General features: G+C 61.3%; 46 protein-coding genes (1 of these 46 cut by a window edge). 28 read left to right on the top strand and 18 right to left on the bottom strand.

What is annotated here, in order from left to right:
* Position 1 precedes the first annotated feature (1 nt).
* Positions 2 to 988 (bottom strand): AraC-like ligand-binding domain-containing protein, encoded by a 987-nt coding sequence (locus tag ARUE_RS10155; RefSeq protein WP_014921706.1) that lies wholly within the window; start codon positions 986 to 988, stop codon positions 2 to 4.
* A gap of 185 nt (positions 989 to 1,173) precedes the next feature.
* Between ARUE_RS10155 and ARUE_RS10160 the strand changes: the two genes are divergently transcribed.
* From ARUE_RS10160 to ARUE_RS10170, 3 genes are all read left to right on the top strand, one after another.
* Positions 1,174 to 2,208: a carbon-nitrogen hydrolase family protein gene (locus ARUE_RS10160; protein WP_014921707.1), complete on the top strand. Its 1,035-nt coding sequence runs from the start codon at positions 1,174 to 1,176 to the stop codon at positions 2,206 to 2,208.
* Positions 2,209 to 3,309, top strand: coding sequence for a phenylacetaldoxime dehydratase family protein (locus ARUE_RS10165; protein ID WP_014921708.1), 1,101 nt, complete (start codon positions 2,209 to 2,211; stop codon positions 3,307 to 3,309).
* A gap of 90 nt (positions 3,310 to 3,399) precedes the next feature.
* The gene (locus ARUE_RS10170) at positions 3,400 to 5,655 is read left to right on the top strand and encodes a beta-glucosidase family protein (RefSeq protein ID WP_014921709.1); all 2,256 of its coding nucleotides are present in this window, start codon (positions 3,400 to 3,402) and stop codon (positions 5,653 to 5,655) included.
* Positions 5,656 to 5,676: 21 nt separating this feature from the next.
* Here the strand turns inward: ARUE_RS10170 and ARUE_RS10175 are convergent, their stop codons facing one another.
* The 6 genes from ARUE_RS10175 to ARUE_RS10200 all read right to left on the bottom strand — a co-directional run bounded on the left by ARUE_RS10175 (position 5,677) and on the right by ARUE_RS10200 (position 13,252).
* The gene (locus ARUE_RS10175) at positions 5,677 to 7,140 is read right to left on the bottom strand and encodes an MGDG synthase family glycosyltransferase (RefSeq protein WP_011774593.1); all 1,464 of its coding nucleotides are present in this window, start codon (positions 7,138 to 7,140) and stop codon (positions 5,677 to 5,679) included.
* Between the two features lie 145 nt (positions 7,141 to 7,285).
* A complete protein-coding gene (locus ARUE_RS10180; RefSeq protein WP_043470158.1) occupies positions 7,286 to 8,188 on the bottom strand; it encodes a diacylglycerol/lipid kinase family protein in 903 nt (300 codons plus the stop codon).
* Positions 8,189 to 8,552: 364 nt separating this feature from the next.
* Positions 8,553 to 9,596: a zinc-dependent alcohol dehydrogenase gene (locus ARUE_RS10185; protein ID WP_011774595.1), complete on the bottom strand. Its 1,044-nt coding sequence runs from the start codon at positions 9,594 to 9,596 to the stop codon at positions 8,553 to 8,555.
* A gap of 41 nt (positions 9,597 to 9,637) precedes the next feature.
* Positions 9,638 to 10,936 (bottom strand): four-carbon acid sugar kinase family protein, encoded by a 1,299-nt coding sequence (locus ARUE_RS10190; protein ID WP_014921711.1) that lies wholly within the window; start codon positions 10,934 to 10,936, stop codon positions 9,638 to 9,640.
* A gap of 1 nt (position 10,937) precedes the next feature.
* Positions 10,938 to 12,203: a RuBisCO large subunit C-terminal-like domain-containing protein gene (locus ARUE_RS10195; RefSeq protein WP_043470161.1), complete on the bottom strand. Its 1,266-nt coding sequence runs from the start codon at positions 12,201 to 12,203 to the stop codon at positions 10,938 to 10,940.
* Between the two features lie 38 nt (positions 12,204 to 12,241).
* The gene (locus ARUE_RS10200) at positions 12,242 to 13,252 is read right to left on the bottom strand and encodes a 2-keto-3-deoxygluconate permease (protein WP_011774598.1); all 1,011 of its coding nucleotides are present in this window, start codon (positions 13,250 to 13,252) and stop codon (positions 12,242 to 12,244) included.
* A gap of 149 nt (positions 13,253 to 13,401) precedes the next feature.
* On the opposite strand from ARUE_RS10200, the gene ARUE_RS10205 reads away from it, so the two are divergent.
* From ARUE_RS10205 to ARUE_RS10220, 4 genes are all read left to right on the top strand, one after another.
* A complete protein-coding gene (locus ARUE_RS10205) occupies positions 13,402 to 14,262 on the top strand; it encodes a GntR family transcriptional regulator (RefSeq protein ID WP_238324581.1) in 861 nt (286 codons plus the stop codon).
* A gap of 1,143 nt (positions 14,263 to 15,405) precedes the next feature.
* Positions 15,406 to 17,619, top strand: a complete 2,214-nt coding sequence (locus ARUE_RS10210; RefSeq protein ID WP_286140365.1) for a CLIPPER-2 domain-containing protein — start codon at positions 15,406 to 15,408, stop codon at positions 17,617 to 17,619.
* 86 nt (positions 17,620 to 17,705) lie between these two features.
* The gene (locus tag ARUE_RS10215; RefSeq protein ID WP_043470164.1) at positions 17,706 to 19,187 is read left to right on the top strand and encodes a SpaH/EbpB family LPXTG-anchored major pilin; all 1,482 of its coding nucleotides are present in this window, start codon (positions 17,706 to 17,708) and stop codon (positions 19,185 to 19,187) included.
* Between the two features lie 113 nt (positions 19,188 to 19,300).
* Positions 19,301 to 20,230, top strand: coding sequence for a class C sortase (locus tag ARUE_RS10220; RefSeq protein WP_014921716.1), 930 nt, complete (start codon positions 19,301 to 19,303; stop codon positions 20,228 to 20,230).
* 78 nt (positions 20,231 to 20,308) lie between these two features.
* Here ARUE_RS10220 and ARUE_RS23760 read toward each other — a convergent pair whose 3' ends face one another.
* The 7 genes from ARUE_RS23760 to ARUE_RS10255 all read right to left on the bottom strand — a co-directional run bounded on the left by ARUE_RS23760 (position 20,309) and on the right by ARUE_RS10255 (position 31,136).
* On the bottom strand, positions 20,309 to 21,979 hold the full coding sequence (locus ARUE_RS23760) for a sigma-70 family RNA polymerase sigma factor (RefSeq protein WP_014921717.1): 1,671 nt from the start codon (positions 21,977 to 21,979) through the stop codon (positions 20,309 to 20,311).
* A gap of 411 nt (positions 21,980 to 22,390) precedes the next feature.
* Entirely contained in the window at positions 22,391 to 24,745 is a 2,355-nt protein-coding gene (locus ARUE_RS10230) for a thiamine pyrophosphate-binding protein (protein WP_014921718.1), read from the bottom strand.
* 67 nt (positions 24,746 to 24,812) lie between these two features.
* On the bottom strand, positions 24,813 to 26,093 hold the full coding sequence (locus ARUE_RS10235; RefSeq protein ID WP_014921719.1) for an amidohydrolase family protein: 1,281 nt from the start codon (positions 26,091 to 26,093) through the stop codon (positions 24,813 to 24,815).
* A gap of 1 nt (position 26,094) precedes the next feature.
* Positions 26,095 to 27,189 carry a threonine aldolase family protein gene (locus ARUE_RS10240; protein ID WP_011774605.1) on the bottom strand — a complete coding sequence of 365 codons (1,095 nt, stop codon included), beginning with the start codon at positions 27,187 to 27,189 and terminating at the stop codon, positions 26,095 to 26,097.
* Positions 27,186 to 28,289, bottom strand: a complete 1,104-nt coding sequence (locus ARUE_RS10245; RefSeq protein WP_014921720.1) for an ABC transporter ATP-binding protein — start codon at positions 28,287 to 28,289, stop codon at positions 27,186 to 27,188. The genes ARUE_RS10240 and ARUE_RS10245 overlap by 4 nt, the downstream gene beginning before the upstream one ends.
* The gene (locus tag ARUE_RS10250) at positions 28,282 to 30,033 is read right to left on the bottom strand and encodes an ABC transporter permease (RefSeq protein WP_014921721.1); all 1,752 of its coding nucleotides are present in this window, start codon (positions 30,031 to 30,033) and stop codon (positions 28,282 to 28,284) included. The genes ARUE_RS10245 and ARUE_RS10250 overlap by 8 nt, the downstream gene beginning before the upstream one ends.
* Complete coding sequence (locus tag ARUE_RS10255; RefSeq protein WP_286140366.1) at positions 30,030 to 31,136, bottom strand: ABC transporter substrate-binding protein; 1,107 nt, start codon at positions 31,134 to 31,136, stop codon at positions 30,030 to 30,032. Before ARUE_RS10255 ends, ARUE_RS10250 begins: the two co-directional genes overlap by 4 nt.
* Before the next feature lie 393 nt (positions 31,137 to 31,529).
* Between ARUE_RS10255 and ARUE_RS10260 the strand changes: the two genes are divergently transcribed.
* From ARUE_RS10260 to ARUE_RS10345, 18 genes are all read left to right on the top strand, one after another.
* On the top strand, positions 31,530 to 32,705 hold the full coding sequence (locus ARUE_RS10260) for a TetR/AcrR family transcriptional regulator (protein WP_014921723.1): 1,176 nt from the start codon (positions 31,530 to 31,532) through the stop codon (positions 32,703 to 32,705).
* Positions 32,706 to 32,927: 222 nt separating this feature from the next.
* On the top strand, positions 32,928 to 34,283 hold the full coding sequence (locus tag ARUE_RS10265; protein WP_014921724.1) for an MFS transporter: 1,356 nt from the start codon (positions 32,928 to 32,930) through the stop codon (positions 34,281 to 34,283).
* Positions 34,284 to 34,419: 136 nt separating this feature from the next.
* Positions 34,420 to 35,274 carry a TauD/TfdA dioxygenase family protein gene (locus ARUE_RS10270; RefSeq protein ID WP_014921725.1) on the top strand — a complete coding sequence of 285 codons (855 nt, stop codon included), beginning with the start codon at positions 34,420 to 34,422 and terminating at the stop codon, positions 35,272 to 35,274.
* A 129-nt stretch (positions 35,275 to 35,403) separates the two neighbouring features.
* A complete protein-coding gene (locus ARUE_RS10275; protein ID WP_014921726.1) occupies positions 35,404 to 36,273 on the top strand; it encodes an FAD binding domain-containing protein in 870 nt (289 codons plus the stop codon).
* Between the two features lie 6 nt (positions 36,274 to 36,279).
* Positions 36,280 to 36,813, top strand: a complete 534-nt coding sequence (locus ARUE_RS10280; RefSeq protein WP_014921727.1) for a (2Fe-2S)-binding protein — start codon at positions 36,280 to 36,282, stop codon at positions 36,811 to 36,813.
* Entirely contained in the window at positions 36,810 to 39,149 is a 2,340-nt protein-coding gene (locus tag ARUE_RS10285) for a xanthine dehydrogenase family protein molybdopterin-binding subunit (protein ID WP_014921728.1), read from the top strand. The genes ARUE_RS10280 and ARUE_RS10285 overlap by 4 nt, the downstream gene beginning before the upstream one ends.
* Positions 39,136 to 40,296, top strand: a complete 1,161-nt coding sequence (locus ARUE_RS10290) for an XdhC family protein (RefSeq protein WP_011774613.1) — start codon at positions 39,136 to 39,138, stop codon at positions 40,294 to 40,296. The genes ARUE_RS10285 and ARUE_RS10290 overlap by 14 nt, the downstream gene beginning before the upstream one ends.
* Positions 40,297 to 40,444: 148 nt before the next feature.
* Positions 40,445 to 41,932 carry an aldehyde dehydrogenase gene (locus ARUE_RS10295; protein ID WP_014921729.1) on the top strand — a complete coding sequence of 496 codons (1,488 nt, stop codon included), beginning with the start codon at positions 40,445 to 40,447 and terminating at the stop codon, positions 41,930 to 41,932.
* Positions 41,933 to 41,974: 42 nt separating this feature from the next.
* A complete protein-coding gene (locus ARUE_RS10300) occupies positions 41,975 to 42,319 on the top strand; it encodes a RidA family protein (RefSeq protein WP_011774615.1) in 345 nt (114 codons plus the stop codon).
* A gap of 6 nt (positions 42,320 to 42,325) precedes the next feature.
* A complete protein-coding gene (locus ARUE_RS10305) occupies positions 42,326 to 43,327 on the top strand; it encodes a PDR/VanB family oxidoreductase (RefSeq protein WP_011774616.1) in 1,002 nt (333 codons plus the stop codon).
* Positions 43,328 to 43,359: 32 nt separating this feature from the next.
* Positions 43,360 to 44,352 (top strand): VOC family protein, encoded by a 993-nt coding sequence (locus tag ARUE_RS10310; RefSeq protein ID WP_043470171.1) that lies wholly within the window; start codon positions 43,360 to 43,362, stop codon positions 44,350 to 44,352.
* Positions 44,345 to 45,169, top strand: coding sequence for an alpha/beta fold hydrolase (locus ARUE_RS10315; protein WP_014921730.1), 825 nt, complete (start codon positions 44,345 to 44,347; stop codon positions 45,167 to 45,169). The genes ARUE_RS10310 and ARUE_RS10315 overlap by 8 nt, the downstream gene beginning before the upstream one ends.
* On the top strand, positions 45,166 to 45,909 hold the full coding sequence (locus tag ARUE_RS10320) for a 3-oxoacyl-ACP reductase family protein (protein WP_014921731.1): 744 nt from the start codon (positions 45,166 to 45,168) through the stop codon (positions 45,907 to 45,909). The genes ARUE_RS10315 and ARUE_RS10320 overlap by 4 nt, the downstream gene beginning before the upstream one ends.
* A gap of 73 nt (positions 45,910 to 45,982) precedes the next feature.
* Entirely contained in the window at positions 45,983 to 46,771 is a 789-nt protein-coding gene (locus ARUE_RS10325; protein ID WP_014921732.1) for an SDR family oxidoreductase, read from the top strand.
* A 33-nt stretch (positions 46,772 to 46,804) separates the two neighbouring features.
* Positions 46,805 to 48,472, top strand: coding sequence for a thiamine pyrophosphate-binding protein (locus tag ARUE_RS10330; protein WP_014921733.1), 1,668 nt, complete (start codon positions 46,805 to 46,807; stop codon positions 48,470 to 48,472).
* Positions 48,473 to 48,488: 16 nt separating this feature from the next.
* Positions 48,489 to 49,115 carry an alpha/beta fold hydrolase gene (locus ARUE_RS23405; RefSeq protein WP_014921734.1) on the top strand — a complete coding sequence of 209 codons (627 nt, stop codon included), beginning with the start codon at positions 48,489 to 48,491 and terminating at the stop codon, positions 49,113 to 49,115.
* On the top strand, positions 49,108 to 49,326 hold the full coding sequence (locus tag ARUE_RS10340) for a recombinase-like helix-turn-helix domain-containing protein (RefSeq protein ID WP_043470174.1): 219 nt from the start codon (positions 49,108 to 49,110) through the stop codon (positions 49,324 to 49,326). Before ARUE_RS23405 ends, ARUE_RS10340 begins: the two co-directional genes overlap by 8 nt.
* Before the next feature lie 3 nt (positions 49,327 to 49,329).
* Positions 49,330 to 50,433, top strand: coding sequence for a Rieske 2Fe-2S domain-containing protein (locus tag ARUE_RS10345; protein WP_011774624.1), 1,104 nt, complete (start codon positions 49,330 to 49,332; stop codon positions 50,431 to 50,433).
* Between the two features lie 124 nt (positions 50,434 to 50,557).
* Here the strand turns inward: ARUE_RS10345 and ARUE_RS10350 are convergent, their stop codons facing one another.
* Positions 50,558 to 51,076, bottom strand: coding sequence for a cupin domain-containing protein (locus tag ARUE_RS10350; RefSeq protein WP_011774625.1), 519 nt, complete (start codon positions 51,074 to 51,076; stop codon positions 50,558 to 50,560).
* Positions 51,077 to 51,273: 197 nt separating this feature from the next.
* On the opposite strand from ARUE_RS10350, the gene ARUE_RS10355 reads away from it, so the two are divergent.
* Positions 51,274 to 51,831, top strand: a complete 558-nt coding sequence (locus ARUE_RS10355) for a MarR family winged helix-turn-helix transcriptional regulator (protein WP_043470177.1) — start codon at positions 51,274 to 51,276, stop codon at positions 51,829 to 51,831.
* Between the two features lie 49 nt (positions 51,832 to 51,880).
* Positions 51,881 to 52,678 carry an aspartate dehydrogenase domain-containing protein gene (locus ARUE_RS10360; protein ID WP_014921736.1) on the top strand — a complete coding sequence of 266 codons (798 nt, stop codon included), beginning with the start codon at positions 51,881 to 51,883 and terminating at the stop codon, positions 52,676 to 52,678.
* 97 nt (positions 52,679 to 52,775) lie between these two features.
* Here the strand turns inward: ARUE_RS10360 and ARUE_RS10365 are convergent, their stop codons facing one another.
* Positions 52,776 to 54,104, bottom strand: a complete 1,329-nt coding sequence (locus ARUE_RS10365; protein WP_014921737.1) for an aspartate aminotransferase family protein — start codon at positions 54,102 to 54,104, stop codon at positions 52,776 to 52,778.
* A 125-nt stretch (positions 54,105 to 54,229) separates the two neighbouring features.
* On the opposite strand from ARUE_RS10365, the gene ARUE_RS10370 reads away from it, so the two are divergent.
* The gene (locus tag ARUE_RS10370) at positions 54,230 to 55,759 is read left to right on the top strand and encodes a PucR family transcriptional regulator (RefSeq protein WP_014921738.1); all 1,530 of its coding nucleotides are present in this window, start codon (positions 54,230 to 54,232) and stop codon (positions 55,757 to 55,759) included.
* Positions 55,760 to 55,850: 91 nt separating this feature from the next.
* Here ARUE_RS10370 and ARUE_RS10375 read toward each other — a convergent pair whose 3' ends face one another.
* Positions 55,851 to 57,356, bottom strand: coding sequence for a CoA-acylating methylmalonate-semialdehyde dehydrogenase (locus ARUE_RS10375; protein WP_043470180.1), 1,506 nt, complete (start codon positions 57,354 to 57,356; stop codon positions 55,851 to 55,853).
* 249 nt (positions 57,357 to 57,605) lie between these two features.
* Positions 57,606 to 57,671, bottom strand: the 3' end of a protein-coding gene (gene mtr, locus ARUE_RS10380) for a mycothione reductase (RefSeq protein WP_014921740.1). It continues 1,344 nt past the right edge of the window; the window shows 66 of its 1,410 coding nt (coding positions 1,345-1,410); its start codon lies beyond the right edge, outside the window; its stop codon occupies positions 57,606 to 57,608.

Genomic DNA, 57,671 nt, shown 5'->3' on the forward strand with positions numbered 1-57,671 from the left:
GTCAGGGCCATTGATCGGGGTCCCGCCGCCGGTCTGCCCAGGCGTCGTCGGCTAGCGGCCGCAGCAATTGCGAGGGCGCGTGTCCGTACCGCTGGCGGAAGGCCCGGCTGAAGTGCGAGGGGTCCGAGAATCCCCACGTAAGGAACAAGTCCGTCAGTGTGCCCTCATATCTTCCGGTCAATAAGGTCTCCCGGATCCTCTTTAGACGTTGCTGCCAGACCCAGCCCATCACTGTCTCACCGTCCGCTGCGAAGGCGCGGTGGATGCTGCTCGGAGATAGGTGAAGGTCGCTTGCGATGGATTTGATACTGAGGGACTCGTCGCCCAGGTTTTCGAGGATATGGGTTTGCACGAGCTTGCGCCGGGAGATTCGGTGCGCGTCCGGGACGCCCCGGGTGAGGCCGCCCAAGCCAGCAACAATCAGATGCTCAACGCCCTGGGAGACCGATAAGGCAACATCGGGAGACAGAACGTCAATATCGTTCGCTAGGAACTGCACTGTATTTACCAGAAGACGTCCAGCCCCCGGATCCGCGTTTACTGCCAGCGCGGTGAGTCTGGCGGCTTCGGGCAAGTATCGCTCCAAAGCGGTTCTCGGAAGGCGGATCACGAGTTGCTCAAAGTGGTCGGTCAGCAGCAGTGAATACGGTCGGGTGGTGTCATAGAGCGCGAATCCGCCGTCGTGGAGGGCTGCCGAGCGGCCATCCTGGGTTACCAAGCATGAGCCTTCGGTTTGCATGCCCACGAGATAGTAGTCGTCGGAGGAAGCGTCAATGGCGGCTGGTGTGCGGTGGACGGATTGCGCGGAGGCACGAACGCGGGCCAGATCAATCGACGCCAGCGTCTGGACAGCTATTTCACCGTCTATGGACTCGCGGCCGTCACCCGCCTTGCAGTCGAGGACAACAAAAGTATCAGAGACGGCCTCCGTCCAGAACGAAACACTGTTCCGGGGAGACACCGCCGCTGTGCTCACAACCTTGGCCATGCCCCATCTTACCGTCGCCCTGCGCCCACTCTGCGGTCAATTTCAGAAGGGAAGCGGGGGTGCATTCAACGTGACACTCGCAGTCAACGTTCCTGCGATTCTCGATCAAGAATCCCTCGGAATTGAGACTTACCGTTGAAATGCATTCAGTTTATGACTCGCATCACATGCTTTAGGAGATCCCAATGACCCACCCCCAGTTCAAGGCAGCCGTAGTTCAGGCAGCACCGGTATTCCTCAATTTGGACAAGACCATCGATAAAACGATCGCCTTGATCGAGGACGCGGCCCGTAACGGCGCGGAGATCATTGCGTTCCCCGAGACCTGGCTCCCGGGTTACCCATGGTACGCCTGGCTCGACGCCCCTGCCCTGTGGCTACCGCCATACACCCAACGCTACTTCGATAATTCCCTCGAGTACGGCACTCCCCAGGCTGAGCGGATCTCAAAGGCAGCCAAGGAAAACAACATCATGGTCAGCATGGGCCTGAGCGAACGCCACGGCGGCAGCCTCTACATCGCTCAATGGTTCATCGACAGTGAAGGGCAGACCATCTCCCAGCGCCGCAAGCTCAAGCCTACCTTTGTGGAGCGCACCATCTTCGGCGAAGGCGACGGAAGCGACCTTGCCGTCTGGGACACCAAGCTGGGCCGCGTCGGGGGGCTCTGCTGCTGGGAGCACCTGCAGCCACTGTCCAAGTACGCCATGTACGCCCAAAACGAGCAGGTCCACGTCGCCGCATGGCCAAGCTTTTCCCTTTATGAAGGTGGCGCTTACGCCCTCGGCCCTGAGGTCAACAGTTCCGCCTCGCGGATCTATGCCGTGGAAGGCCAATGCTTCGTCCTGGCTCCTTGCGCCACCGTATCCCAGGAGATGGTCGACGAAATGTGCACCACCGACATGCAGAAGGCACTCCTGAAAACCGGCGGCGGACATGCCCGCATCTTCGGACCCGACGGCCAGCAACTCCACGAATCCCTCCCGGAAAACCAGGAAGGCCTCATCTACGCTGAGATAGATCTGGGTCTCATCTCAGCGTCGAAGACTATTTCCGACCCCGCAGGCCACTACGCCCGCCCCGATGTCACCCAGCTGGTCCTCAACAAGGTTCCTCGGCGGGCCGTCATCGACGCCGCCCCGCCAGCGGATTCCGCCCCCGGTCCTGAACAGTTCCGCCACGTAGAGGAGCCAGCCCTTCCAGACATGGCGGAACTCTAGATGGCTCCTGACCCAAGCCGGCAAGACCCGGCTATTGAGTCTTCGATCCCGAGACACTTCACTGTCAAACGGACGCGCCCGAAGCGGGCAGGTGCTGGCTATACGCCGCCCTATCCGTCCTACTCCGTGCGATTCGCGGAAGGCGTCAGCAATCTTGTTTGCGCCTTCCTCGGCGTCCAAAGCAGGGCGCCGCTCTCTCACGAGGCGAAAGTAGCTTCCGCTGGAATGTGGGAGCTGTGTGCCAACGAAGACGCACCGATGTCCCGCGAGCATGCAGTCCACACGGACGAACAAGGCTTCGATAACCAGGTCATCATTGCCTATTGGGACGATGTCGAAGCCTATGGTCGCTGGTTCAAGAAGCACCGTGACGCACTGATCGGTGCTGGCCTGGAGCCCTCCGACTACGGCCGCTGGATCGAAGCAGTCACGCCGGAAGCACGCAGGTTTGAGACCCTGTATTCTTCCAATACCTTCCCGGAAGGCGCCGCGCGAATGGCCACAGGAGGATTCACTGGGGAAATCCAGGAGCACGGGTACTGGGGCAGCATGCGAGACCGCCTGCCGATTGCGCAAACCGACGCCCTCGAGCCTGTGGGCGATCCAGTCGTCCCCCGGAACCCGGGGATCGTCCGGGTTGAACCGCACGACAACCTGGCGGTCATCCGTTCCGGCCAAGACTGGAGCCTTTGCGACGACGCAGAACGTGCGTCCTATTTCAGCGATGTGGAACCCCAGCTGAAAGCAGGCATGGACTTCCTGACGACGGAAGGTGCATCGATCGGTTGCTACGCGAACAGGTACATGACGAGCAGCGATGGAAACGGCAATGTCCTTGAACAGAGCTTCGGTCTGAGCTTCTGGCATAGCCTGGAGGATATGGAGAGGTGGGCGGAATCGCATCCCACCCACGTCGCCATCTTTAGGTCCGCCATGACATTCCTGCAGGCAAACGCGGGCGCTAGGCTTCGCCTCAGCCATGAGGTTGCAGTGGTCTCACGCGACCAGCAGTACTACGAGTACAACAATTGCCACGCTGGAACAGGCATGCTCGGCGCCAGGAGGCCGCTGGGAACAGCCACTCTTGGCACTCGGACCTAATCTGCAAGGCGGGCGGCCAGTTCAATCTGTCCGCCCGCCGGCAATCCCGGCATGCGTGGGTGCATGCGCACAGGGTGCAGACTTTAGTACATGAACATGACCGCTGGACGTCGGGCAGCGCTAACGCGGGAGCAGGCTTCGTCAGAGACGATGACTATGGAAAGCAGTGCGTATGGCGAGGCAGTCCGGGCAGTCCGGACGGGTGAAATCAGCGCGGATGAAGCGGCGAACCAGCTGATAGACCGGATGACGGAGGGGGAGGTTCTCGGCCTGCTCGACGGCGACTCGTCCAGGTGGGTGCTCCCGTTCATTCCCGCTCTGCTCGACAGACGACCGTTCGTGGCCGGGGCGGTCTCACGGCTCGGCATACCAGGCATTCGGTTCAGCGACGGTGGCCGTGGTGTAGTGATAGGCGCCTCCACGGCTTTCCCCGTGACGATTGCCCGGGCAGCGACCTGGGATCCATCGCTGGAGGAACGTGTCGGGATCGCTATCGGTTTGGAGACCAGGGCGAGGGGAGCGAACTACTCTGCCTCCGTCTGCGTGAACCTCCTTCGCCACCCCGCGTGGGGCCGGGCCCAGGAATGCTACGGAGAAGATCCGGTGCTCACCGGCCGGATGGGATCGGCCCTTACAGGAGGCGTACGTTTGCACGTCATGGCGTGCGTGAAGCACTTCGCGCTCAACTCGATGGAGAACGAGCGATTCGAGGTGGACGTGGCGGTGGACGAACACGCCCTGCATGAGGTGTACTTGCCGCACTTCAAGGCTGTAGTGGACGCTGGCGCCGATTCCGTCATGAGTTCGTACAACCGCGTGCGAGGCGAGTATATGGACGTCAACCGCGCCCTGCTCACCGACGTGTTGAGGCGGGAGTGGGGTTTCTCCGGGTTCGTGACGAGCGACTGGGTGTTCGGCACCCACGACGCAGTGGCCAGCCTGGAGGCGGGGATGGACGTGGAGATGCCACTGCGGCTGCTACGCGCCCGCGAGCTGCCCGCCGCGCTGCGGAACGGTGTCCTGGCCCGGGCCACAGTTCTGCAATCCGCGCGCCGGGTTCTGCGCACGTGCGTCGAGCATGCCGCGAACCGGGAACTGGCGGCCCCTACTCGCGCCGTTATTGCGTCCCCGGCGCACCGGGCGCTCGCCCACCAAGTCGCTGCGGAGTCGATCGTAATGCTGAAGAACGAAACCGTCGGCGCGGCACCGCTGCTGCCTTTGGCTCCCACCATCCAGCATCTCGCGGTGATCGGACGACTCGCCGCACAAGGGAACCTCGGCGATCATGGTTCCTCACGCGTCCGTCCTCCCTCCACTGTCTCGCCGCTGCAGGGCTTGCGTGAGGCGCTTCCCGGTGTCCTGATATCGACCACCACCGGCCGAGACGAGCGCCGCGCGGCGGCGATGGCCGCCGCGGCGGAGATGGCGATCGTCGTCGTCGGGCTGGACCAGCACGATGAAGGCGAATCTGTTGTCACTGGAGGTGTAGACGTGGGCGTGATCGGCCGAACCTTTGGCTCAGGCCCTCTCCGACAGGTTCTCATTGGACTCGCACACCTGGCCTCGCGCTTCGTCCGGGGCGGCGACCGCAGCTCGCTTAACCTGCGTCCCTCTGACGAGCGGCTTATCCAGGCGGTCGTCGCCGCGAACCCCAGGACCGTCGTCGTGCTTGTTAGCGGCAGTGCGATCCTCACCGAGGCGTGGCGTGATCGCGTGCCAGCGCTCCTCCTTGCCTGGTACGGCGGTATGGAGGGCGGCCGTGCGCTCGCGAGTGTGCTGACCGGCAGTGAGGAGCCCGGCGGACGGCTGCCCTTTGTGCTGCCAACGGATGCCGCGCATCTGCCATTCTTCGACTCCGCTGCCAAGTCCGTGGTCTATGACGCTCAATGGGGTCAGCGCAGGCTCGACGGCGAGGGGCACCGGCCCGCCTACCCGTTTGGATTCGGCCTGGGCTATACAACCCTCGAGCACCGACTCATTGACCACACCTTGGACAGCTCAGGCGGCAACGCGAACGTGCACGTAACGAACAAAGGCCATCGCAAAGGCTCAACCGTCGTTCAGGTCTATGCGGCAGATGTGTCCCTCCGCAGACCTGTGGCCCAACTCCTTGGCTTCCGGAAGGTGACCCTACAGCCTGGCGCGGAGACCACCGTGCGTGTCGTTTTGGATGCGGGCCCCACCCTGCAGCGTGATTCGACCACACGGCGCTGGTCTCCCCGATCGGGAGTGTGGGCCCTGCAAGCGAGCCAACACAGCCCGGACAGCTGGGAGAACGCCGTCCGCTTGCGTCGCACGGAGGGTCTGATTGACCAGGAAGGTACTTCAGACGTCAAGCCGGCCTGATGTAGTCAGGGGTTCCGCCGATTATCCAGGAAGATCGCGAAACGGGGCCAACGGCCCTTCGACACGGACCGCCAAATGGTCATCGCCCCGAAGCATGGCGCGGAGCAGCCGACGTTCCTCCCAGTGGAGAATCAGAGACGCTCGGCCTGGGCGCAGGACCATGTCTTCGTCCGGCGTCGTGTACCGCTTCTGCAGATCCGCCAGCTCTTCCTCTTGCAGCAGTGCAACCGTGCTGCCCGAAGCCTGGTCGACTAATCGGACCAATGAGGAGGGGCCGGTGAGATCGGTCGCGACGAAGCGCTGCTCGCTGGCGGCAAGAATGGTCCTCTGCGCCGCCCGCGTCACGACCAGCGGACGGGACGGTCCGCCCAGGAGGGCACCTAGTACGTCGGCCGCAGCATCAGGGCGACCTGTTCTCTGCGCCGCCGCCTGCATCTTTTGCAAACGGCCGGGCTCACGCAGCACCTGATCGATCTTCCAGCCGATCGTTGCCGCTGCGTTGCACCGGACGGCCGCGCCTTGCTCCATGAGGTAGTCGCCGTTGCGTACCTCCTGACCAGGGATCGGGTTCACAAGTACCATCGGCAGCCCCGCAGCCATGCACTCCGACGCCGAGAGCCCACCCGGCTTGCCCACGAACAAATCTGCCCGCTGCAACAGCTGCGGCATTTCTGTCGTGAAGCCGAGCACGCTGTAGCGGTCGCGGGCGGTCGCCACCAGCTTTTCGATGCGTTGCCGCAACGCAATATTGTTTCCGCACACGACTGTCGCCGTGAACGCCGAGCGCATGTGCATCGTTTGCCGCACCACCGAGACAGCGTAGTCGCCGCCGGTCGCACCTGCTGAGATGATCAGCATCGGCGGCTTTTTGGCATCGCGTACGGGCGCTGGACTGGGCTGTTTGGTGATCGGGATTCCCGTGGCAACAACACGGTCGGGAGGAAGACCCAGGGCCATCAGCTCCACCTTTCCCTCCTCCCTGGCCACAAAGATCTTGTGGAACGCCCCGGAAAGGGACAAGCCTTGGAAGTCGTAGTCGGTGGTCACGACAGCTGTCTTGGCGTCGATCACGCCGCGAAGGAGCAGTGAGGCCATCAGCTGGGCCGGGAGGAAATGCGTGCACACAATCGCGGTGGGCCGGAACTGCTTGATGGCACTGATAACCGGGCTGGCATTCAAGCGCGTCCAGGGGTCAATCGGGCCGCGACGCCGGAACGGCGGGTTGCTGATGTCGTAACCCCACTCGACCAACCAGGGCAAGTCCTCCACGAGGACGAAGTAGCCCTTACTCAGCAGCGCTCGGTAGAGCACACTGCTTACCTTCAGCACATCAAGCACCTGCACCTCGGCGATGTCATCGCGTGCGGCACATGCTTGTTGTACCGCGGTCGCTGCGCTGTTATGCCCGGATCCCACGCCTGCAGACAGGATCAAAACGCGCTGTCCGTTGGCGGTGGCTTTGGTTCGTGCCGACGTTGTGCGCATGAGGAGAGGCTAGCAGGGTGCATTCTCCTGAAGACGAGGGCGAGACACGGCAGGAGAGTGCGGCTCCGTGCGGAGACGGGACCTGCAAACGCTGTGCTCATGGGTGGGCGGGAGCCGTGGCATCTTGATGGTGCCGCTTATGGTGTCAGATGATGGTGAGCGCGTGTTTGGCGCTTTCCACCAAAACGTGGGTGTTTGCCGGAACGTGAACTACTTCCCCATCAATCTGGCAGGGAATGGCGTTCCGCGTTGTGAAGGAATAACTGTTGACGCTGGGCTGCGGTCCGAGGCCAAGTGTCACCGCGCGCAGCGTCATTAAGGCCATTCGCCAGCGCCCGGAGTGTGGCAATGTCACAATCTCGAATTGACCGTCGTTGGGGTTGTTCTTATCGCTTACTGTTCCGTATTTTGCCATGTGGGAGATGTTTGCCAGGACAAGACTGTCGAACTGTGCTGCTGCTCCGTCTGCCCGCTCAAGCTCAAACGGCTCCAGACTGGACAGTGTTCTGGTCACGGAGAGAAGTTCAAGGACTTTTCCTTTACCTCCCTTCTCAATTCCGATCGCCATCAAGGGGGTCAGCCCGAAACCTATATAGGAGTGGGCGTAATGGACTTGATCCGCTTTTTCTCCACTCAACGTGATTCGGAGCAGATCCATCGGACGGACCGAACCATTACGGATAGCTTCCGTCAGCTGCCGTACCGGCATGCTCCTGAAGTGGTCGTTGGCGTTGCCTGCGGGTAGAACGGTGCACACTGCCCGAGTAGATGAAATGTCCATGACACCGTTGACGACTTCGTTGTATCCGCCGTCGCCACTGACGGAAATGATGAGTGGAGATCCGTTCGCCGCCGCTGAGCGTGCAAGATCCCGGGCGTGCCCCGCGAAAGCGGTCGGCTGTGTCTCGACTTTCATTTCGGGCAGCGCGGCGAGCAATTCCTGCTCGAGGGCGTCTATCCGCGTGGCCATTCCGGGTCGGGCCGGATTGAAAATCAGGACCACCCGATCAAAGTGTGCTGCAAGAGCGTCAGGTGCCACCCACCGCATGTTTCCCAAAAGTCCTTTGCAACTACTGACCGTTACTCGGTTTGAATCCTTCCAGCCTAGTGTTGGCACCTGGAATTCACATATGGTTCTTGGGCATAGGCAAAAAGGGAGTGTGGAAAATGTCCACACTCCCCGCCACGGACTACCTCTCACACCAATCTGGCTGGCCCGGATTGAGCACGTTTCCGCCCCTTTCCACTGTTTTGAGGCCTGGCATTACGGTCGGGTCCCACCTCGGGCACCACAAACCCGCTCGTCAGAAGGGGTTCGTGCTTTAGCGTGTGCTGCGTCAGATGAAGACCTGCTCCGACATGAAGGGTCAGCTACTAATGGCCGGAGACCGTTTGCCTCCCAGAAGGTCTTATCAGCCGAGGTTCGGGATGAGCAGGACTTTGCAGGCGTCTCCGGTGAGGAGCTCTACGGCTTCGTCAATTTGGCTGAGTTTCATGCGGTGGGTGATGAGCCAGTCAAGTTCCAGTTTTCCGGAGTCCAGTAGCAGCAGGCTTTGTTCCCAGGTTTCCCAGAGCCGGCGGCCGAAGATGCCGCGCAATGTGATGCCCTTTTTGTTGATGTACGCCGCGATATCGACTTCCGCGGGGCGGCTGGGGTGTCCGACGGTGATGACGGTGGCTTCCCGGCGGACGGCTTCGAAGAGGGTTGCCAGTGTGCCTGGTGCTCCGGAGCATTCGAAGGCGACGTCGAAACCGCCGCGGCGGCCGGTTAGTTCGCGGCAGCGTTCAACGATGCCGTCGTTGGGGTGCAGCGCGGTTGCGCCGAGTTTTTCGGCTTGGGCGCGGCGGTAGGGGTTGGGGTCGACGGCGATGACGTGGGAGGCGCCCATGAGTAGAGCCAAGTTCACCACGACGAGACCCACCGGGCCTGCCCCGCTGACGAGCACCGCCCGGCCTGCCACGGAGTAGTTGGCCCGCTGGATGGCGTGGACTGCGACGCCGGCTGCTTCGAGAAGGGCGCCGGATTCCAAGGACAAGCCGGTGGGGAGTTTGACGCAGATGTCCTGCGGCACGGCGGCGTATTCGGCGAAGACGCCGTCGATGTGCATGCCCAGGATGCCGGTCCGTTCGCAGGTGTGGGCGTCTCCGGTGCGGCACGGGAAGCACTGGCCACAGGTCAGGTGGCTTTCGAGGGCAACTTGGTCGCCGACTTTAAGACCGGTGACGCCGGGGCCGATTTCGACGACGGTGCCCGCGCCTTCGTGGCCGAGGACCACCGGAAGGTTGAGGTTGAAGGCTTGGGCTGAGGGGGTCCATTCGTAGAGTTCGCGATCGGTGCCGCAGAGGGAGGCAGCGCCGACTTCGATGACGACCGATCCCTCGGTTGCCTTGGGGTCGCCGGCGTCGGTGACGTATGAGACGCCTCGTTCGGCTGCGTTTTTGACTACTGCCCGCATGTGGGCCGCCTTTCGTTGGTTCTGGTGATGAGTTGGGGGTGTTAGCTGGGGAGTTCGCCGGCGAATCGGCGCAGGATGTCAGCGGGGCCTACCTGACCGCCTTTGAGCAGGAGTCTGCACCCGCCGACTGTGGAGCCATCGTCGGCTTCCAAGATGGGACCCGCTGTGACGAACTGGTCGGAGACGCGGAGCTGGCGCACGCCCATGGCGATGAGTGCGTGGCTGGAGGTGTCGCCGCCGCAAACGGCGATGTCGCGGGTGAGGCCGGCTGCGGCCATGCGGGCCGCGATGCCGCCGATCAGTGCTCCAACGTAGCCGGCATCAGCCGGTGAGGCGGCTCCATATCGGGGATCCCCGGGACCGCGAGTGGTGTGGACGACGACGTTGCGGCCCTTCTGAAGGGCGTCAGCGACCCGCCGGTCCAGTGAGGCCAGGGCTCCAGCGTCGTGTCCCTGTAGCAGCTCGGCGGGTACTGGCGCGTCCTCCCATCCGTGGGAGACGGCGTCGTTGATCTGTTCTGCTGTGGTGCTGGAGGCAGAGGCGCTGATGGCCAGCACGGGTCCTGAAGGCTGCTGCGGGCCGGGAGTGCGCGGATTCTGGTCAGAAACAGACCGGGCAAGGGCTGCCATGATTCCACCTGAGCCCACAACAAGGGTGGGCCCATGGCCATGCCCCTCCCGGGTGAGCGCTTCAGCGACGGTATCCATATGCTGTTCGTTTACGGCATCGACCACGAAGGCCTGCGCATCGGGGTCCCGGCGCCGGTCTGCCCAGGCGTCCTTGAAAGTCCCGTCGTCATAGGCGGGCAGATGAATGGCTTCGGGTTCCGGAGAGCTGGCCAACTGTTCGGCGAGGACGTGGCGCAGGTCGGCCTCGGCCATGGGGGTGGAGGGGTGCCGGGACATGATGGGGTGGCGGTCCAGCCGGTAGGTCTTGCCTGCGTAGCTCGCGTAGTGGTTGCTGAAGGCTGTGAAGCGGCCGAACCCGGGCTGGGCCGGCACTACGGGGATTGGGCCGTGGAGGGGGAACTGCTGATGCAGCAACTGGATCCCGCGGCCGATGCTGCCAACGGTGGGGGAGCTGTCGAAGGTGGAGCAGACCTTGTAGAGCAGCACTTCCAGGTTTAGTTGCGCAATGCCGGCAAGGTCACGGGCAACCAAGGTGTCGAAAGCTTCCCCAGCCAGGGACCGGGCGGGTCCGGCGATTCCGACGACGTCAGCATCGGTGGGCAGCGGTGAGTCTCCAATGACGAGGACAGCTTCCAGTCCGTATCGATGGGACTGGGCCAGGACATCGGCGGCTCCCGTGAGGTCGTCCGCGACGAAACCAAAAGCGGGCATGTCAGGCACCTTTCCCGAAGGTTTGGACTGCGTGCAGGAGTGCATCGTCCCCGGTGTGGGAACGCTTCTGTGCGGCTTCCTGCAAGGGGACTCCGGCCACTGCAGCTTCCCAAGCTTGTCGGAGGCTGCGCACCCCGGCCCCCGGACCGTCCGGATGGGCCGCGACGCCGCCGCCAGCGAGCATCATGAGGTCTGTGGAGCCCACGGCCTCAAACGTGGGCCCTGGGGTGGTGACGTTTTGGCCCGAGGACAGGACGGGCAGCGGTGCGGTGGTCTGTCCCAGGGGTTCGAGCAGGCTGCGGATGTTCGCGGCGACCTCTTCGTCCAGTTCGTAGAACTTGCTGCCGAGTCCGCTGGCGTGCAGGTGGTCCGCGCCGGCGAGGCGCGCCATCTGCTGCCACACCCGGTAATCCATGCCGAGGCCCTTGGACCGCATCGAGGCGGCGAGGCCGGCGCGGTGGCCGTGGATGGGAACTTCGGCGAAGCTGCGCAGCAAGGCCAATGCGGGAAGGCCCATGACCGGGATGTTCAGCATCACGCAGCGGCCTCCGGCGTCGACCACCAGATCATGGCGCTTCTTGAGGCCGGCGAGGTCTCCGGTGATGTTGAAGGCATACATGGTGGAGTGGCCGGTGACCTGCTCTGCGGCGCGGATTTCTTCGGTGGCCACAGCAACCCGGCGTTCCAAGGGCAGGTACGCGGGGTCGGTCATCAATTCGTCGTCTTTGATGAGGTCGATGGAGGCCATGGCCAAGTCGCGCACCACGAGCCGGAATTCTTCTTCCGAAAGCCCGACGTTGGGTTTGACGATGGTTCCCACCATGACGCCTTGGACGTCGCTGATGAGTTTGCGCGTACCCTCGATGCCGAAAGCCGGGCCGGGATGGGCGGCGACAAAGTCCTCGGGGAGGGCGATGTCCTGCAGTCTGCAAGCGTAGAGGTCGCCCAGTTCGAAGAGGTTGCCGGCGATCGCGGTCTGCAGGGTTGCCAGGTCGGTGCCGATATTCTCCATAGGGAAATCGACGGTGACGAGGGCGGCACGGACCTTCTCCGGGGTTGCCCGTGATGGCAGTGAGGGCCGGCAGAAGCCGAGCTCCTGGACATCTGAGATACGGGCGGCGTGCCTCTCACGGATGCGGGCAGACTCGCCGGGTACCGGCATGAACGTGCCGCTGGATTGTTCGCCTGCCATGATGGCCGCGGCTTTTGCAGGGTCGATTTCCGACTCAAGGTAATAGGTGCATCGCACCGAGCGCGGATCGCGCATGGTCTCTCCGTCCATGAAGGGGATGTACAAGTAATGGTTCAGACTGCGGCGGGGACCGGATCGGCTGGCTGCAGGCCTCCGGCCCGCTTCAAGGCCCAAGAGGCGACGATCGGGGCAAGCAGTGCTGTCACGAGAACTGCCGTTGCGGCCTGGGCTGACGCGGAGGCGACGAAGGGCTCGAACCTGGGGTCTGCGACGGCGACCACTGCAGGTACGGCGACGGCGTTGCCGGCCGTTGTGCCGGCCGCGAACCCGATACCGCTTTTGGAACCGCGCCTGAGGATGAACCGGTACCCGAGATAGGTTAGGCCGCCAGTGAAGACGACGACGATCAGGCCGAGGAAGATCCCGGCGAAACCACCGGTGAGCACGGTCTTGAGGTTGATGCCCGTGCCAACGGCGAAGGACATGAAGGGGATCACGATGTTCGGTACGTGGTCCAGGGCCCTCGTCCACTCACGATCGACGGCGCCGATGAAGAGACCGATGATGAACGGGATCAGTGCAGCGGCGAAGGCCAATACAGGGATATCGCCCAGCCCTGATGCACCCAGGAAGATCAGGGCCAGGAATGGCCCGTCATCAAAGGCGCTGGCCACGTAGGCGCCGGTGTCCCTTTCGTCGCCATACTGGCCGGCGAAGGCCAGCCACAAGGCGCCGTTGCTGTTACCAAAGATCGCCAGCATGGCCAGGATTGATACCCCTGCAATGCCATCGATGCCGACCACCAGGCCCAGGATCACGGCGATGGTGGCCGGGATCAACGTCTTGCAAACCAGGACAACCGTGGTGGTGGATGCGGCGGCCTTGCCGCTGTGGCTTCCGGTGATTTGAGCGCCGGTGGCCAGGATCAGCACCGCGATCAGCGTCAAGGCCCCGTCCTTGAAAAGCGCCGTGGTGAAACCGCCGATTTTCAGGGCTTCGGGCGCAAAGGTGTTCATCAGTACGCCCAGCATGAGCGGTATCAGCATCATGCCGGCGGGCACCTTCTGGAGGAAGGCAAACATCGGTATCCGAGAACGCCCGGACCTCAAATGCATCTGCGTCATTATTCGACCTTTCTACGCCATTGTATGTTCCAGCCGACGGATCAAGTCCGTACAATTAGTACGTACATTACATGTGGGGTGGATCACTCGTCAAGGATGAGATGAGGCCCGGGCGGGCTATGATGTGCTCGAACGCCAAAGGAGTCAGTGTGAGTGTGCAACCCACCGGGGGAGAGCCCCGGGAACGGTCCAACGGCCTGAACCGTGCGGAGGGGCCGCCCCTGCATGCGCAGATCCGGGACATCCTTCACCGGCAGATCCTGGACCGGCCATTGCTGCCCGGTTCTCCGCTGCCCACTGAGGAGGAACTCCAGAAACAGTTCGGCGTCTCCCGCAGTGTCGTGCGCCAGGCGTTGTCCGGACTTTCAGACCTCGGGCTGATCCGCCGCCAACGCGGCCGCGGCAGCGTGGTGGCCGCCGCACCGGTCCTCCGAAGGCATCTGCAACAAGCCGGAGGACTTGACGAACAAGCAGCGGCGCACGGCCAGCGCCTCCGAACCCACGTCATCTCCGTGGAACACGCCACCCCACCTGAGCCGGCGGTAGAGGCTTTGAACACCACCAACACCTGGAAAATCGAACGCATCCGCTACCTGGAAGAGACCCCAGTGGCGTTCATGCGCACCTGGGTTCCCCGCGACCTCTTTCCGCACTTCACCAAAGAGTTGCTGGAAAACGCATCACTTCTTGGCCTCATGCGGGAGCATGGCTACCACCCGGCAGGCGGACCCCGGCAAGTTCAGGCAGTGGCGGCAGATGCCGACCTTGCACAAAAACTCGAATCCAATACCCGCGAACCCCTCCTCCTGCTTCAAGGGGTAACGAGTGACGCGCTCGGTCATGGCCTCGAATGGTTCAACGTCTGGCACAGCCCCAACACCGTCTTTGACGTCGACGCACAGGTAACCTCACAGCCAGGGCGCGTGTCGCAGGATCACATCAGCCGCCTGCGGAGCCTGACCCGGCAACTTGAATCCGAACTGGCAGAAATTGAACGAGGTGTCCGTTAAAGGGCGCTGATGACGACGGTGACTTGGGGCAGAAAAACAACCGCGTTTCCCGCGGTGGGGAGCGCGGTTGGCTTTGTGCCTGCGCCGAACGGCCGTATCGAGTAAGTGTCCGCACTCACTGTCCCGGACTGGGCCGAACACCCACCGGACGGCCACTGATTCCGCACGTCCGCCTCTTCGCAGTCTTTCCAGGGCCTGAATCCCATTCGAGTCCCGGTTCGTGCACTGCAGGGTTGTCGGCGGCCAGCTGCCGGTAAATCGACGGCGTCCAAGCCGTCTCTGCGGCATTGATACCCGGTCGTCTACTCTGGGCGATCCGGATAGCTACCCTCCGTTCTTCCAAGGCCATCTGCCCCCTCGGGAACGACCCACTAGATAAGATTCCCCGCAACTCCATGGTTTGGTTTTCGTTTTGGTCAGCTGCACTGGCAGCGGGGACTGCAGAGTCAGATTGCGCCCGGGTAACCGACATAGCAGCGGGTAGATGGCGCCGGTGAAGGGTGTCGAACGCCCAAAGGCCGCCCTCCCGCACTTTGGCGATGAGGGCGGGATTCGAACATTCCACGTGCGGGAGCTGAGGGCTCGCCAACGACGGCCTCAAGCGGCGTCAGTAATAGGTGACTATCAAAAACTTCTGAGAATCTGCGACACACTCGGCGCTGATTCGCATCTTCATTAGTGGAGCGTCGCCCTTGCGTAAAGTGCGCGCGCTGCCCTGTACACATGTCGCTCCCGCAGCTGGAGCGAATGCGCAAGAGTTCTCGGAAGGACACTCCATTGAAGTTTTCCCGTGGGGGAGCGACAGCCCTTGTTGCTGCCTTGATGGTGGTCCTGGGAGGGCTGTCATTCGGCGTGCCCGCTCAGGCATATGAGGTGGCGACTACTCCGGCGAATGTGGGTGGCGGTGTTGCCGTGCTGACGATGCCCGGGTCGGGTCTGACCGCAACCTTCGACCAGTCGGGGTTGACGGGCTTAGTGGGGAGGACGACGCTGAATAGCCGGGGATATGTCGGCTCCGACTACCCCCAAGGCGTTCCCGGGACTTCTCCAGCTGTCGAGTTTGCTACTGATGCCACAAATAACTGCGCAGCCAGCGGCCCGTGCTCAGGTCTGGGTACAGTCACTGTCGCTTTTAGTCAGCCGGTGAGAAATCCAGTGTTAAATCTGGCAGGCATAGGCGGCTTCGTGCTGTTGGACGAAGATGACGACGGCGACGTGGATCGTCAATCGCAGTTGCATGTGGTCCTTAACCTTGCCACGGGCGGTTTGACGATGAGCAAGCTGTCCGGGAGTAACCTTGCAGTTAACGGCAATTCCATTACGGCTATTGATGACAAAACTGGCACTGCGTGCAACACCACTGCTCAAGCCGGAGATCCCAGTCCCCTGAATGCCGGGGCCACAGCTGCGTGTGGATCGGTGCGCGTGAACGGTGTTGTGACGTCGTTGACCTTCAATGTCAGCAGCGTCTTCGTTCCCGTCAGCAGCGCGATGCCAGGTTACACGAATAGTGATATTCAGGACCCTGAACACAACGCGGACAACTTCGTCATGGCCGTAACGGTTCCGCAGGACTTCGGGGATGCCCCGGCGTCCTACGACCAAAACAACGCCGCTCGGGCAGTCATGTCGGACGTCACGCTGGGTAGCAACATCACTGAAGACAACCCCGCCGTCGCCAACGGCACAGCGTCACCGAACGCCAGTGCGACAGCAGCGCTGGACCAGATGGACGATGGCGTAGTGCTGGCTCCTATGACGGCGGGGGCAACAAGTTACTCCACAACCGTCGCCATTAGCGGTGCCAGCAAGGCCGGTATCACGTGCGGATGGATTGACCTTAACAAGAACAACACGTTCGACAACACAGCCGAACGTGCCTGCGCCAACTTTGTTGCCGGAGCCACGTCGGCCACGCTAGCCTGGTCCGCTGTTCCCGCGACTTTGACTGCCGGGACCACGTACGCTCGCTTTCGGATCGGCTACACCACATCGCAGATTCAAGTGCCGATTGGGCCATCCAACTCCGGCGAGGTCGAGGACTACGTCGTCACCATCGCCCCCGCAGGCGTCCCTGCCATCACGCTGCTCAAGACCGTCGACAGGACGACTCTTGTGGCCGGCCAGACGGCAACCTACACCTTCGTCGCCAAGAACACAGGCAACGTCACTTTGACCGGTGTCGTGATAAGTGAAACTCAGTTCTCCGGCACAGGGACCATGTCAGCTTTGACTTACTCCTGGCCGGGGGTGCCCGGTGTGTTGCTGGCAGGACAATCGGTAACTGCCACGGCCACCTACGTTGTGACCCAGAACGATAGCACCACCGGGGTTCTGACCAACACCGCCAAAGTCACCGGCAATCCACCCATAGGTCCACCGGTCACCGCCACGGACGATGCAGAAATCAAGGCGCCCCCGGCGTGGAAGATTAAGAAGACCGCCACGGTCAACGGTGCAGTTCCCGCGAACGGATCGGTAACGCCCGGCGAAACCATCAACTACTCAGTGACAGCGACCAGTCTCAGCGGCATCATCACCGGAGTGGTCCTCAAGGACAATCTCGCTGACGTTCTGGACGATGCCACGTACGTCCCCGGCTCGGCAACCCTCACCATAGGTACAGGAACCCCTGTTGCGGTGGCGGATCCTGTAGCCCCGTCAACAACATTGACAACGGCCGCTTTCACGCTTCCGGCCGGTCAAACAGCGACACTGCGCTACAGCGTGACAGTCAATAGCGGTGCCTGGAATGCCACGTTGGTTAATACTGTCAGTGGCGGCGGCAGCACCTCTCCCCAAACCTGCGCCGAATCAGGCTCCTCCGGTCCCGGCCCCGACTGCATCACCACACACCAGACATCCGCCAAGGTCCTCATCGAAAAGATCGGTGAATCCTCTGACGAGGAGTGGGTCAGAATGGCCGGCTCGTCCTGGACGATCTACACCAACAATAACGGCGTCCCCGGACCTGCCCTTGTAAGCCCAACCGCGGTTGCGGTCGCAGGCGAAACAGGTTTGTTCCAACTCGAGGGAATCGAACCCGGTATCTATTGGCTCGAAGAGACCACGGCACCTGAAGGGTTCAACCTGTTGGCCGAACCCGTGCAGTTCACCGTTGCAGCTAACGGCGCGGTGACAGTCGGACAAGGCAGCGGTACGGGCATCGTGACCAGCGGTGACAGCGACGGTGATGGGATATTCCTCCTTACCGTGCGCGACGTGCCCGCTTTGGAAATGCCCGAGTCCGGCGGCATCGGCTGGTGGCCCTTCACCGCAACCGGATCGGTTCTCGTCCTCACGGCCCTCGGCCTGGGACTGGCCAGCGTGCGTCACCGAAACATCACCATCACTTAGGCCTCCCGGAGGCCGCTAGCGCGGCAGTCCCGGAACACAGAATGTTCACTCCCGAGCATCCGTACCATCAATAGAAAGAGACACAAGTGAGTAATCCCAGCTCTTTGCGGTTACTGAAAACCGCCGCCGCGACAATGGCCGGGGCGGTGCTGGCCATGTCGTTCTCCATCGCACCAGCCTCCGCAGCGCCCCTTGTCGATGGCGACCAAACCGGTTCCATCACCGTCCACAAGTTCGAACGCCCGACGACACCCACAGGCCTTCCAAACAACGGCACCGCCGTGGAAACTACTGGACTGACGCCTTTGGCCGGCATCGGATTCACAATCCAGCAGGTCAACACCATCGACCTGTCCACGAACGCCGGCTGGGACTCAGCCCACAACCTGAGCAGCGTCTTCGCTCCGTCGGACGCAGCTGGTTCCATCACGGGCGCTGGATACACTTTGGGTGCGGGACAGGCACAGACCACCGCTGCTGATGGCAGCGCATCGTTCGCCAACCTCCCTGTCGGCCTGTACTTGGTCACCGAGACCAACTATCCGGCCGGCGTCACCCCGGCAGCTCCGTTCCTGATTTCCGTGCCGTTGACGGACCCGGACAACAAAGACAAGTGGATCTACGATGTTCACGTCTACCCCAAGAACTCGATTGCCGGGGCCGAGAAAACCGTTACGGATGCCCCTGATGTGAAGCTGGGCGACCAGATTGACTTCACCATCACCGGTGACATCCCCAACGAAGCAGTCATTGACGGGTACAAGATCGTCGACGTGCTCGACCCCAAGCTGACCTACGTGGGCGCCACGGCTACCCTGCTTGATGGCACGCTTATCACCGAAGGCACTCACTACAACGTCGTCTTCGACGCAGCAACCAACACTGTCTCCGTTGTCTTCACCGATGCCGGTCGTGCCGTGCTTGCTGCACACAATGCCACTCGCGTCCAGGTTGTTGTGAACACCACCGTGAACACCATCGGTGAAATCGAAAACGAAGCACTGGTCTACCCGAACCTTCCCAGCTTCACGGTCACCCCGGGTCAGCCCGGTGGCCCGATCGTGACGCCCCCGGTAGTTACCAAGTGGGGCGAAATGACGCTTCAGAAGGTAAACGAGAACGGCACTGCTCTAGCTGGGGCTTCCTTCTCGGTTTACACCAACGAAGCTGGCGCGCTGGCCGGTACCAACCCGGTCGTGCTGAACGGCCAGAGCATCTTCACCGTCGCTGCCGATGGCACCATGACCATCTCCGGTCTGCGCTACTCCGACTGGGCAGATGGCACAGCTGTTGCACCGGGTTCGGCTGACTACCGCACCTATTACTTGGTCGAGACCACAGCCCCGGCCGGGTACGAGTTGCTTGCAGAGCCGATCTCCTTCCTGATCAACTCTGCCAGCACGAGCGTCGGCATTGACCTGAGCGTAAAGAACATCGCGTCCAACGGCGGCTTCGAACTGCCACTCACCGGTGGCACGGGAACCGGATTGCTGTATGCAGCCGGTGCCCTTCTGGTTGTTGGTGCAGGTCTGCTGTTCGTACGGAACCGCAAGACCACCAACAGCTAACATCTGCGGAGCCGCAAGTAGGCGCCCAGCTAGCGAAAGTGGGGGAGAGCGCGTCACAGCGCCCTTCCCCACTTTGAAGTTTCAGCACTAAACCCCTCCGCTATAGGACCCTGATGACTCACAACGCAGCCCCTTCCCGACGTGACCTCGGCCGAGTCATCGGACCATGGAGCAAACAACGAATCCTCGTGGTCCTGATCGCCATCACGGGTGTAGGTATCCTGCTCTACCCAACAGCCGCCGCATGGTTTTCAGACCGGGTCCATGCCACCGAAATCAGTGGGTACGTCGCCACTGTCGAAAATCTGAATCCCTCCGAAAAAACATCGATCCTTGACTCGGCAAGAAAGTTCAACGAAGAACTTCCTTCCGGCCCTCTCCGGGATCCCTATTCCCTCAATGAGGAGGGCAAACAAACCACTATCGGCGCAGGTTCAGACGCCTACCAGAATCTCCTGGATGTGGGTCCCGGCGGAATGATGGGCAGGATAAGTATTCCTTCCATTCATACGGACCTGCCAATTTTCCACGGCACGGACGAAGACTCGCTGTCCAAGGGTGCAGGACACCTCTTCGGTTCGGCACTGCCAGTTGGGGGACAGGGAACCCATGGTGTTCTCAGCGCGCACTCGGGTTTCGTCAACGCCACCCTTTTCGAGGACCTCGATAAAGTCGCTGAAGGCGATACGTTTAGCATCAGCGTCCTGGACCAGACCATTTACTACAAAGTCGACTCCATCCAAACCGTTCTGCCAAACCAAACGGACGCGCTTCGAAAGGTGCCCGACAAGGACTACGTAACTCTCGTCACCTGTACACCCACAGGCGTCAACAGCCACCGTCTGCTCGTCCGCGGCGAACGCACGGAGGCGCCAAGTGCCGAGAGCCCGCAAACAATGCCCAGTCGAGCGTCGGACCCGGGCTTCCCTTGGTGGGTATTAGGCCTCATTGGCGCGGCAACGGTTGCCATTCTCATCACCCGTCCGCAGAAGACACCTCAAGGCATCGGGGCGACTCAACGACCCGCAACCATCCACGCCTAGCCGCCCTCGGCTTCGAAAATCGGCCCTCCCGGCCCATGCGCAGGGTTCGAACAAGGCGGCCAGGTGACTTGTGAGTGCTCAGAACCTATTGGAGAAGGAAAGCGAAGCGAGCCCGGTTCCAGTGAATCCATAGTCGACTGTGTTTTGGGAGATTGAGTCTTTTCGGGATACTCCAAGCGTGAATTGGAGGTTGTCTGGGTCCACCCGGGTGCTAGTGCATTGGATTCGCTTTGTGTCGGTGTTCGGGGACGCGCAGTTCCATCCATCAGGATGAGAGAGTTTTCCTGGGATCAGGTGTGCACCTTCTGATACTGAGAAGTCTACTTCAGCGGTGTCAGGTGTCTTCTGGCCGAGTAAATTGAAGGTTATCGTGATGTGGACATCGGCTGCGGCTGTGCCAGGCCCTGAACTAAAGTCTGCGGTTATCGGTTGTGGCGTGGTTTCGCTGGACGATGGTGTTGGGCTGGGGGTCGTGGGCCCAGTGGGTGCCGGGCCAGGCGTAGTGGTGAGTATCGGCGCCGGAGTCCGACTTGTGCCGGGTAGCGGCGTCGAAGGCGGGCGGGATCCCTGTGAGGTGGCATTCGGCGTCGGCGACGGGACGGGACGGCTCGCAGAGACGGGAAACACGGCCGGACTGTTTCGCGCGCTGTTGGGAGCCGGGAATGGTTGCGGATTCGGGAGGAGCTCTTTCGTGGGGGGAGCGGAGGCAACTGACGTTGGTTGCTCCCGCGCGGCAGGTGTCCGACTGTTGTCCATTGTTGGGGATTTGGTGACCGGGCTGCCGTTTGCTGAAGCGGCAGCTGGTAGATAGCCCGCCTCTGCTCGTTCTGCACCATCAGTTCTCGCGGCGGCCAAGCCGAAGGTGGCGCCCACAATGACGGCCGCTCCGGTTAGGGCCACTGCCCCGGCTTTCAGCATAGTGGACATGGATTTCGGGGCGGCCCCTGCACCGGCGCCAATCAGCGTACCGGCGACTCCAGGGACGCCAGCGGTAAACGCCATGCCCGTGATCAGCGGGAAGATGATGACTCTCATGGAGGATTGGACGTCGTTCAGGTCCACAAGCAGGGCCGTGCATTTGGAGCATGACCCAAGATGAGCACGGAGCTTATCCTGGGAGCGTCGGCTGAGTCCATTGCGGGAATATGCTCCGAGCTTGTCTGAGTATCCTTCGCACTCCTCGCCTGATGAGGCTTTGATGTGGTGCTGCAAGTATGCCTGCCGTAGGGCTTCCCGGGCACGAATGGCCAGAGACGATACCCCATTAGGAGTTACCCCTAGAATTTTCGAGGCGGCCGCCGGTTTCATTCCCTCGACGTCGATATACCAAAGGACTTCTTGCCAACGCTCAGGTAGGGACTTGAACGCTGTTGCCACTGTGCTGGACTCAAATTCGGCCAGTACGGGGTCGTTAAATTCGTCAGTCCGGTCTAGCGCTAGGCTGTCGGAACCCGGCAAGCTGCGGGCCGCCGAGCGGTTTTGAGCCTGCGCGGTACGCCGTACAGCTGTGAGTAGATAGGCCCGAAAGAATGAATCGGGCCCCATGCCGCGCAAGAGGGCCCGGTGGACGGAGGCGAACGCATCCGAGGCAATGTCCTCGATATCGGCGGGGTTGTTGGCTTGCCCGGCTGCGACGTACCGTGCCATGTCCCAGTGCCGGTCAAACAGAGTCCCAAAGGCGTCCTGGTCTCCCGATCTAACTCTCAGGATGAGCTCGGCATCGCTTGCAGCCTCAGTTACAGATGCCACTGATTTTCCTACCTTCTGGGTTTATATCGTTTTCTGGCGTTTCATTCTGAGTTGAAAAAATTGGGCTTTGGTGCTGGTTTGGCGGTCAGAGTAGGAGAACTTGCCGGCGTGACTATGGGGACAGCCCTGATGACGATGCCAACCAGCGCTTCCACCAGGCCAGGTGGACCTAGGCTGGTCTACGCGCACTGCCCGCTGCGCACTCCAAAGCAAGTGGGTGACTAGGCGATATGGATGAATTGTCGCGATCGAGCAGTGAGAGCATGTCCACAGCAGCCGATAACCCTCCTACTTATAAAGTGTGTGCAGCGGGCCATATCTGTCGCGAAATGATGAAAATGTGTTCGGAAACACTCTTGGCCGACCCATTCTGGTTCAAACGGCCGGTGGACAACCCTTGTACCCGTGCTATCACTGGACTACGTCCAGGACAGCGCGGACGATGCTGCCGGTGTCGATCCCGTGGTAGCGGTAGACGTCGTCGATGCCTCCAGCCTGGCCGAAGGCGTCTACGCCGAGGTTGCGGCTTTTTACTTGATGCACGCTGGCGAGGAATGCGAGTGTGTGGGGGTGGCCGTCGAGTACGGTGACCATGGGGACGGCACGCTCGCGGGGGAGAATTTGATCCAAGATCCACGATTGTGCGTCCTGGTTCTGCCCATTTCGGCTTTGCAAGGCTTCGTAGAGCAGGCCAGGGCTGGTGACACATACGACGTCAACGGGGATTCCTTGGGTGGCGAGTCGCTCGGAGGCTGTGAGGGCTTCCGGGACCATGGCCCCCATGGCGACTATCGTCGCGGCCGGTGTCGTGGCTGCGTGGAGCATGTAGCCACCGGCGACCACTTGGCGACGGCGACGCTCGCGGGCGGCGGGATCTTCCGGGATCGCTGCCAGTTGCTGGTCAACCGGTTTTGTGGAGAGCCTCAAGTAGGCGGACTTGCCGTCAGCTCGTCCGAGTTGGGACATTGAGGCGAGCAGTGTCCACTCGACATCGATGGCAAAGGCCGGTTCGTAGCTGGTGCAGCCGGGCTGTTCCAGTCCGATGGAGGGAGTTTTGATGGACTGATGGGCCCCGCCCTCGGGTGCGAGCGTCACGCCCGAAGGCGTGCCTACCAAGATTGACTGGCCGCCGGCGTAGATGCCGTATGACCACGGTTCCAAGGCACGCTCGACGAACGGGTCATAGACTACACCGATCGGGAACAGCGGCTGGCCCCAGCGGCTCCAGGTCGCGCCGAGCTCGCCCAGAAGGCTGACCAGGTTGACTTCAGCGATGCCGAGTTCGATGTGCTGCCCGGTGGGCTTTTCTCGCCAGTGCATGACGGTCTCTGCGTCATCGCTGAACCAGTTCGGGCGCTCTTCAACGGACCACACGCCCACCTTGTTCAGCCAGCCGGCGAGATTGGTGCTGGAACTCACATCCGGGCTGACAGTCACCAGGCGGCGGGCGACTTCGGGCGCGGCACGGTTGACGTCCAACAGCGTGCGGCCCAGGGCTGCCTGCGTGGTTGCCGTGCCAGAGGGCGTCCTGCCGAAATCTGCCGGTACCGCAGGCGGGGCGACGGCAGGTTCGGCAACGCGACGGAGGTTTTCAGCTGTGGTTCCTATCAGCTGCCCCTCGGGGCATGCGGGGTCGAACCGATTCCAAGGTGCGTCTGGGTTCTCGCCCAATCTGGCGGCGAGTTGGCGGTACTGATCGACGGTGAGCAGCGAGGAGTGGTTCTGGGGATGGCCCTCGGTGGGCAGTCCGTTTCCCTTGACGGTGTAAGCGATAATTACAGTGGGGCGGGTGTCATCAATCTGGGAGTAAGCCTCGCGCAACGCGGCAAGGTCGTGCCCACCCAGGTTCCTGATGGCCAGCGTCAGCGTTTGGTCCTCGACGTCGGCAATGAGTTCCGCGATGGCCGCAGCCCGTGCGCCCTCGCCGGGGAGCCGGCGGCGCAGTTCTTCGACAGAGCAGCGCAGGAGCCTCTGGTATTCGGGGTTTGGCATGTCAACAATCCGCTTCCGCAGCGCGTCACCTCCGGTCCTGGCCATGAGACTTTCCAAGACGTGACCGAAGCGCACGGTGATGACCTGCCAACCAGCGGCAGAGAAGAGACGCTCGATTTTGCCCGCTGCAATGTTTGGCACCACCCGGTCAAGGGACTGCCTGTTCAGGTCGACGATCCATACGATCTCACCAAGATCCGCAACGTTGGAGTCCAGAACGGCTTCCCAGACGGCGCCCTCGTCCAGTTCAGCGTCGCCGACGAGCGAGTACTGGCGCCCACGGTTCGGTGTGCCGCTCACGGTCTCGATGTATCGCCGCGAAATAGCACCCCAGATGGGGGCTGTGGCTCCGATGCCGACGGAGCCCGTGGAGTAGTCAACCGGATCCGGATCCTTGGAACGGCTGGGATAGCTCTGCAGCCCGCCGAACTCACGCAACGTTGTGAGGTACTTTTCATCCAAGCTGCCCAACAGATAGTTGATGCCGTGGAGCGCCGGCGAAGCGTGAGGCTTCACCGAGACTCGGTCCTCGGCGCGAAGCTGTCCGAACCAGAGCGAGGTCATGATCGTGGCAATGGAGGCACTCGAGGCCTGATGCCCGCCTACCTTGATGCCGGATGTGTTCGGACGCACCTTGTTTGCGTGGTGGATGATGGATGTCGCAAGCCACAGAACACGGCGTTCTATCGCTGCAAGTGCCTTCAGTTGGGGGTCGTCGGAGGTCGAAACGGTATTCGCCGCCAGCTCATCATCAGTGAGTGGGGTCAGGTTCATTGGATGCCTTAAAGTGTGTTCGTAGGTCATGGGGGCGCGGGATACAGCGGACGCTGGGTGCGAGTGGTTATTGTGCGATCAGACGTCCGCGCTTGAGGACTCCAAGCGGCATTGCGAGAGTGCTGATGTCCTGTATTGGGTCCGCCGCCGTGACGATGAGGTCGGCCCACAGGCCGGGCCGGATGCGACCCGCCTGCGTCTCCACCCCGAGCATGTCGGCGGCTTCACACGTGGCGGACTTCAGCGCATGCTGTGCTGCCAGTCCCGCGTCGACATAGCGTTCCAACTCGCGGGCAAGGAGATCGAAGGTGACGTGCGCAGGGCCTGCGTCCGTCCCTGCGACGATAGACACACCGGAGTGGAGGAACTCGGTCACATTGGTAAACCGCGATTCCAATCGCGCCACAACATTGCGATCCTGCGCGTTGGATAACACTTGGTGACCCTCTCGCAATTGCCGGGAGACGATGTCCGCTGCGATGACGGTCGGCACAATGTGGATCCCGGCATCGGCCGCTCTGCGCAATAGCTCGCGATCGGGCGCGCACTGCTCATCGGGCCCCAACATGGAGGCGTGTTCCAATGAGTCCACACCCGCCTCGATGCACGCGGCCATCGAAGAACTGGCGTGGGCATGGGCTGCAGTCCTCATGCCGTAGGAGCCGGCGATGACCACCGCCTCACGGAGCAGGATGGGATCGAATTCGAAGACGCTTGGGCTGGTCCCGGGAGTAAACCCGCCGCCGCTGGCCATAAGTTTGATCCATGTGGCACCGGCCGCGTGCTGTTCGGCGATGATCGTCTCGACGTCGTGACGAGTGCGAATCTCTCCGCCCATGTCGTGGCCGTGCCCGCCCACGCGGCAGATTGGCGCACCGCAATGAATCACCGTGGCGACGTCGGACACCATACCCAGCGCGGCTCTCATAGGGGCCAACAAATGCCTGGGTGTCCCGCAGTCCCGTACCGTGGTTATGCCGGCACGAAGCGCAATCCGCGCGTTCGAGACAACCTCCGCAACGATCTCTTCATCGCTGCTGCCCTGATAGGTTCCCTTAGGATCGTCACCGCCATCGAAGGCCAGATGAACATGGGCATCCATGAGTCCGGGAGCCAAAAACGTGCCCTTAAGATCCAGGACGCTTCCTGTCCCCGGCTCACTGCCGGCGGGGGCAATATGGGAGATTTGCCCTGCCTGAAGCCATACGTCGCTCAGTGAACCCGAAGTACCCGACTCGGGATCAACAACACGTGCATTGAGCAGCACCGTGACGTCGTCACCTGTCCGGGCCGCGCGGCTGACGCTATACGGCTGGGGACGGTCCGTCACTTCAGTGGTGATGGTCATATCAGAAGCTCCTTTGGCTTGTAGGCATCGAGTGGATTTCGTCCAGCAATGCCCTGATCGCATCAGCGGCGATCCGTATGTCACCGCTGTCAACATCGAGATGGGTCACGGCACGAATCGTGGACGGGCCAAAAGCGCCCATTCGTACCCCGCTCTTCTGAATCAGGCGGTCCACCAGCACTGCTGCCGTGACAGGACTGTCGACCAGGTCGAAGAGGACAATATTTGTTTGAACGGTCAGCGGGTCGATTGAAATCTGAGGATGGACGGAAAGCAGTTCAGCCAGCAGACGGGCATTCCCATGGTCATCTGCGAGCCTGTCCACGTTGTTGCGGAGGGCAAACGTACCCGCTGCCGCCACAATGCCTGACTGACGCATGGAGCCACCCCACCGTTGCTTGAGCCGCCAAGCCTCATTGATGAAATCAGCGTCGCCGGCCAGCACTGCTCCTATGGGGGCGCCCAGTCCTTTGCTGAGGTCCAGCCAGACTGAGTCAAACGGGGCACAAAAATCGCGGGCAGATACGCCGGTGGCCACCACTGCATTGAGCATGCGGGCGCCATCCATATGGGTTTTGATCTGGTGGGACCGTGCCATATTTGTCACTGAAGTGATGCCCTCCAGCGACCAGCACGTGCCGCCTCCGAGGTTGGATGGCTGCTCTATGGACAGCACGGCGTTTCGGGCGAATGACCTGCCCTCAGGGCGGAGCGCCGCCTCAAGTTGGGCAACCGAGAACACTCCATGGTCTGCTTTGATCGGCCTGTAGAAGGCACCGGCCAGGGCGGGCGCCCCGGTTTCCTCGTGGCACAGCGAATGCGCGGTCTCATCAACAAGAATCGCGTCTCCAGGGCGGCAGTGCAGAGCATAGGCGATCTGGTTGCACATCGTCCCTGATGGCAGGAAGACAGCTTCCTCCTTGCCCAGGAGCTCACGTGTCAGGGCAACCAGTTCGTTGGTGGAGGGGTCTTCACCCTTTTGTTCGTCCCCAACTTCGGCGTTTGCCATGGCCTGGCGCATGGCCTTTGTTGGCCGGGTAATAGTGTCGCTGAAGAGGTCGATTCTGATGGGGTAGCTTGATCCGACGGGAATCACTGTGCGGCCCTGGGCGCCGGGTCAGTGCGGGGCCGGAACAACTTGTACCCGTCCCGTGGAATGCCCACGCGCACATGGGCGGAATCCGTGCGCTCACGGGTTTCGACCACCAGGGCCTGCTCGCCGACGCCCACCCTGTACCGGAAATGATGGCCGTGATATGACCGGTCAAGGACAGGACCATTGACAGTCATTTCGTAGCCGTCAGACGACGCATCGTCAGGCAACAACGCCAGCGCTTCCGGACGAACGGCAACCACGACGCCGTCGGAATCAATTGCGGATGGTACGTGGATCGCTTGATCCAACCCGTCGATCTTGATCGTCAGGATCCCCTTCGCGCGGCCAATCACTGTTCCCTCCAGCAGGTTGCTGGTGCCAACAAAATCAGCAACGAAGAGATCGGCAGGATCGTTGTAGATCTGCTCCGGCGTACCAATCTGGCGGACGGTTCCGGTAGACATGACCGCAATCCTGTCGCTCATTGCCAGGGCTTCGTCTTGATCGTGGGTCACAAAAACGGTGGTGACGCCAATCTTGCGTTGCAACTGAAGCAACCAATCGCGGGTACGTTCCCGCAGCTTGGCATCAAGATTCGAGAACGGCTCGTCGAGGAGCAGCAAACGCGGAGGGAATGCCAACGCGCGTGCCAGCGCCACTCGTTGTTGCTGGCCGCCGGAGAGCTGATGCGGAAAACGGTCTGCCTGATCGGAGAGGTCAACCAACTCGAGTACCTCATCGACGCGTCTGCGCAGTGCCTCAGGCTTGTAGCGACGTAGCCGCAGCGGATACCCGACGTTGTCGCGGACTTTCATATGCGGCCACACGGCATAGGACTGGAAAACCACGCCGCAGTCGCGGCGTTCCGGCGGCAGGAAGGCGGAGGAGTCATGGTTGAACAAGGTCTGGTCGCCCACAACAATGCTGCCGCCGTCCGGCCTGAGCAGCCCTGCGACGGACCAGAGGGTTGTGGATTTGCCGCAGCCGCTTGGCCCCAGCAACGTCAATATCTGCCCGTCGGAAGCAGTCACTGACACGTTGTCCAGGACCGTCAGACGGCCAAACTTCTTGGTGAGATTGGTGATGACCAGATCAGACATTGGGGCGAACTCCAAACAGAATGCGTCCTGCGCCCAGGACAGCTGCGGTGATGACAAGTTGGATGACTCCGAGGGCGGCCACGGTGCCGCCGAGGCCGTTTGCTGCGATCTGAAGCATGGCCAGTCCCAGAACCTGGGTTTCAGGGGTCACCAGAAAAACTGCGGCGTCGGCTTCATTGAGCATTGCTACAAACAGCAGGACGTATGAGATGCCCATGGCAGGCCTCAGCAGGCTGAGAATGATGGTGCGCATCGCCGTCCACCAATCTGCCCCGGCCGAGCGCGCGGCGCGGTCCAGGTCCGCGCCCAGCGCGGCAAGTGACGGGTAGAACGCGGCGTACCCCATGGCAAGCGCGCGGACCCCGAAAGCGATTCCCACGGCCCAAAGTGTGGCTCTGAAAGTTCCGGACTGGTCCAGGATTGCAAACGTCCAGAAGAAGGCCATGCCGGTGATCAGGCCTGGGACGGCCCGGGGATAAAGCACGATGTGCTCCAAGGATCCGCGCAGTCGAAAGCTGGAACGGTGGGCAACCAATGCGATGACGGCGACGCAGGCGGTCGCGATTGCGGCGCCAACGGTGGCAATCAGCAGGCTGTTGCCAATAGCTCCTGTGTAGAGCGGGTTGGTCAAAATCGCCGAGAAGTGGTCAAGTGTCAGCAGGCTAAAGGGGTTGATCGCCGGGGTCAGAACAGCGGTGAGCGAGGCGAGAACCACACCGCTGAGCGGAACCAGGGTTGCGCAACCCAGAACCACTCCGACGCCGGCGGACAGCAGCCAGCCGAAGGGGCCTAATTTGACGACGTTTGCTGGTCTGGATGACTTGCCACCGGTTGTGGTGAAGCGGGCGAGGTCACCTGCCAGGCGGTTGCGCAGCAGCAGCAGCAAAGTGACGGCGAGCAACAACATGACGGCACCTGCAGGCAGAACTCCTCCACCGCCGTCGGCGCTTCCAGTCCACTGCCGGTACAGGTAAGTGGACATCATGTCGATGTTCTTTGACGTACCAAGGATGAGGGGAATGCCCAGTGTTTCCAGCGCCAAAGCGAAGACCAGCAGCCCGGAGTTGAGTAATGCCGGGCGCAGCAACGGCAGGGTCACCGAGAGCAAGGCGCGGAGGGGGCCGGCGCCGGCGCAACGGGCGGCTTCCTCGAGTGTCGAATCGCCTGAGGACAGCGTCCCCCGGGCAAAGAGATAGACCACAGGCGAGCCCAGGACCGTACCCATGACCACCATTCCCGCAACACTGTAGAGGTCAAAGGGCACAGTGAACGGTGTGTACTGTTCCAGTAGATGCGTGGCATATCCGTTTTTCGACCACATCGACTGCCACCCGACGATGAGCACTAGTCCAGGCAGAACCAAGGGCAGGACGATCAGGGCTGAGTAGAGCCGCCGCAGCGGGAGGTTGGTGCGGGCTACCAACAAGGCCACTGTGGTTCCAACCAGAACTGACCCGATGGTGGCGAAGACAGCGAATTGCAGGCTGTTGGCGACGGCTGACCACCAAAGTGGATCGGTGGCCAGTTTACGAAAGTTGTCCAGGGTGCCGCTGCCGCCGCCCTCGTAGAGCGGGGTGGACCAGAGTGATGACCAGACGATCGGCACGATCGGGCCGAGGATCAGCAGGACTGCGAGGATCCAGACACCGTAGTGGATGACCTTCTCCGGCAGCCATGCCCGCTTGATTTTTCCAACACCCGGCGGGGGCGGGGCCTTGGGGTCTGTAAGGGTGGAGCTGCTCATCGCCCGAATGCTTCCTTCCAGCGGTTCTTGAAGGCCGGTGCATCGTTCACCAAGGCCTCATCCCATCTGGCGATGTTGATGTTCTCCGCACCCAACTGCTCTGTTACCTTCGCCAGGTTCACCGGGCAGTCCACCCCGTCCAGGTAGGGTGCGAACCCGCCGGCACACCCGGCCGTCTGGCCGGCCTTGTCAATCAGGAAGTTGAGGAACACCTTGGCCGCGTTGGGTGACTTACCCCCGGTTGTTGCTCCGGCACCGCGCGGCATGAAGGGCGATCCGTCCTTAAAGAACTTGTAGTTCAGCACCTTCGCGGTAGCGCCGGTGAGGAGCGGCCGGGTAGCGCCGGACTGGAAGTAGGACATGGTGTACTCGCCCTGCAGGAGTTTGTTGAACATGGGTCCGGCACTGGCTTCCACCTTGGTGTTCTTGCCTAGCTGATCCAAGACGTTCCATCCGGCCTCTCCCGCCTTGGCTATGTATGCGTGATTAACCGTGTAGCCGAACTCCGTAGTGCCGTCATACGTGACGATCCTGCCTGCGAGCTTGGGGTCGCTGGACATCTTGGCGAGTGCTTCAAGGGAATCGGGTTGCTCGGATTCAGGCAGGAGGGTGGTGTTGATCAGCGCCATGACCGGGTTCAGTTCCATTGCGAAGACCCCTGGGGCGAGCTTCGCGAAGTCGGGCAGTGGCGCGGCGGCAGGTGGGGTGAAGTCCTGGATGTCACCGCGTTTGACCAGATCGAGGAAGTTCGCGCCTTGCAGGCTGACGATGACATCCGCGGTCTTTCCGCCGGTGGCCTTCTCGTTGAGGTAGCGCTGGAAGCTTTCGGTTCCGCCAAGGCTGATGTAGCTGGTCTTGATATCCGGATACTGGTTTTGGAAAGCAGCCAGGACCGGTTTCATGGTCGCCTCGTTCGCCTCGCCGTAAACCAGAAGCGAGCCTTCCTTGCGGGCGGCGTCCAGGACTGCAGGGTCCATTGCTGCTGCCGTCGGAATGTCCGACTTAACGGCGTAGGCGTTGGGGGCGTCATTCCCGGTGCTGCAGCCTGTGAGAGCTGCGAAGCCGCAGAGTGCAGCAACAGCGACTATTGCACGTCGTTTCATGTGGGACTCCTTTGTCACGGCACTGAACTTTGGGTTGGGACGGTGCTTTGGGTTGGGACGGTGCTTTGGGTTATCGAGTGGATGGGAAACTCGCGGAAGGGGCGCCGCAAGCGCCCAGGAAATCCTGTCCATCGGGGTGTCTCGTTCTTGCGTTGTTTCTCTGGGTCTACGAGCCACCATGGCGTCCCGTAAGTGAATCAGCATCGGCCGCCGAGGTACTCCTGGCCGATGCTTGTGTTGCGGGAACCTTCACGGGTCCGCCGCAGTGAGGCATCACTATCTCGCGTCGACTGGCTTGTCTGTAAGTGAAGTTCAGTGATCCGCGGGTTGTTCTTAAACTTTGGCACGTAGCGGGCTATTGCGCAATAAGTGAATGCGACTAATCTTGAGAACATGAATAAGTCCACCACCGCCCCGGAACGCGGCACTAGGCCGCGGAACCGGCGCGCCTTGATACTTGCTGCGGCAGGTGACCTCTTCGCGCAGAAGGGATACCCCCAAGTCAGCATGACCGACGTGGCCAAGGCGATGGCAGTGCAGCCATCCGCCCTCTATAGACATTTCCCGGGCAAGGGCGAGCTTCTTCGCGAGGCAGTGGTGGCCAGCCTCCAGCCCGTTTTGGATAGCGTTACCCAGACGCCCGACGGCGACCTCGAGCAGTTGATCACGTCGCTGGGCCGCGCAATTCTGGTGCACAGGGAGAACGGCGTGCTGTGGGAGCGTGAATCCCGCCATCTCCCGCCCGCAATTCGCTTCGATATTGCCAGTGGTATCAAGTTCGCCATCAGCAGCAAACTGCAGTCCGGCAGCCCCGCGCTGCCCGCTTCCGAGGCCGACTTGCGGGCGTGGGCCATGTTTGCAGCGATGATCAGCGTGTCGTTGGACCCAAATCGGCTTTCGCGTGCGGACGAAGAATCCCAGCTGACCACGCTCGCCCGCACAGTACTGGTCATGCCAATGCCCCCGATTGAAACGGCGACGAATCACCGTAGCGCGGCTATTGACTTGCCGCGCACCCGCCGTGAGGCGTTGCTGGCAGCCTCAATCCGACAGTTCGCGGCGAACGGCTTTGACGCCGTCAGCCTGGACGACATCGGCGCCGAAGTTGGAGTCGCAGGTCCCAGCATTTACCGCCATTTCGACAGCAAGGCGGAAATGCTTGCCGCTGCCCTGCATCGCGCCAAAGAAGTACGGTGGATGGACATGTCGCGGGCCCTCACTGAAGCCGCTGATGCAGCCGAGGCACTGGAGCGCATCCTTTCGACATACATTGCCTTCTCACTGGGAAGCCCGGAATTCCTGCAATTGGCAGTGTCTGAACGTCCGCACCTTCCCGAGAGGGAGTTGCGGAACTTGATGGAGGCCCAGGGTGATTACATCACCGATGTCGCCTCGCTGGTCCAGGACGTTTACCCCGGCACGGATCAGGAAGTGGTCAGGACCCGGGTGAAAGCCGCGTTGCATGTGGTCAGCAGCGTTGTCCGCACCCCGTTCCTCCGGGATATCCGCGGCATCCAGGAAATTCTTGAACAGATTGCCAGAGGCCTCATAGCTCCCACGACCCAGTGAGGGGTGCGCGTCCTCAGGTCCACTGACTGTCTGAATTTTCCGGCGGCATTCCATTAGAAATGAGATCTTGCGCACAAAGCATCTCAGTCATAAGATAATGACTACTGAAGTAATCTGCATCACTTCACATCTCATTCTGAGACAGGTGCCTTAGGCAGCCCTGATCACCAGGGTCCACGCATAGCGGGGCCGACTGTTCGCAAAATTACCTGGAGGCACAATATGAGTGCAGTGGTCGCACAACCATCGGGCGCGAGTTCTCCGAGGAAGGTCGCCTTCGCGAGCCTCATCGGCACGACTATCGAGTGGTACGACTTCTTTATCTACAGCACCGCAGCGGTGCTCGTTTTTCACCACCTTTTCTTCCCTGGCTTCGACCCGACAACCGGGACGCTGCTTGCATTCTCGACCTTCGCGGCCGGCTTCGTCGCCCGTCCTATCGGGGCCATCGTCTTCGGCCACTTCGGTGACAGGGCAGGCCGGAAGCCGATGATGGTCCTCACCATTTTGATCATGGGCATTGCCACTGTAGCTATTGGACTACTGCCCACATACGACTCGATTGGCGTGTTCGCCCCGATTCTGCTGGTCATACTGCGGCTGACCCAAGGATTCGCACTCGGGGGAGAGTGGGGTGGCGCAGTGCTGATGGCTACCGAACATTCCCCCGAAGGCAAACGAGGCTATTTCGGTAGCTGGCCGCAGGCAGGCGTTGCAGTCGGGCTGATCCTGGCCATGACCTTATACATACCCCTGGAGTCTATGGCGGAGGACGCCTTCATGGCCTGGGGCTGGAGGGTCCCTTTCCTGCTCAGCGCGGTACTGGTTATCACTGGCCTTGTTATTCGTGTGAAGGTCGCGGAAAGCCCGGAGTTCGATCGCGTCAAGGCTGACCACGGCGTTGTGCGTCTGCCTGTAGTCGAGGTGCTTCGGACACACCCCAAGCAAGTGTTTCTTGTAGCCGGCGCAAGTCTGGCACCGGGAATCTTCTTCTACCTGATCACCGTGTACAACTTTGTTTACGCAGGGAGGTCCGGAGATCTGGATTCGACGGCGATGTTGGTCCTGGTGATCGTCACCTCCGCGATTGGCTTCGTGGTTACCCCGATCGCCGGTGCGCTCTCAGATAAATTCGGCGGGCAACGGGTGTACTTGTGGGGTCTTGCGCTCATCGTCGTGGTTGCGTTCCCGCTGTACTTTGCCCTTGATGGGGGCACTTATGGCCTCATCGCCGTGTGCTACGTTGCGGCAACGGTGGCCGTATATATCCCATGGGCACTCTCGCCGGCATACTTCTCCACCGCCTTTGACGCAAAGGTCCGCTACAGCGGACTGTCCTTGGCTACGACGCTCGGCAATCTCTTCGGCAGCGCCATTGCGCCCCTTATTGCCGGTGCCCTGTTTGCTGCAACAAGTGCATCTGTCTCAACTTCGCTTTACGTCTTCGTTGCCGGAACGGTGTCCATAACGTGCGCTGTTTTGCTCGGACGGGTCATCCGGAAGAAGGCATCGCGGGCTGGGGGACGCAGCGATGCGACCGGGGTTGATGAGGTCCCCGCATCCACGTATTCGGAGTGAGTTCTCACAAAGCAATCCTCAGCAGGAACGGCTCGTCTTGACCAGTAACCGATGACAGGCCAGTCACCGATGACAGGCCAGTCACCGATGACAGAGACGGGCGCCATATCAAACGCAACCATAGGAAGGAACTACCATGAGCGGCAACGAACAACAGTTCAAAACATTCACCCTGGAACGAGCAACACCCACTATCGGGGCGTACATCCATGGACTGGATCTACGTGAAGAGATCACCCCGGAATGCCGGACGGAACTACGGGAAGCTTTCCTTGAGCACCAAGTACTGTTTCTCCGCGATCAGCACATCACGCCGGATGATCAAATCGAATTCGCCAAGGTTTTCGGCGACCCCCAGGAAGTAAGCGCATTCTTCCCTTCCCTGCCCGAATATCCGCACATTGAGGTGCTGGAGTCGCGTGGCCGGGCTGCGGGGACCGACGTCTGGCACTCGGACTTGACCTGGCAGGCTACGCCGAATTCCGCTACTTGCCTTCACGCACAGGAAATTCCGCCTTGCGGCGGAGATACGCTCTGGGCGAGTATGACCGCCGCGTATGACGCTCTGCCGGAGAACGTGAAAAGCGTCATCGACGGTCTTGAGGGAGTGCACGACTGGGAAAAGGAGCTCACGGGAGTTGTCCGCCAGGGGCCCGACGGCGACGCGCGCTACGAGGATACCCGGCGGAAGTATCCACCCATGACGCACCCAGTTGTGCGTAAGCATCCGGAAACCGGCCGCAAGCTTGTCTACGTCAATGCGTTGTTCACCACCCGGCTTACGGGTATTTCCACCCAGCTGGGGGATTCGCTGAGAAACATGCTCACCGACCTCGCCAGGACCCCGGAATACCAGGTTCGTTTCCGCTGGGAACCGAACTCCTTGGTGATCTGGGACAACCGATCCACCCAACATTATGCGGTGGGGGACTACCACCCGCACTACCGGCTGATGCACCGGGTCACCCTGAAGGGCGACCGCCCGGCGTAGAAGTTGGTGCGGCCATGCCGGGTGGCCTGTTGCGGGTCGCCCGGCTGGTTGATATGGAACTCACGTTTTGTCACGGCGAGGATGCCGTGACAGAAGCCCTACCGGGCGAAAGCGAAAGAAGGCTGACCAATGCGAGGCCAGAAATTAGGGGCGGGGCTGATAGCCCAGAGCCAGTCCGCCCTTCCACCATTTATTTTGCATCGGCCTACTTCGCTCGGAGAAGCTGTGGCTCTAACCAGGCAGCATCCAGAAGCTGTGATTGCGGCGGGTTGTTCGGATCTGGTGGCTCAATTTCGTGAGGGATTGGAGCCGGAAGTTCTGATTTCCGTGCAACGAATCAAGGAATTGCGGGCAATTTCGAATAATGCCGGGGTTCTGAGCATTGGCTCTTCGGTGAGCCACGCTGAAGGCAGCAGAAGCCCGGACATACTATCCACGGTCCCTGCCCTGGCGGCAGCTTGGGGATCAATTGCCACAGTTCGAATCCGCTATCGCGGCACCCTCGGGGGCAATCTCCTTTCGCGTCGATATCGATACGAAATGCCTGTCATTCTGTCGGCCTTGGGTGGGCAGATGCAGTTTCATGGCGGCGACATTACAACCCTGCCCGTGTCGTCACTCTGGGACCGGACACTTGGCAATGTAGGTATTCTGACCGCCGTCACGGTCGACACTGCCTCCCTGCTGTGGTTCGGCTACGAGCGCTCGATGCGCCCGCTCAGCACCGTGTCCCTCGCGGTGCGAAAGAACGCGGTGGCTGGCCTCACCGTTTCTGCCGTGTGTGGCAGTGAATACCGGCGGCCTTTTGTCCTCTCACATGCTTCCGAGGCCACTGACATCACCGAGCTCGACCCGGTTGCTGTGGGCGAGGTTCTGGCGGCTCAGCTTCCGGATGAGGCGGGCGACTACACGGGGTCCATCGACTACCGCCGACACCTGGTGGGGGTTCTCTGCCGCAGTCTTCTTGCCGAAGCAACCGGTAACCAAAGGAAAGGATAGCCAGCCATGAGCCTTGAATCACCGGAATCAAGCCAGGAAACCTTCACCCACAAGGTTGAATTTGAGCTGAATGGAAGCCCGGAAAGGCGTTCTGTTCCCACGAGTACTACGGTCTTGGATTTGCTGCGCAACAGTTGCGGTAAGCAAGGGGTCCGTGCGTCGTGTGAGCGAAGTGTCTGCGGCGCCTGCACTGTTTTGGTTGACGACCTTCCCGTGGCTGCGTGTTCCACGTTCGCCTTCGACATTGACGGTGCGCGTGTTGAAACGGTTGAGGGCTTGGCTGCCCAAGACGGCACTTTGAGTGCCCAGCAGCAGGCATTCAGGGAATGCGGCGGCTTCCAATGCGGCTTCTGCACCTCCGGCATGCTGATGGTGACCACAGCGCTGCTGCGGCAAAATCCGCAACCGAACCGGGAAGAGATCCGGGACTGGATAAGTTCGAACACCTGCCGGTGCACGGGTTACGAGATGATCCTGGAATCCGTGGAGCGTGCTGCAGAGCTGGCTCGGGCCAAGCAGCAGGATCAGGCATCCGAATGAACGGGATCGTCATTCCTTCCACGCCGCACGATTCGCCGATCGTCGGACGCGACCGCCCGCGCCTGGACAGCACCGCCAAAGTCACCGGGCGCGCCATCTACACAGTGGACATCGAGAAGGCCGGGATGCTTCACGCGAAGGTCCTGCGGAGCCCACATGCGCACGCACGGATTCTCAGCATCGATGCTTCGGCCGCCCGCTCCCTGGCAGGAGTCACTGCCGTGGTCACCCGCGAGGAAATCCATGGATTGCATTCATACGGTACCTACGTCAAAGACCAGCCGATTGTTGCCACGGACGCGGTCCGCTACGTTGGCGACGTCGTTGCTGCCGTGGCTGCCGTGGATGAACGCACCGCTTTCGCGGCACTGGATTTGATCCGTGTTGAGTACGAGCAACTACCGGCTGTCTTTGATGTAAGAGCTGCGATGGAGTCCTCCGCACCTGCCATTTTTCCCGACCAGCCCTTCGCCGCCTATCCCGAGTACGGCGATGGGGCCTCGGGGGCGGCACACACTGCCCACAACGTGAGCTACGAATTCCGCTACGTAACGGGAGAGGAGAGCGTCTGGGCGGATTGCGACTTCATCTTCGAGGACACCTTTACCTTCTCCCGCATGAACCACATGCACCTTGAGCCCTTTGCCACGGTTGCCGAGGCGACAGCGAACCAAATCGAAGTGTGGACCTCGACTCAAAGCCCTTTCCCGATGCGCAAGGAACTGGCGAGGGTTTTTGGGCTGCCTGAAAACGACATCCGGGTCAACGTCCCGCTCTTGGGCGGCGGCTTTGGTGCCAAGAACGGCCCAAAAACGGAGGCGATCGCCATCCGGCTCTCGCAGTTGTCTGCTGGGCGGCCGGTGCGTTACTGCATGAGCACAGAAGAAGTCTTCCTGACACTGAGCCAGCATGACGCCGTCCTCACGGTCAAATCCGGGCTCAAGGCAGACGGTGAGTTCATGGCGCGCCAGTCGCGGGTGCTGCTTAACGGTGGGGCTTACGCGGATGCCAGTCCGCTGGTGGCAGAGAAAGCGGGGTATCGGATGCCCGGGGCCTACCGCTGGAAACGGATTGATTCCCTCTGCCAAGCAGTGATCACCAACACCGTCCCGGCCGGCGCTTACCGTGGTTTCGGCGCAACCCAAGCCACCTGGGCCAGTGAGCGCCAAGTTGACCTGATCGCCGAGCGGCTGGGTTTCGATCCCCTGGAGCTTCGACTCAAGAACGCCAAGGAGTTGGGGGAGGAGTTCGTACCAGGAGAAACGCCCATCGATTCGGACCTCAAGCATGGCCTGAACCTGGTTGCGGACGCCATCGGTTATCGCGACCGCACGCGCTCAAGTAATCGGGGCATGGGAGTGGCCATCGGCATCAAAGATGGTGGTGGCGTCAACAAGCCTGCCCAGGCCCGGGTGAAGGTGACCACCAACGGCGACGTGATCCTGAATTGCGCCCTGGTGGAAATGGGGCAAGGCGGTCATTCGGCGCTGTGCCAGATCGTGGCGGAGACGCTTGGATGCGATCCGAAGCGGGTGAAGTATGCCGCTATTGACACCGACAACACCCCCTTCGACCAAGGCACCAACGCCTCTTCCGGAATCGCGGTCATGGGTCATGCCGTGCTGCAGGCTGCAGAGCGGGTGAAGTGTTCCGTTCTGGATACGGCGGCCGAATACCTGATGCTGGACCGGCAGTCGATCCGTTTGGACAACTGGCGCATCGTCGATGCTGAAGGCATCGCCTATGAGCTCCCGCCGCTGATTATGGACAGATTCGGCGGAACAGGATTCGAGTTCACGGCGGACGGCTACTACAAGGCCCGTAATTCCAGCAGCGCACCCCTGGAAGCACCCTGCATTTTTTGGGAGATCGGTTGGGCAGCTGCCGAAGTGGAGGTTGATCCGGAAACCGGCCGGGTGGAGATTTTGCAGCTGGTGGTCAGTGGAGACGCCGGCAAGGTGGTGAACAAGCTGGGTTGCCGCGGCCAGGACGAGGGCGCCGCGGTCTTCGGATTGGCCCAGGCACTCTTCGAGGAACTGCGGTACGACGACGGCGTGCTGCTTAACGGTGAGGCGCTCCTCTACCGGGTGCCGCTGGCTGAGGACATTCCCCGGCGCTTTTCTTCCATCACCCAGGAACAGGGCCATGGGGCCGGACCTTTTGGGACCAAAGGGATGGGCGAGGGTGGCATGCTTCCCATTGCGCCAGCGATTGCCCAGGCCATCGCTGATGCCACCGGGGCGCAGCTCACGTCGTTGCCCATGACACCTGAACGGGTCTACAACGGCATCCGCGCTGCACGTTTGCGCCAAGACGGGGCTGATGGAAATGCGTGAGGTGATGGAGACGCTGGAGAAATCATTGCCGGGCGATCAACATGTCGCTTTGGCCACGGTGGTCCGCACGGAGGGCTCCGCGCCACGGGCAGTCGGAACGTCCATGCTTGTCACTGAAGACGGATCGCCGGTCGGTTCCGTTTCGGGTGGATGCATTGAGGCAAGTGTGATCGAAGCAGCAGCCGGGGTCCTCGCCAGCGGGGTCCCGGAGCTTCACCGATTTGGCATTTCAGATGACGACGGTTTCGGCATCGGGCTGACGTGCGGTGGCAGTGTTGAGATTTTCATCCAAAAGTACGCTCCGGCCTCCTGCCCACAATTTGCTTCACTGCAGAGGGCGCTGAACGAAAATCTGCCCTGCGCCATGGTCACCATCTTCGACGGCGGGCCCGAGCTGGTGGGTCGATCCGAACTGGTGCTGCAAACTGCGGATATTGAAGAGCTGTTTGAAGGTTCCGTACTGGCTCCCGATGCCGTCCGCGCCGCCGGGGTTGCAGTCCGGGAGGCAATAGCCTCCGGAAGTACGACGTCGGTCACCCTCCTGGCGGATGCCGGTACCGTAAAGCCGCTGTCCTTGCTCATCGATGTCCACCGTCCGGCCCGAAGGCTGCTGATTTTCGGGGCCATCGATTTCTCCGCCTCGCTGGCCCAGTTGGGGGCTTTCCTTGGCTTTCACATCACTGTTTGCGATGCCCGTGCTGTCTTCGCAACGGCCGAGCGGATTCCCTCAGCCCATGAGATCGTGATCGATCAACCGGCAGGCTACCTGCAGAAAGAAATCGCTCTGGGAAGGCTCGCCCCGGATGCCGCGATCTGTGTGTTGACCCATGATGCCAAGTTCGATGTTCCGGTCCTTGATGTAGCTCTAAGACACGGTTTTGCGTACATCGGCGCGATGGGCTCACGCCGGACTGCCTGTGACCGCCGGGAGCGGCTGATTGGCTTGGGCCACACCGATCGGTCGGTGGCACCTCTCCGCTCGCCCATCGGCTTGGGCCTTTCTGCTTCCACGCCCGCCGAAACCGCAGTTTCCATCATGGCGGAGATCATCGCTGCCAAAAACCAAAGCTCAGGCCTGCCCTTGGCACACACCAGCGAGCCGATCCACAGAGGTGCGCTGGAGCACAAAGGTTCAAAACCCAATTAACTTTGAACCTAAATATCTTGACAGAAAGTATCTTACTACTGATATTGTTTTGGTATGACGTAGTTCACAGGATTGGCACTCGCCACACCTGGGCGGCACGCATGAATTCACGCCGTGGGAATGACAGAGAGATGAACGGAAGCCGAAAATGAGTACGGACACCCTTGATACCCGGGATGAAATCTATGTGGGCGGCGTGTGGACCCGAGGCAGCGGTGCACTGATCGAATCCGTCAACCCCGCCAACTCAGAGGTGTTCGCCACCCTCCATGGAGCAACGACGACGGATGTGGACGCCGCGGTGGCTGCCGGACTGAAAGCCGTGGAAGAGTCCGGGTGGGCAAAGAAGCTCCCTCACGAACGCGCCGCTGTCCTCCACCGCATCAGCTCAGCGATTGAGGCCAACGCTGACCGCATTGCCGAACTGCAGACGCTGGATACAGGTAAGACACTCGCGGAAACCAAGGCGCTGGCCATGAGCGCGGCGGCCACCTTCCGCTTCACTGCATCCGCTCTGGAAACCATGGAAGACGCACTGACGTCCCCTCGCGGGAACTACCTCAGTATGTCCACATATGAGGCGATCGGCGTAGTAGGAGCCATCACGCCATGGAACTCGCCGATTGCCAGTGACGCACAAAAAGTTGCTCCGGCACTCGCGGCGGGAAACGCGGTTCTGGTGAAGCCACCCGTCTGGGCTCCCTGGGTTTCGCTCCTGTTGGCACGCATTTGTGAGGAGGCAGGACTTCCGGCAGGTCTGCTTTCTGTCCTTCCAGGCCCCGGCCGGGTGGTCGGCGACGCGATTGCCCGGCACCCGGACATCGGCAAGATTTCCTTCACGGGCGGCACTTCCACGGGACGCCAACTGGGCCATATTGCGGCGGAGAAAATCATGCCGATTACCTTGGAGCTGGGCGGGAAATCGCCCACCATTATTTTTGCCGATGCCGACCTGGACCAGGCTGTGGCCGGCGTGCTTTATGGCATCTTCTCTTCGAGCGGTCAGAGCTGCATTGCCGGCTCACGCGTCTTCATTCAGCGATCGGTCTACGACGCCGTCGTCGAAAGACTGGTCAAGGGTGCCGAAGCTCTGCGAATCGGACCAGGAACGGACCCCAGCACTCAAGTTGGGCCATTGGTTGCCCATGCCCACCGGGACGCCGTGGCCAGGATGGTTGAAGACGCGAGGCTGGCTGGTGCGCAGATCCTCTGCGGTGGCGCCGCGCCCGAGGAGCTCCGGCTCCAAGCCGGTGCGTTTTACGAGCCCACCATCATTGCCGGTGTGAGCAACTCGGACGTTATTTGCCAAGAGGAAATCTTTGGGCCCGTGGCGGTGATCCTGCCGTTTGACGATGAAGCCGATCTCATCCTCCAAGCCAACGACAGTGTTTTTGGTTTGGCCTGCGGAATCTGGACCGCTGACTACCGCCTGGCCTGGCGCACAGCGAGGGCCGTTTCGGCCGGCACCGTCTGGGTCAACACCTACAAACAATTCAGTATCTCCACCCCGTTCAGCGGGCTTAAGGAAAGCGGTCTGGGCACCGAAAAGGGCCGGGACGGCATTCGTTCCTATATGCACCAGAAGAGCATCTACATAGACCTCTCGGGTGCATCCATCCCATGGGCCGGTAACTAAGCCGGACAGGCTGCCACCATTCTGCGTTCGAAAGGTACGTCAATGAATGCTCACCCCTACAGCCCCGCCTTTGTGGCCGGGGGATTCGGCTTTATCTCCGGCGCATTGTCCGTGGATGAAAGCGGTACTGCCGTACCCGGTCGCTCTGAAGCGCTGGTTGCCGCAGCCGCGAGGCTCTCCGAACGACTGGAAAGCGTCGGCATGTCCTTGGCTGACGTTATTAAGACCACCTATTTCGTCACGGACGTGACGCTGCGGGACGAAGCCAACATGCACTACGAAGTGCTGTTCGAGTCGCCGCGCCCGGCCCGTTCGTTTGTGGAGGTCGCTGCCCTGCCCTATGGAGCCACGGTGGAAATCGAAGCAATCGCGCACCGGAGGAAATGAAGACCAATGAGCGTGGAAATTCAGAACCGTGCGGCGGTGACCCCTGATGTCCCCGAACCGAAAATGCTGACACTCAGGGTGCACCAGAAAACCTGGGAAGCCGACGGCGTCATCCGGATGATGTTTGTTGATCCCGCCGGGGCGGCGCTCCCGCAGTGGCTTCCCGGCGCCCACCTGAGCTTGCACTTGCCCAATGGGCTCACTCGTGAATACTCCTTGTGTTCGGACCCTGAAGACCTCACAAGCTGGACTGTGGCCGTGCTGCGAACGCCCGATTCCCGCGGTGGCAGCAGGCTCATCCACGATGAGCTCCCGGTGGGAACACTGATTAAGGTTGAGGGTCCGCGCAACAACTTCCACCTTGATCATGCCGGGCGCTATGCACTGGTAGCTGGCGGTATTGGCATCACCCCGATCATTTCCATGGTGCGGCGGTTGGAATCAGTGGGAGCTGATTGGTCGCTGCTATATACGGGCCGGTCACGTTCAACCATGGCTTTCCTGCCGGAGATTTCAGGCCTGCCCCGGCAGCGGATAACTATCCACGCCGCCGACGAAGCTGATGGCAAATTCGCGGATCTCTCCGAGGCAGTCGGCTCGCTCCCGCCTGAAGCACTGGTGTATGCCTGCGGCCCTGAGTCTTTGATGCAAGCTGTAGCCAGCGCCATGGCAGACGAATCGCAATTGAGAATTGAGCGGTTCAAAGCACCGGACATCGTTCCCGGACCGGAACTCGATCAGACAAGTTTCGACGTCATCTGCCAAAGCACTGGTCAGCGGATTGCCGTTGGGCCCGATGTTTCAGTTCTGGAGGCCCTGAACGCCGCCGGTATCAACGTTCCCAGCTCATGCGCAGAGGGCATCTGCGGAACCTGTGAAACCGGAGTCATCGACGGGGACGTTGAGCACCGTGATTTCCTGCTTTCCCCGGCCGAACGGGCCGAGAACAAATCAATGTTTGTTTGCGTCTCACGTTGCCGGTCCCGGGACCTGATTTTGGATCTCTAGTACGAACATCACTCGACTGAAGGTTGATTCCCATGAACTATTTTTCAGCAGAGCCTGTCTGCAATCTGCGGTCGCTGCGTTCTGTGTCCCTGAAAGTGCCCGACACCCGGCCAGCCAGGGATTTCTACCATGAAGTCTGGGGCCTTTCCACCGTGGAGGAGGACACTGACAAGTTCTGGCTCCGCGGAACCGGTTCCGAACACCACATCCTGAGGCTGGAAAGAGGCGAGCAGAATGCCTTGGGCGGTGTCTCTTTCGCCTTGGCCACGCCGCAGGACGTTGATCGTGCCGCCACCAAGCTCACCGCCTTGGGGATTCCGCTGTTCCGTGAGCCCGGCCCTTTGGATGATGCTGCGGGCGGCTACGGTCTCCAGTTGGTGGACCCCGAAGGCAGGCTGGTGGAGCTGTCCGCCGACGTCCACGCGGTTGTCAGCCAGGAACCTGCAGGTCGGCGGGCGCTTCCACGCAAGATCGCCCATGTGGTGCTCAATACCGTGGATATTGACCGCGCAACGGCTTTTTATACGCAGGTTCTGGGAATGCGGATTTCAGATTGGTCCGAGCACCAGATGGCCTTCCTGCGGTGCAACAGCGAGCACCATGCCATCGCGTTCAACCAGGCTCCCTGGACCTCGGTCAATCATGTGGCTTACGAGATGCAGAGCATTGATCACTTCATGCGCGGCATCGGCAACCTCAAGCGGCACAACATCGCGCCCCAGTGGGGGCCGGGCCGGCACGGTCCGGGTGACAATACGTTTTCCTACTTCACAGACCCCTCAGGCCTGGTGTGCGAATATACCTCCGAAGTAGCCCAGGTGGACGAGGACAGTTGGTTGTGCCGCACTTGGGAGCGGACGCCGGAACTGTCCGACCAGTGGGGAACTGCAGGTCCGCCCACTACCGCGGTCCGAAGCGCCATGGCTGGCATTCCGGACAGCGGGTATAAGTCGCTGGTGGTCCCTGGACGTGAGGACTACTTCTCCATGCCGGAAACTCCTGCTGCTGAAAAAGCCCATGCGTAGCACCTCGTTGCCGCCAGCCACCGACACAGGGTCGACTGTTGCCGAACGCCGGAAAACTGTCCATGGGGTCTCCCTGGTTATTCGCGGGGAAGGCACTCCTGTCTTCCTCATGCACGGCATCGGAGGGGCCGCGTCTTCCTGTGGTGCCCTGGCTCAGTTGCTGAGCACACACGGATTCCAGACGTTTTGCTGGGATGCCCCCGGTTACGGCGAATCATCAGCTCCACCGGAAGGCTTGGATCATCCTGCTTTGGTGTTGGACATCCTGGCCACATTGGATGTTGGCCCTGCCCACCTGATCGGCACGTCATGGGGAGGCGTGATCGCCACCCGGATAGCCGCTCAAGCACCTGAGGCAGTGCGTTCCATTGTGCTGGCGGACAGCACCCGGGGTTCGGGCATTACCCGGACCGCCGCGCAACGCATGCTGGCGCGCGTTCCGGAACTGGCCGCCGTCGGTCCCGAAATCCTTGCGGCCCGGCGAGCGGCAAGACTGGTCTCCCCGTCAGCCCCGGCATGGGTGGCCGAAGCTGTACGGGCGGACATGGCCGCAGTCCGCCTATCGGGTTTTGCATCGGCCGCCACCATGATGGCGCAGTGCGACACGACGGACCTTCTGCCTCGGCTCCGGATCCCAGCGCTGGTCTTAGTAGGCCAGGACGATGTGATCACGGGCGTGGCGGAATCCCGGGTCCTTGCAGAGAACATCCCTGGCGCCACGCTGGGCATCATTCCAGGTGCAGGGCACGCCGCAGTGCAGGAAAAGCCGCTGGAGATGTCCGCTGCCATCCTCGCCTTCTGGGAGGACCTTCGATGACGCGCCTCGTGGTGGTTACGGGATCCGGGCGGGGACTTGGCTTCGACATCGCCGAACGATTGGCAGGTAGCGGAGACCGGATAGTCATAGCCGAGAAGAACCCCGACCTCGCCGAGCAAGCTGCCGCAGCACTCCGCGGTCGGGGTTTCGATGCTACAGCCGTCATTACCGACATCGCTGACAAAGTCTCAGTGGCAGACCTGGCCGCTGCGGTCCAGCAGCTGGGCGGCGCCGATGCGCTGGTCAACAATGCGGCACTGGCCGACGGCGTAGGCGGTGACACTTTTTGGGAACTGGACGAAGCCTTTTTCCAGAGGGTGATGACCGTCAATGCCTACGGGACCTGGCTGGTCAGCAAACACCTTTACCACCAGCTGGCACAAAGCCCGGGAGGCTCCATAGTCAACATCGCCTCAGACGCAGCGCTTTACGGCTCTCCACGGTTGGTCCACTACGTCGGATCAAAAGGAGCTGTCCTTGCGATGACCCGGACCATGGCCCGCGACGCGGGACCAGCCGGAGTCCGCGTCAACGCGGTTGCTCCGGGCCTGACCCGGGTGGGAGCCACCGAGTCAGTGCCGGCCTCACGCTACCGCCTCTACGAAGAGAACCGCGTGCTGCCAAGGGACCAACAACCCAAGGACGTATCAGGCGCCGTTCAGTTCCTGCTATCCGATGCAGCAGGCTTCATCACCGGCCAGACCATCGTGGTGGATGGCGGCTTCGTCATGAGCCACTGAAGCCGCTGGCCACTGAAATCGCTGGGCCGAACCGCCCTGCAGCGGACAAAAACACTAACAAGGAGTCCCACACATGGACCTGCAATTGAAGGACCGCACGGTGGTTGTCACCGGGGCGAGCTCCGGCGTCGGCCTTGCCACTGCGCGATATTTGCTGAGCGAAGGTGCCCGGGTTGCCGCCTGTGCACGTGACGCCGGCCGATTGTCCGCCGCGTTCGACGAATTCTCCTGGGCGGATAAGGACTTGATTTACCTTGCTTCGTGCGACGTCACGGATCAAGACGCCACCAACAGCTTCATCGCCGGCACATTGAATCGGTTTGGCGCCGTTGATGGCCTGGTCTGCAACGCCGGCCGTTCCTTGATGGCCACACTCCAGGACACCACGGACCAGCAGTTGCGTGATGAGTTCAGCCTGAAGATCTTCGGGGTTTTGAACATGGTACGTTCCGCCAGATCTGCCCTGAATGCCTCACCACACGGCTCGGTGGTCAACGTCAACGCGATCCTCTCCCGTCAGCCGGAGTTACGCCTGGCTGCCACCTCTGCTGCACGCGCCGCACTGTTGAACCTCACTCATTCCCTTGCCGAAGACCTGGCAACAGAGGGAACACGGGTGAACTCAGTGCTACTTGGTTTGGTGGACACCGGCCAGTGGCGGCGGCGCTTCGAGGAAGCCGACTCCGAGCTCGACTACAAGGCCTGGAGTGCCGGGATCGCTGCCAACCGCGGCATCCGGCTGGGCCGTTTCGGCACTGCTGAGGAGGTGGCCTTCCATATTGTTTCGCTGCTCTCGCCCCTCAGCGGCTACACCACAGGAGCAACCATCGACGTCGGCGGTGGCGTTGGGCGCTATGTCTAGCCAGCGGAACTTCATCACGAAAGAGATCCAGATATGTCAGTGACACAAGCAACGGTCCCGAGGGGGCCAACAGGCGGTGACGTCCTGGTCCGTGTAATGCGTCGGCACGGCATCGATACGGCCTTCGGGGTGATCAGCATCCACAATCTTCCCCTCGTCGAGGCAGTGGACAGGGAGCTGAACTTTGTTGCCGTCCGCCACGAGGCCGCCGCAGTCAACGCGGCTGACGCTTATGCCCGGGCCTCCGGCAAGATCGGGATTGCCCTGACCAGCACTGGTACGGGAGCCGGCAACGCCGCCGGTTCAATGGTGGAGGCGCTCACCGCGGGAAGCCGCGTGCTGCACATTACCGGCCAGATCGACAGCGAATTCATGGGTAGCAACCGTGGAGTGATCCATGAGGTTCCACGCCAGTTGCAGATGCTCCATGCGGTCTCCGGTTATGCCCGCACCATTTTTAATGGAAAGGACGCGGAGGCGGACCTGGAGGAGGCAATCGCACACCTGCTCTCTTCGCCTCACACGCCGGCCAGCATCGAATGGCCAACAGATTTGCAGTACTTGGCCCACCCGGATGATCAGCGCCCGATCGACGCGCAGGTGAAGCCTTTACCAGATTACGACGCCGGTTCCGTCGCCGAAGCGGTCCGGCTCCTGGCAGGTGCCAAACGCCCGCTCATCTGGGCTGGCGGAGGAGCGGCAGGGGCAGACAAGGAACTTACGGCTCTGCTGCACATTTTGGGCGCAGGACTCCTGACCAGCAACTCGGGACGGGGCGTGGTTCCGGAAGATGACCATCTTGTCATCGGCAACTTTGCTACCACCGCCGCCGCTGTCGGGCTGATCGAAGAGTCTGATGTCTTGTTGAGTGTCGGCACGCACTTCCGTTCCAACGAGACGCAGCATTATTCGCTCAAACTGCCCGCCACTCACATCCAGCTGGACCTAAATCCTGAAGCAGTGGGCAGGGTGTATCCCGCCACTGTGGGCCTGGTGGGCGACTCCCGGGCAATTCTGCAGGCGATCGTCAGCCAGTTGGGTAGCCATTCTGTGGACGCAGCGTGGGCGCAGCGGGTGCTCGATGTACGCCTCGAGGTACGGGCAACCTTGACTGAGTACATCGGTGGTTATGCGGAAATCTGCCACAGCCTCAGGGACCGCCTTGACCGGGAATCCGTGGTAGCACGTGATGTGACCATCCCCTCCAGCCAGTGGGGTAACCGCCTTCTTGAGATGTACTCCCGCGAAACAAACATCTTTCCGGTGGGAGGCGGCATCGGCCAAGGTTTGGCCATGGGCATTGGGGCGGCCTGCGCCCGCCCGGGCGTTCCCACGGTGGTTATTGCCGGCGACGGCGGCCTCGCCGTTCATCTTGGTGAACTTGCATCCCTTGCCGGCTCAGGGGTCTGGTGCGTGGTGCTCGTGTTCAATGACGGCGGCTATGGGGTTCTGCGCAACATGCAGAAAGCCAACGGCTTCGCGGAGGCAGGAGTCAACCTGCATACACCGGACTTTGCTTTGCTCGCCCAGTCACTGAACCTGCCGTTCTGGCGGGTGCGCGGCCCAGGTTCCTTTGATGGGGCCTTAGTGGAAGCACTCGCGGTGCGGGGGCCTGCGGTGATCGAGATCGATGTCACCGCTTTGGATCCCGTACCGGGTGCTTTTGTTCCGCCGGTGCATATTCCAACCCCACATCAGTAGAGGAGCAGGAGAGCACATGAAATCAAGTACGGAAGTAGATCCGCGCCCTGGCCATGAGCCAGGCGAGGTGGCGCCGCAGCACGACGTCGTGTGTTTGCACGGCGGCGGGGGAGCAGCCGAATGGTTCGCCCAACAGCTTGACGCGTTGGGGGCCCGTGCCTGGGAACCGGGGATCGGCATGACGTTGGACGTCACCGGTCCGCCCAGCCATATGGATGAGTGGGTTGAAGCGGCCTCGTCTGCCCTCTACGAGTCAACGGCCGGTCCAGCTCATATCCTTGCCAGCGGAACAGCCGCGTACGGGGCCATCATGCTCGCTGCAGTGCATCCAGATCAGATCAAGAGTGTCATCCTGGGCGACCCCCTGGTGGACACGTCGGTTGAGGGATTCGTGGCCACGCTCCGGCGGGTGCGGGCGCCGTCGTTGGTCATTGCCGCCGCCCCTGACCTGGACGCCGATATCTCCATACCGCAAAGCATCGCCGGGGGAATCAGGAACGGGGTTTTTGTCATCATCGACAACACCGCCGTTCCAGCACACCAGAGCCGATCTCACTCATTCAACGAGTGGAGCAGGTCCTTCATGAACATCGCTGAAGGTCTGCACACCGTCACCGAAACCCAGGAGGAACGCAGTGCCTGAGCAATATCTTGAAGCCAACCAGTCCCGGGTGGGTCCGCCCAATCCTTACGAGCTGAAGCTCGCCGGAGCCCTGTCCGAGATTTTCGCCAGTGGTAGCCACGAACTGCCTGTCATCGTCTCGGGCCTGAACAATTTGGGCTTGAACGCCCCTGACGGTGAACCGTGGGATGAAACCCGATTCCGTTCCGAAATGCGACGACTGGGAGATTAGGACATGACAACTGCAACTGCAACTGCAACGGCAAGCCCCGCCGGAGTCAGAGCCGGCAGGGCCAAGACCAAAACTGTCGTCGGCACCCGGCGCCAACTCGATGCCGCAGAACTGGCAGCGACGGGACTGAGGGATCGCTGGTATCCCATCTACCCGTCCCGGTTCGTAGGTCCCGGCGACATGGTCAAAGTCCGACGCCTAGGCGTAGATTGGCTCCTGTTCCGCGATGCCAAGGGGCAAATCCGAATGTTGGAGGACCGCTGTCCCCACCGCAGCGCCCCCTTGTCCGTGGGCCAACACCTGGGGGACCGGGTGGCATGCAAATACCACGGCGTTCAGGTGGACGGCCGCGGCACCGTGGTTTCGGTTCCGGGCATGCCGGGTTGCGCGCTTGAGGGTAAGACAGTCACAGCATCGCTGGCCGTGGAGGAAGGCGCTGACATGATCTTTGCCTTCATGCCATTGACCGAGGACTCCGTGGTGACGGCGTTCAAACTGCCCGATCGCCTGGACAACCCCGAGGTCTCGTGGTTCTCAAACTACGCTGAATGGAACAGTCCGTGGCGTTTCTACATGGACAACGTCCTGGACCCGATGCACGGTGCGTTCCTCCACCGTGACTCGCATTCCATGTTTGGTGGTGATACCAGTGCCCGTTTCCGTATCCGCGAGACCGATCGGGGATTCTTCTTCGAGAAAACGGACCAGCGCGGCAAGAACTTTGACTGGGTGGAGTACTGCCGTGAAGCCATGGATTACGTGGATCTGGAGATCCCGTATGCCGATTCGGCAGGTCCCGGGGGTTCGTTTGGCATCGTAGGAATGTCCACTCCTATTGATGCCCATACCTCCGCCGTTTTCCACTGGCGTACCCGGACCGTTTCGGACTGGGAACGGGACGTTTGGCGATTCATGTACAAGACAACCCTTGAAGAAAAGCACTGGGCGGTTTTGGAACAGGACCGTGAACTGTTGGAGGCGCTGGCTGCAGATGCGGACAAGGATGAGCACTTGTATCAGCACGATCTTGGAGTAGCCAGGATCCGTCGGGTCCATGATGCCGATGCCCAGAACCAGGCAGCGATTCTTTCAGAGGGAGTCGTTTAGCCCAAAGAACCTGCAGCTCGTAGTTCTTCGAGCTGCAGGTTCCTTTTTGTTGTGTGTCCCAACCAATTCAGCAAAACAAACCCGGGTACCGGCCACATCGGCCGGTACCCGGGTTCTCGAAGATCTAGCGGGTCACGCCGTACATCTCCGAGGTGGGAGGGTAGAACGGGATCTCCGGCTTCTTGGCGCCGATGATCACGCAGATAATTGCGTCAACATCGCTGACCGTACGCAAACTCCGTGGAACCCCGGCCGGGACCCGGATCAGATCGCGGTAGCCCAGCACGCGGCTTGCTTTCTTGTTGCCGTCTTCCACGTCGTGCACGCTGAACTCCACCTCTCCTTCGAGGACAAAGAACACCTCTTCGACGTCCGGGTGCGTGTGCTCAGGACCTACGCATCCGGCGGGCAGCACCATGTTGGAAAAGGTGAAGTGCTCCGCTTGAAGGATGTTGTTGTCGTCTGAGTGGTCTCCGGTAGCTCCGGAACCGATGTAGCGGACCTGTCCGCGTCGGAATTTTTCACCCATTTTGGTCTGGAATTTCAGGGTATTGAAGTCAACAACCCGGCTCTCACGGGAGGCGATGGCCGAATCAATCAGCTCCTCAAGTTCCGGTAACTTGCTTTCGATAACGTCGCTCATGATGGACCTCTCTCGGATTGGTTATTGCCAGAGTTCGCAAGAGCCGAGGTGTTTCAATCTCTCTCGACTCTAACTATCTCAAGACTAAGATATACTGGGGCGTGCTGCAAGACCCCGGTGGAAAGTGCTCCTAATTGCTGCCTTCGGTGGGAAGCTCAGTGTTAAGATGCTTAGACCGAATGAAGGAGAGAGTGCGCATGACCACCGAATCGCGGAACACTGACACGGATGCCGTGGACGCCATTATTGAGGACTGGCACCGCGAACGCCCGGATCTTGATCCCAGGACCATCGGCGTCTTTGGCCGCTTGCAGAGCTTGGTGGCACGGCAGCGAGCTGTGCAGGATGTGAACTATGAGGAGTACGGGCTCACGTTGGCATCCTTTGATGTTCTGGCGAACTTGCGTCGTTCCGGCCCTCCGCACCGGAAGACTGCTGGTGAACTAGCCAGTTCATCCATGCTGACCACGGGCGGCATCACCTTTCGTCTGGACCGTATGGAGGAACAAAACCTCATAGAGCGGGTTCGGTCGAAAGAGGATCGTCGGGTGGTTTACGCCCAGATGACGGACCATGGCAAAGAACTCATTGACGAGGTCATTTCAAAGCATCTGGAAACGCAGCGCAATATGCTCGCCGGCCTGACCTCCAAGGAGATCGACCAACTGGCGGTGCTACTGAAGAAAACAGAAGCCTCCATCGTCGCCTATGACCCGAAGGCTTCCTCCGCGGACGAACTTACCCTGAACGTCTAGGCGATCACGGCGCGGGTTCGTCCATCCACTCCATCAAGCAAGGAATCGAATGAAGCCAGGACCCCGCAGGATCGGAATCATCGGACACGGAGCCATTGGGGCTCGTGTTGCTGCCGACATTGCAGCTGGAAAAGTCAAGGGGGCCACCCTTGAGGGAATCATTTGCCGCAGCGCCATAGACAACGCGCCGGCACCCCAGTTCGAGATGGAGCATGCGCTGGAGCGCTGCGACGTCTTGGTTGAATGTGCCGGGCAGGAGGTGTTGATTGAGCATGGCGAGGCTGTGCTTTCTGCGGGCGTAGACCTGCTCGCTACATCAATCGGGGCGCTTGCGGACCCACACCTCTCACAGCGATTGTTGGCCGCAGGTCCTGGCAGACTTTTCTTGACCCCGGGCTCCATAGGTGGCCTGGACCTGTTGGCGTCGGGGGCCCGCGCGACTGGCTATGACGCCGTCATGATTACGACGACGAAGCTCCCGGGTTCCCTGATTCAGCCATGGATGGACGAGGCTGAGGCCGATCGAATTCGGAATACCCCCGGTCCCATCGAAATCTTCCATGGTCCCGCTGCCCGAGCCACACAATTGTTCCCCAAGTCGCTCAACGTGGCAGCCGCCGTTGCCCTGGCGGTAGACGACTGGGATGCTGTGGCTGTGTCCGTGAGAGCCGACCCGGCGGCCGAGCTAACGACACACTTGATCGAGGCTTCCGGAAACAGCGGGAATTACCGCTTTGAAATCTGCAATAAAGTATCACCACAAAACCCGCGAACCAGCGGCGTTGTACCGTTCGCTGTGCTCCGGTCATTGGAACTGATCATCGGCGCGCGGGGTGGAATGATCTAGGAACGCCTCGCTCCGGTCACTTCCAAAGACTTGTCGGGGTCTGGCCGTCGGAGTTCCTTGGCAAGCAGTCCTGGAGGTCAAGTTCCGGTTCCGGCTCTTAGCTGACGGCGGTCAGGGCGTCGTCGTAAATCGCCAGCGCTTGGCGTACTTCTTCGGGGGTCACGACGGCGGGAGGCACCACGTGCACGCGGTTGTCGGCGATGAAGGGCAACAGTCCGCGGTTGAGCAGTTCCGTCTTCAGCTTGCCCATGAAGCCGGCGTTGACAGGTTTGCGGGTTGTGCGGTCTTCGACCAGTTCGAGGGCCCAGAACACGCCACGGCCGCGAACTTCGCCGATGAATTCGTGCTTGGCGGCGAGGGCTTTAAGGCCCGGTTCCAGGTGATCGGCGCCGATGCGTGCGGCGTTCTCCACGATGTTCTCCTGCTCGAAGGCTTCGATGGAGGCGACGACGGACGCCGCGGCGAGGGGGTGACCGGAGTAGGTGAGACCGCCGGGGAAGACTCGGTCATTGAAGGTCGCGGAGATTTCCTCCGAGATGATGACGCCGCCCACCGGGACGTAGCCGGAGTTGACGCCTTTGGCGAAGGTGATGAGGTCCGGACGGACGTTGAAGGAATCCAGGGCGAACCAGTCACCGGTGCGGCCGAAGCCGGCCATGACCTCATCGAGGATCAGGACGATGCCGTGCTGATCGCAGAGGGCGCGGACGCCCTCGAGATAGCCGGGCGGCGGGAGCAGGATGCCGGCTGTGCCGGGCACGGTCTCTAGGAGTAGCGCGGCGATGGATTGTGGTCCCTCGAGCTCGACGGTCCGGCGCAGGTGCTGCAGGGCGCGCTCCGCTTCCTGCTCAGGGGTTTCGGCCCAGAACTCGGAGCGGTAGAGGTACGGGCCGAAAACGTGGACGTGGCCGCGGGAGTATTCATTGGGGATGCGGCGCCAGTCACCGGTGGCAACGATCGCGGCGCCGGTATTGCCGTGGTAGGAGCGGTAGCGGGAGATGACCTTGTCCCGGCCAGTGTGCAGACGGGCCATGCGGATGGCGTTCTCATTGGCGTCCGCACCCCCGTTGGTGAAGAACACTTTGTCCATGGTTGATGGGGCGTGGGACAGGATCTTCTGGGCTGCGACGGCGCGGGTGTGATTGGCATGGGAAGGTGCCACCGTAGTGAGGATGTCCAGTTGTTCCTTGATGGCCCCGATGAGCCGGGGGTGCTGGTGGCCGATGTTGGTGTTGACCAGCTGGCTGGAGAAGTCCAGGTATGTCCTGCCCTCGTGATCCCACACGGTGCTGCCCGACCCGCCGGCAAGAGCCAGGGGGTTGAGGGTCTTCTGCGCAGACCAGGAGTGGAAGACATGGGCCGTGTCCAGTGCGGCAACGTCGGTGTTGCTGAGCGGGGCGGCCAGGGCGGTCCGGGTGGGAGACATTGATAGATCCTCTCGAATGGGCTGGTGGGCTTCCCTTCATAGTGTCAATCGGGACACAGGAAGTCTTTCGACATTTGTATAGTTAGGGGACAGTTGAACTACCTTTTTCCAGAGAGGCCCTGAGCGTGCCGCCCACCATTAACGCGATCATTCACAAAAGCTCGCTCAACCTGCGCTGTGTGGTGCCGGACGCGGCTGATCCCGCCCTGGAAGCATCCGTCTCCTGGGTGCACAGCTCTGATTTGGATGACCCCACGCCTTTCCTGGATCCCGGGCAATTGCTGCTGACGGACGGAACTCAGTTTCCCGTCAGCCACTCCACTGATTCCCAGTACAGCGAGTACGTGCAGCGACTCGTCAACCATGGGATCAGCGGTTTGGGTTTCGCCACCCAGGTGATTCATGGCGTCCTGCCGCGGGGCTTGGAGGACGCGTGCCGAAAGCAGGGGTTGCCGTTGCTGGAGGTCCCTGACCGGACTCCCTTCATTGCGATCATCCGCTTCGTGGCCGACTGGCTCGCCAGGGAACAACACGCCCGCTCCGAGTGGTCCCTCCAGGCACAGCGCGCCATCGCGCGGGCCGCCCTCAGACCTGACGGGCTGCGATCGATTCTGGCCGAACTGGAGCGCCAGCTCCATGGCTGGGTGGCGTTGTTCGACGCTGCCGGGAACCACATCCTGATGCCTAATAATCGTCCGGTTCCGTCGGCGTTGATGCCGGGCGTGACGGAGGCAGTCACCAAGGCGCTGGATCAAGGATCACGCTCGGTATTGCAGTTGATGGTCGACGGCGAACAGGTCACCTTGCAGACTTTGGGGCGCCGCCACTACCTGCGGGGTGTTCTTGTCCTCGGTGCAATTGAACCCTTGGACCCTGCTCGCACGGACATCATCAACAGCGTGATCGCGTTGGCCAGCCTTGCCCTGGAGCAGACCCGCACCTTGGACACGGCCCGCCGACACCTGCGAGCCGGCGTTTTCGAGCAGTTGTTGGCGGGCAGCCTCGACGTTGCAGAACGGACCGCACGTCAGGTCTGGGGAAGGCTGCCGGCAGAGCCCTTGGTGGTGACGGTTGCGCATCAGCCAGGACAAGGGCAGAACCTTCTGGAAGCCCTTGAACTGTTGTCGGACGATCACCGCGGGGCGGTCTTCTATGCACAACGGGACCAGAACGTGGTTGTCCTGGCGGGATCGGCCCTGCAGGACAAGGTCGCCGGCCTGCTGGAAAAGTACGGGGCTACTGCCGGGGCCTCCGGTAAGACGACTTTCGCAAGTCTGGCCCAGGGCTTGAGAGAGGGGGAGCGATCCCTTCAACGGGCGCTTGAGTTGTCGCGCCCTTTGGTGGTCTTTGACCAGATTTCGGAAGGCGGCATGCTGGGATTGCTGCGTCGGGATGATGCCGGTTCCGTGGCGCAACGACTCATCGACCCCCTTGCCAAGCACGATGAAACAGAACAGACACAGTTGCTTCCAACCGTGATTGCTTGGTTGGAAAACAACTGCGTCTGGGACAAGACGGCGCACCAACTGGGCGTCCATAGGCACACGCTCCGGAACAGGATCGACGCTGCGGGCACCGTCCTGGGACTCAACCTCGACAGCCTGCGCGACCGGCTGGAACTGTTCGCCGCCGTCGAGTTTCTGGAAAAGCGTTAGCCCCAAACGGGCGGAAGGTGAGAGAGCGTCTGGCAGGACAGACGCTCTCTCACATCCCGGCCCTAAAACACTGACGCTCTCTCACCTCCCGTTAGTTCTGGGGGAAACCCAGGTTGATGCCGCCGTGGCTGGGGTCGAGCCAGCGTGAGGTGATGGCCTTTTCACGGGTAAAGAACTGGAAGCCTTGCAGGCCGTAGGCCTTGGAGCTGCCGAAGATGGAGTCCTTGAAACCGCCGAAAGAGTAGTAGGCCACCGGCACAGGAATCGGCACGTTGATGCCCACCATGCCCACCTCGACCTCGGTCTGGAAGCGGCGGGCGGCGCCGCCGTCGTTGGTGAAAATCGCAGTGCCGTTGCCGAAAGCGCCGGAGTTGATCAGGTGCAGGCCCTCTTCGTAGCTCTTGACGCGGACCACCGCCAGAACGGGACCGAAGATCTCCTCGGTGTAGACGCGGGAGGTGACGGGGACCTCGTCGATCAAGGTCGGGCCGAGCCAGAAGCCGTTCTCGTCGCCATCGACGGTGACGCCGCGGCCGTCCACCACAACCTTGGCGCCGTCCTCGATGGCGACGTCGATGTAGGCGGCCACTTTGTCGCGGTGCTGGCGGGTGACCAGCGGGCCCATGTCGCAGTTGCGGCGTCCGTCGCCGGTCCGCAGCGTAGACATGCGTGCGGTGATCTTCTCGATCAGTGCGTCGGCAACCGGCTCGACAGCGACCACCACGCTGATGGCCATGCAGCGTTCGCCGGCGGATCCGAAGCCGGCGTTGATGGCCGCGTCGGCGGTCAGCTCGAGGTCGGCGTCGGGCAGGACCAGCATGTGGTTCTTTGCGCCGCCCAAGGCCTGGACGCGCTTGCCATTGCGGGCAGCGGTCTCGTAGATGTACTGGGCGATCGGGGTGGAGCCGACGAAGGAAATCGCCTTCACGTCGGGGTGTTCCAGAAGACCATCGACGGCTTCCTTGTCGCCGTGGAGAACGTTGAAGACGCCATCCGGGAGTCCCGCCTCGGTGAACAGGGCAGCGAGCCAGTTGGCCGCCGTCGGGTCCTTTTCGCTCGGCTTCAACACCACGGTGTTGCCGGCGGCGATGGCGATCGGCAGGAACCACAGCGGAACCATGGCCGGGAAGTTGAACGGGCTGATAATGCCCACCACGCCCAGCGGCGACTTGGTGGAGTAAACGTCGACGCCGGAGGAGACATTCTCTGAATGCTCACCCTTGATGAGGTGCGGGAAGCCGGTAGCCAGCTCCACGACTTCCTGACCGCGGGTGATTTCGCCGAGGGCATCGGAGACCACCTTGCCGTGCTCGGAAGTGATGATCTGGGCGAGTTCGCCCTTGCGCTCGTTGAGGAGTTCCCTAAAGCGGAAGATGATTTGCTGGCGCTTGGTGATGGACAGGTCACGCCAGGCAGGGAACGCCTTGTGGGCCGAGGCGATGGCTGACTCGGTGTCCTCGGTGTTGCCAAGGTTGACCAGCTTGGTCTCCCTGCCGAGGGCGGGGTCGAAGACCGGGGCGGTGCGGTCGCCGGACGACGGTGACTCGGCGCCACCGATCCAGTGCGGGACCACCTGGAGTTCGTTGATTTCAGACAATGCGTTCTCTTTTCTGCCGACGGGATCGATGTATGAAGCATCTGGATCCACAGTAGGCAGCGCTCTCGGGAAAGACGCATATACAAGTAGTTAGCTTGTAACCCCTAGATAGACATATGTATATCGCCGTCGCTACTGCGCACCTTTGTTGCCCCTAACGATCACAGGAAGGCATGGGGGCGGAATACGCCCGGGCGTCATAGTCGGTGCGGACGCACACTTTCCGCCACCTTTCCAGGGGTGGTTCGATTATTTGAAGGTGAGTCCCAGCAGGGCGTTTTCGGTGACCTCGGGCAGGGCGGGGTGGATCCAGTA

Source organism: Arthrobacter sp. Rue61a (assembly GCF_000294695.2).
Taxonomy (GTDB): domain Bacteria; phylum Actinomycetota; class Actinomycetes; order Actinomycetales; family Micrococcaceae; genus Arthrobacter; species Arthrobacter aurescens_A.

Bases quoted from the DNA above. Each gene is read 5' to 3' on its own strand.
- ARUE_RS10155 (WP_014921706.1), bottom strand. From the start codon at position 988: ATGGCCAAGGTTGTGAGCACAGCGGCGGTGTCTCCCCGGAACAGTGTT.
- ARUE_RS10160 (WP_014921707.1), top strand. From the start codon at position 1,174: ATGACCCACCCCCAGTTCAAGGCAGCCGTAGTTCAGGCAGCACCGGTA.
- ARUE_RS10165 (WP_014921708.1), top strand. From the start codon at position 2,209: ATGGCTCCTGACCCAAGCCGGCAAGACCCGGCTATTGAGTCTTCGATC.
- ARUE_RS10170 (WP_014921709.1), top strand. From the start codon at position 3,400: ATGAACATGACCGCTGGACGTCGGGCAGCGCTAACGCGGGAGCAGGCT.
- ARUE_RS10175 (WP_011774593.1), bottom strand. From the start codon at position 7,140: ATGCGCACAACGTCGGCACGAACCAAAGCCACCGCCAACGGACAGCGC.
- ARUE_RS10180 (WP_043470158.1), bottom strand. From the start codon at position 8,188: ATGCGGTGGGTGGCACCTGACGCTCTTGCAGCACACTTTGATCGGGTG.
- ARUE_RS10185 (WP_011774595.1), bottom strand. From the start codon at position 9,596: ATGCGGGCAGTAGTCAAAAACGCAGCCGAACGAGGCGTCTCATACGTC.
- ARUE_RS10190 (WP_014921711.1), bottom strand. From the start codon at position 10,936: ATGCCCGCTTTTGGTTTCGTCGCGGACGACCTCACGGGAGCCGCCGAT.
- ARUE_RS10195 (WP_043470161.1), bottom strand. From the start codon at position 12,203: ATGCGCGATCCGCGCTCGGTGCGATGCACCTATTACCTTGAGTCGGAA.
- ARUE_RS10200 (WP_011774598.1), bottom strand. From the start codon at position 13,252: ATGACGCAGATGCATTTGAGGTCCGGGCGTTCTCGGATACCGATGTTT.
- ARUE_RS10220 (WP_014921716.1), top strand. From the start codon at position 19,301: ATGACTCACAACGCAGCCCCTTCCCGACGTGACCTCGGCCGAGTCATC.
- ARUE_RS10230 (WP_014921718.1), bottom strand. From the start codon at position 24,745: ATGAACCTGACCCCACTCACTGATGATGAGCTGGCGGCGAATACCGTT.
- ARUE_RS10235 (WP_014921719.1), bottom strand. From the start codon at position 26,093: ATGACCATCACCACTGAAGTGACGGACCGTCCCCAGCCGTATAGCGTC.
- ARUE_RS10245 (WP_014921720.1), bottom strand. From the start codon at position 28,289: ATGTCTGATCTGGTCATCACCAATCTCACCAAGAAGTTTGGCCGTCTG.
- ARUE_RS10250 (WP_014921721.1), bottom strand. From the start codon at position 30,033: ATGAGCAGCTCCACCCTTACAGACCCCAAGGCCCCGCCCCCGCCGGGT.
- ARUE_RS10255 (WP_286140366.1), bottom strand. From the start codon at position 31,136: ATGAAACGACGTGCAATAGTCGCTGTTGCTGCACTCTGCGGCTTCGCA.
- ARUE_RS10260 (WP_014921723.1), top strand. From the start codon at position 31,530: ATGAATAAGTCCACCACCGCCCCGGAACGCGGCACTAGGCCGCGGAAC.
- ARUE_RS10265 (WP_014921724.1), top strand. From the start codon at position 32,928: ATGAGTGCAGTGGTCGCACAACCATCGGGCGCGAGTTCTCCGAGGAAG.
- ARUE_RS10270 (WP_014921725.1), top strand. From the start codon at position 34,420: ATGAGCGGCAACGAACAACAGTTCAAAACATTCACCCTGGAACGAGCA.
- ARUE_RS10275 (WP_014921726.1), top strand. From the start codon at position 35,404: ATGCGAGGCCAGAAATTAGGGGCGGGGCTGATAGCCCAGAGCCAGTCC.
- ARUE_RS10280 (WP_014921727.1), top strand. From the start codon at position 36,280: ATGAGCCTTGAATCACCGGAATCAAGCCAGGAAACCTTCACCCACAAG.
- ARUE_RS10285 (WP_014921728.1), top strand. From the start codon at position 36,810: ATGAACGGGATCGTCATTCCTTCCACGCCGCACGATTCGCCGATCGTC.
- ARUE_RS10290 (WP_011774613.1), top strand. From the start codon at position 39,136: ATGGAAATGCGTGAGGTGATGGAGACGCTGGAGAAATCATTGCCGGGC.
- ARUE_RS10295 (WP_014921729.1), top strand. From the start codon at position 40,445: ATGAGTACGGACACCCTTGATACCCGGGATGAAATCTATGTGGGCGGC.
- ARUE_RS10300 (WP_011774615.1), top strand. From the start codon at position 41,975: ATGAATGCTCACCCCTACAGCCCCGCCTTTGTGGCCGGGGGATTCGGC.
- ARUE_RS10305 (WP_011774616.1), top strand. From the start codon at position 42,326: ATGAGCGTGGAAATTCAGAACCGTGCGGCGGTGACCCCTGATGTCCCC.
- ARUE_RS10310 (WP_043470171.1), top strand. From the start codon at position 43,360: ATGAACTATTTTTCAGCAGAGCCTGTCTGCAATCTGCGGTCGCTGCGT.
- ARUE_RS10315 (WP_014921730.1), top strand. From the start codon at position 44,345: ATGCGTAGCACCTCGTTGCCGCCAGCCACCGACACAGGGTCGACTGTT.
- ARUE_RS10320 (WP_014921731.1), top strand. From the start codon at position 45,166: ATGACGCGCCTCGTGGTGGTTACGGGATCCGGGCGGGGACTTGGCTTC.
- ARUE_RS10325 (WP_014921732.1), top strand. From the start codon at position 45,983: ATGGACCTGCAATTGAAGGACCGCACGGTGGTTGTCACCGGGGCGAGC.
- ARUE_RS10330 (WP_014921733.1), top strand. From the start codon at position 46,805: ATGTCAGTGACACAAGCAACGGTCCCGAGGGGGCCAACAGGCGGTGAC.
- ARUE_RS23405 (WP_014921734.1), top strand. From the start codon at position 48,489: ATGAAATCAAGTACGGAAGTAGATCCGCGCCCTGGCCATGAGCCAGGC.
- ARUE_RS10345 (WP_011774624.1), top strand. From the start codon at position 49,330: ATGACAACTGCAACTGCAACTGCAACGGCAAGCCCCGCCGGAGTCAGA.
- ARUE_RS10350 (WP_011774625.1), bottom strand. From the start codon at position 51,076: ATGAGCGACGTTATCGAAAGCAAGTTACCGGAACTTGAGGAGCTGATT.
- ARUE_RS10355 (WP_043470177.1), top strand. From the start codon at position 51,274: ATGACCACCGAATCGCGGAACACTGACACGGATGCCGTGGACGCCATT.
- ARUE_RS10360 (WP_014921736.1), top strand. From the start codon at position 51,881: ATGAAGCCAGGACCCCGCAGGATCGGAATCATCGGACACGGAGCCATT.
- ARUE_RS10365 (WP_014921737.1), bottom strand. From the start codon at position 54,104: ATGTCTCCCACCCGGACCGCCCTGGCCGCCCCGCTCAGCAACACCGAC.